We start from the raw sequence: 57,355 nt of genomic DNA, 5'->3' as shown, positions 1-57,355 counted from the left end.
CTGGCGTAGAGACGCCGCACGATAACGCGAGGTTTTGCCGAAGACCCGGCCGATATAGTCTTCCATTTCGGCATTGGAGACGGGAGGGCCCGGCAGGAACGCCCCGAGACCATTCAGGTAAACGTCCGTCATGAAAAGAGCCTTCGTTGAAACGAAAAAAGTGCCGGCGCGGACGCCAAGGCGGAAAATGAATCGCCGTGCTCCTTTTCTATAGATGATTCGGACTCTCGGGGCACTGACCATTGGCCTTCGCCACGGCCGGAACGGCGCTTCGCATATAGGTTGGCGGAGGCGCATTCCTTTTGGATGAAAGGAGATTCTCGGATTGGGCAATTTTAACCAACCGCCCTTCCTTTCGCCCGCAACGCCTGCTATTTGCGGCGCATGAGCGCGCACAAGATCGACAATATCCGCAATTTCTCCATCGTCGCCCATATCGACCATGGCAAGTCCACCCTCGCCGACCGGCTGATCCAGCAAACCGGGACCGTGGCCGCGCGCGACATGAGCGAGCAAATGCTCGATTCGATGGATATCGAGCGCGAGCGCGGCATCACGATCAAGGCCCAGACCGTCCGCCTCGAATACAAGGCCGAGGACGGCCAGACCTATATTCTCAACCTGATGGACACGCCCGGGCACGTCGATTTCGCCTATGAGGTGTCGCGCTCGCTCGCCGCCTGCGAAGGCTCGCTGCTGGTGGTGGACGCATCGCAGGGCGTCGAGGCGCAGACGCTGGCCAATGTCTATCACGCGCTCGACGCCGGCCACGAGATCGTGCCGGTGCTCAACAAAATCGACCTGCCCGCCGCCGAGCCGGACCGCATCAAGGCCCAGATCGAGGAAGTGATCGGCCTCGACGCCTCCGATGCCGTGCCGATTTCCGCCAAGACGGGCATTGGCATCGATCTCGTGCTCGAAGCCATTGTGAAAAAGCTGCCGCCGCCGCAGGGCGACGAAAAAGCCCCGCTCAAGGCGCTGCTGGTCGACAGCTGGTATGACGCCTATCTCGGCGTCGTGGTGCTGGTGCGCATTTTCGACGGCGAGCTGCGCAAGGGCCAGAAAATCCAGATGATGGCCGCCGACGCCCATTACGAAGTGGACCGCATCGGCGTGTTCCGCCCGAAGATGCAGGACGTCGCCAAGCTCGGCCCCGGCGAGGTCGGCTTCATCACGGCCCAGATCAAGCAGGTGGCTGACACCCGCGTCGGCGACACCATCACCGATGAGAAAAAGCCCTGCGCGGAGGCCTTCGCGGGCTTCAAGCCAGCCCAGCCTGTGGTGTTCTGCGGGTTGTTTCCCGTCGACGCCGCCGATTTCGAAGATTTACGCGCTGCGATGGGGCGTTTGCGCCTCAACGACGCCAGCTTCTCCTTCGAGATGGAATCCTCCGCCGCGCTGGGCTTCGGCTTCCGTTGCGGATTTTTGGGCCTGCTGCATCTCGAAATCATCCAGGAGCGGCTGGAGCGCGAGTTCAATCTCGACCTGATCGCGACGGCGCCATCGGTGATCTACAAGATCATCATGAACAATGGCGAAACCATCGAGCTGCATAATCCCGCCGACATGCCCGATGTGGTCAAGATCTCCGAAATCCAGGAACCCTGGATCAAGGCGACCATTCTGACGCCAGACGAATATCTCGGCTCGGTGCTGAAGCTTTGCCAGGATCGGCGCGGCGTGCAGGTCGATCTCAATTACGTCGGCAAGCGCGCCATGGTGGTCTATGAACTGCCGCTCAATGAAGTGGTGTTCGACTTCTACGACCGGCTCAAGTCGATCTCGAAGGGCTACGCCTCGTTCGATTATCAGATCATCGATTATCGCCCCGGCGATCTCGTGAAGATGTCGCTGCTGGTCAATGCCGAGCCGGTCGACGCGCTCTCCATGCTGGTCCATCGCACCCGCGCCGAAATGCGCGGCCGCGCCATGTGCGAGAAGCTGCGCGAGCTGATTCCGCAGCATATGTTCCAGATTCCGATCCAGGCCGCCATCGGCGCGAAAATCATCGCGCGCGAGACGATCCGGGCGCTGCGCAAGGACGTGACCGCCAAATGCTATGGCGGCGACGTGACCCGCAAAAGAAAACTGCTGGAGAAGCAGAAGGAAGGCAAGAAGCGCATGCGGCAGTTCGGCAAGGTCGAAATCCCGCAGGAAGCATTTATTGCCGCGCTGAAGATGGATAGCTGACGGCTGCGCCTCCGGCGCACTCTGTCGCGTATTCCGAGAAAACGCCCAATCTGTCGCGCACTCCGCGAAAACGCCGACGAGCCGCCCCGGCGTGGCCGGGTGGCCAGAATGCTAAGTATTTGATCTGAAAATGGTCGGAGTGAGAGGATTCGAACCTCCGACCCCCTCGTCCCGAACGAGGTGCGCTACCAGGCTGCGCTACACTCCGACATTTTCGGCGGGTCGCCCCGCCGCATCCAAGAACTTCGCCTTGGAGGCCCGCCTTATAGCGGCGCAGATTGATCGCGGCAAGGGGGGTTAGGCGCCTTTGTACATTTTCATCGACGCCGCCCCCGGCAAAACTTTTACGCGCCGCGCCGACGCCATTATATTCCCTGACAATCGATTCGAATCATGCAGGGCGATCGCGCCCGGATCGCCGAAAGGCCGGCTGAATGAAGCGTATGGCAATTTGTGGGCTCGCTTTGGTCGCCGGGGTGGCGAACGCTGGGGTCCCTTTCCGCGCCGAGGCGCGGGCCGAGACCATGCACGCCAATTACCGCGTCTCGCTGATCGGTCTGCCGATCGGCGTCGCTGTGGCGGATGGCGCGGTGGGCGACAGTCGTTACAAGGTCGATCTCCATGTCCGCCTGACCGGCCTCGCCGCCATGGTGTCGAGCCTGCGCATGGCGCTGGCCTCGTCCGGCGCCTATCAGGGCGGCGCCATTTCGCCGGCGGGCTACGCCACCGTCGCCTCCAATTCCAAGGAGACGCGCACGTTGCGCATGGCGATGAGCGACGGAGCCGTACGGCAGGTCGAGAGTTCCCCGGCCTGGGACGACAGCAAGAATCCGGAACGCGTGCCGATAACGGAAGCGCACAAGCGGGACATCATCGACCCGCTCTCGGCCTTCGTGATGCCGGTGCCGGAGGGCGCGAGCGCCGTCGGACCGAGCGCCTGCAACCGCCGCGTCCCGGTGTTTGACGGCTATACCCGCTTCGACGTCACCCTTACCTATGTCGGCGTCAAAGAGGTCAAGACCAATGGCTATTCCGGCCCGGTGACGATCTGCTCCGCGCGCTATGTGCCCATCGCCGGTCACAAGCCAAGCAACAAGGCGACCCAGTTCATGGCCGAGAACAAGGACATGAACGTCTGGCTCGCGCCTGTACCCAACCTGCATATTGTCGTGCCTTATCGGGTGTCGCTGATGACGATGGCCGGCACGGCGGTGATCGAAGCTTCGGAACTGCGCTTCGCCCCCTGAGTCTTGTTGACAAAACCCGCCTGCGGAGTCCGCCGCTCCGCGCGGCCGGACCGGCGCGATTTGACGCAAGAATCAAACTCTGGGGCGATTCGCGCGTCCGTCCCCATATATGGGGCGAACAAAAACAGACTCCGATGCGGGCGCCGATTCGACCCCGATTCGTTCGCGCAAGGTTCGATTCCTTAATTTGGCCCGCGCGGCGGCGCAAAACCCAAAGCTGGACCAGAGCCGGCGATTTAATTTTCTTTTTTAAAACAATAGGATGAAAAATACAGGTTGCAATTCGGCCGTCCAGAAATGAAACAAGTCCCTAACGACCCGTCAGGAGCCCGGCGGCCATGACGTCGATGAACGAGTTTCTTTTTCCCGCGCGACAGGGCGATTCCGGCCAGGCTTCCGGGAAAGCGGCGGGGCGCGCGGCCGACAATTTGTCGGCGATCCTCGGCCCGACCAATACCGGCAAGACGCATTTCGCCATCGAGCGCATGCTGAGCCATTCGGCGGGAATGATCGGCCTGCCGCTGCGGCTGCTCGCGCGCGAGGTCTATAACCGCGTCGTCGCCAAGGTTGGGACAGAGGCGGTCGCCCTCGTCACGGGCGAGGAAAAGATCAAGCCGAAAAACCCGCGATATTGGGTCTCGACCGTCGAGGCCATGCCGCGCGACCTGGCGCTGCCCTTTGTCGCGATCGACGAGATCCAGCTCGCCGCGAGTTTTGATCGCGGCCATGTTTTTACCGATCGTATCCTCAACAGGCGCGGAACAGAGGAAACCCTGCTCATCGGCGCGGCGACCATGCAGGACGTGCTGGAGCGGCTATTGCCGGGCATTCGCGTCAATTCCCGCCCGCGCCTTTCGCAGCTTACCTTCGCCGGAGAGCGCAAGATCGCGCGGCTGCCCCGACGCAGCGCCATCGTCACCTTCAGCGCCGAGGACGTCTACGCCATCGCCGAATGGATCCGCCGCCAGCGCGGCGGCGCGGCCGTGGTGCTCGGCGCGCTGAGCCCGCGCACCCGCAACGCCCAGATCGACCTCTACCAGAACGGCGACGTCGATTACATCGTCGCCACCGACGCGATCGGCATGGGGCTCAATCTTGACGTCGATCACGTCGCCTTCGCCGCCGACCGCAAATTCGACGGCTATCAGCACCGCCGGCTCAACCCCGCCGAATTCGGCCAGATCGCCGGCCGCGCCGGCCGCCACACCCGCGACGGCTCGTTCGGGACCAGCGGACGTTGCCCGCCCTTTGACGAAGAACTGGCCGCGATGATCGAATCGCACGCCTTCGACCCCGTTCCGCTGTTGCAATGGCGCAACGCCGCGCTGGATTTTTCCAGCATCGAATCTCTGATCGCCTCGCTGGACATGGTCCCCTCCCGGCCCGGCCTCTCCCGCGCGCCGGTCGCGGAAGACCAGGTCGCGCTCGAAGCGGCGGCGCGCGACGAGAGCGTGCACCGCAACGCCAAGACGCGCGCCGACATCGCAAGATTATGGGACGTTTGCCAGATTCCCGACTATCGCAAGACGTCTCCGGCCGCCCACGCCGATCTTGTCATGAATGTTTTTCGCTATATCGTACGGGCCGGACGCATTCCCGACGACTGGTTCGCGCGCCAGATCGCCAGCGTTGACAGGGTCGACGGCGATATTGACGCCCTGTCCGGGCGCATCAATCAGGTCCGAACCTGCACCTTCATCGCCAACCGCAATGACTGGTTGAACGATCCAGAGCATTGGCAGGGCGTCGCGGGTCAGGTAGAGGACAATCTATCCGACGCCTTGCACGCGCGTCTGACCCAAAGATTTGTCGACCGGCGCGCCAGCGTGCTGATGCGCCGCCTGAGAGAGAACACGATGTTGGAAGCCGAAGTCACCGCGACGGGCCAGGTTATGGTCGAGGGTCATCACGTCGGCTCCCTGCAGGGGTTCTGCTTTACGCCCGACCCACAGGCGGCGGGCGAGGAGGCGAAGACCTTGAACGCGGCGGCGCAGAAAGCGCTGGCGACGGAGATCGAGGCGCGGGCGCGCCGCGTGCATGAGGCGGTCGACGAGGCTTTCGTCCTCGCCAATGACGGCATCATCCGCTGGTTGGGCGAGCCGGTCGGACGAATTGCGGCGGGCGACCATATTCTCAAGCCGCGCGTGCGGCTGATCGCCGATGAGCATCTGAGCGGCGCGCAGCTCGAAATGGCGCAGAACCGTCTCGATCTCTGGCTGGCGCAGCATATCAAGAAGACGCTCGGCGCTCTGGAGGAGCTTGAAATCGGCGACGGCCTCGAAGGCGTCGCGCGCGGCCTCGCCTTCCAGATCGGCGAGGCGCTCGGCGTGCTGGAGCGCTCGCGCGTCGCCGACGAGATGAAGACCCTGCCGCAGGAGGCCCGCGCCGCCCTGCGCAAGTTCGGCGTGCGCTTCGGCGCCTATCATCTTTACCTCCCGGCCTTGTTGAAGCCGGCCCCGCGCGCTCTCGCCGCCCAGCTCTGGACGCTGAAACACGGCGGACTCGAAGTCGTGAAGGGCATCGACGAGGTCGCCCATCTCGCTGCCTCCGGCCGCACCTCTTTCCCGGCCGACCAGCAGATCAATCGCGGCCTGTATCGCGCCGCCGGCTTCCGCGTTTGCGGCGACCGAGCTGTGCGCGTCGATATTCTGGAGCGCCTCGCCGACCTGATCCGCCCCGCCATCGCCTATCGCCCCGGCGTCACGCCAGGCGAGCCGCCGGCTGGCGCCGCCGATGGCGAGGGCTTCGTCGTCACGGTCACCATGACCTCGCTCGCCGGCTGTTCGGGCGAAAGCTTCTCCAGCATTCTCAAATCGCTGGGCTATGCGAGCGAATCGCGCCCGGGTCCGGCCATCACCGTGCCGCTGCTCGCCAAGGCGCCGACCGAGCCGGTCAAGCCCGTGACGGCGGAAGCCGCGCCGGAGGCCCCCGAGACGCAAGAAGCCGCTGCAACGGAAGGCGGCGAAGCCGCGCCGGAAACCGCTGAAGCCGCGACCGAAACGACCGAACTCGCAGCGGAAGCCGTCGCGGTCGAGGCCGCCGTCGAAGAGGTTGCAGCCCCTGCGGAAGCCGAAGCTGTGGCGGAGCCGACCCCGGCCGAACAACCGCCGGAGCCCGCCGCCGAACCGGTCGCAGAAGCAGCGCCCGAGGCGGAAGCCGAAACCGTCGCCACTGTCGAGGGCGAGGCCGCTGGCGTTCCGGAGACCGCGGAAGAGGCGACCGGCGAAGAGCAGGCTCCGGCCGAAGACGCCGCTCCCGCGGAACCGGTCCTGATCGAAATCTGGCGCCCGCAGCGTCATCCCCACGGCCGCCGCCGCGAGCATGGGCAGGAACAAAACCGCCGTCACGGCGGCCCGCGCCGCCATCAGGGCGGTTCAGCGAGGCCGTCCGGCGAGACCGCGCCCGTCGAAGGACAAGCCGTTGAAGCTCAGCCGACCGAGGGCGCGCAGGCAAGGCAGGATCGGCCGCGCCGCGACGACCGCAGGCCGGACGGCGGCAAGCCGCGCTTCGAAGGCAAGCGTGAAGGCGGACGCCGGTTCGAAGGCAAGTTCGACGGCAAGCGGCGCGACGACCAGCGCGGCGAACGTCCGCCGCAGCATGAAAAGCGCCCACCGCGCGAAAAGCAGGCCGATCCGGATTCGCCTTTCGCCAAGCTCGCCGCGCTCAAGGCCGAGCTTGAGGCCAAGGGCAAGAAGGGTTGATCGGGCGCGATTTCGTCGCCCTATTTACCAATTGGTAACCCTGTTTGCGTTTTTGCGTCGCGGCGCCTGTAATATTACTGGTTGTTCCACCTATTTCGGCATGGTTAATGCTTCGTTCAGCACCCAAGGCCCATCTTGGGATTCAGAATGCGCGTCTTGACCAGGTTTGAGCATGTTCGAAAGGTTGCGGCAGTTCATTGACGAAATAACCGGGTCCGAAGCCGCACAACGCGATTTTGGCGGGAATGAATTGCGTGTCGCCGCCGCCGCTCTGCTTGTCCATGTCGCCGAGATCGACGGCTTTTTCAGCGAAACCGAAAAACGCGCCTTGCTGTTGCTGTTGCAGCAGCGCTTCGACCTCGGCCGCGACGAAGCCGAGCAGCTTTTGGCAGAGGCGCGCGACCGCGATCGCGAGGCCGTCGACCTTTACGGCTTTACTTCGGTTCTCAAGGATTCGATGGCGGGACCGGATCGCCGGCGCCTGATCGAAATGATGTGGACCGTCGCCTATGCCGACGGAACCGTGCAGGAATTCGAGGAAAACATCATCTGGCGGGTGTCGGAACTGCTCGGCGTGCCCGCGCGCGACCGCCTGGCCATGCGCCGCAAGGTCCGGGAAGAACACGGCTGCGAACCCGACGCGCCCGGCCCCTGGGATCTCGGCGCCCCCGCCCCTGCGGGGTCGGAATCATGACGGCGCCGCGCAAACTCATGCTCATCACGGGCGCATCGGGCGGCATCGGCGCCGATCTCGCCCGCTACGCGGCCGCGCAGGGCCATGATCTCGCGCTCGTCGCGCGCAACCGCGCGGCGCTCGACGCCCTCGCCGATGAACTCGCCGTCCTGCCGGGACAGAGAAATCCCCGCCCGCTGGCGTTTGACTTCGACCTGACCCAGCCCGGCGCCCCAGCCGCGCTGGCCGCCGCGCTGGAAGCGGCGGGCGCCTCGGTCGAAATTCTGGTCAACAATGCCGGCTATGGCCTGCTCGGTCCGGCGACGGAGGGCGATCACGCCGAACAATTGGGCATGATTGACCTGAATATGCGCGCCTTGACAGAACTGAGCCTGATTTTTGCGCCGCAACTGATTCAAGCCCGGGGGCGGCTGCTGAATGTCGCCTCGATCGTCGCCTTCATGCCGGGTCCGGGCATGGCGGTCTATTACGCCAGCAAGGCCTATGTGCTGTCCTTCTCCGAGGCGCTGTCAGTCGAGCTGGCGCCACGCGGGGTGAGTGTAACCGCGCTTTGCCCCGGGCCGGTGCCCACCGGCTTCCAGGCGCGTGCGCGTTTCTCCGCCAAGATGGACAAGATGATCCGCAGCGGCGCGCTCTCCGCGCCGGAGGTCGCGAAAATCGCCTATCAGGGCATGATGGCCGGCAAGCGCGTCGTCCTGCCCGGCCTCATGACGAAATTCATCGCCTGGACTAGCCCCCTCGCCCCCAAGTCCCTCACCATGGCCATGGTCGGCTCGATGCAATTGCGCCGCAGGGAAAAGGAGATCGCTTGAAAATGCTCTTTTCCGTCGATCCGTTTTCGCCGCCACAACACAAGCCGGTGCTGATCGTCCTGCACGGCGAACACAGCTGTCCCGGACGGATCGGCCGGCTGCTGCGCGACCTTGGCGCCCCGCTGGATATCCGCCGCCCCCGCTTCGGCGACCCCCTGCCCGAGACGATGCGGGACCATTCCGGAGCGGTTTTTTTCGGCGGCCCGATGAGCGCCAATGACGAAGAAGACTGGCTGAAGCGGGAGATCGACTGGATCGGCGCGCCGCTGAAGGAAAACAAGCCCTTTCTTGGCATCTGCCTTGGCTCGCAATTGCTCGCGCGCCATCTCGGCCACAAGGTCGGCGCCCATCCGGAAGGCCGCGTGGAAGTCGGCTATTATCCCATCCGCCCGACGCAAGAAGGGCATTCGCTCTGCGACTGCGCCTTCCCCACCCGCGTCTATCAATGGCATCGCGAAGGTTTCGACTGCCCCAATGGCGCGGTCCTGCTCGCGAGGGGCGAGGATTTCGAGGCCCAGGCGATCCAGGTCGGCGAAAAGGCCTTCGGCCTGCAATTCCACCCCGACGTCACTTACGCCATGATGTGCAAATGGACGGTGACCGCGCTGGAGCGCATGAACCACCCCAGCGCCCAGGAGCGCCATCGCCATCTGGAGGGCTGGTTCCAGCATGACCGCGCCGTGGCGCGCTGGACCTCGGCCTTCCTGCGCCGCTGGCTCGGTCCCTCGGACTTCGACGGCGAACTCGCGCCGGCGGAATAACGCTCCCGCCGCAGTTCAGTTCGCCATGACCAGCGCCCAGAACACCTTGTAGCGCGTCTTGGGATTATAGGCGGCGGCGACGCCCATGCGCTTCATGCCCGGCGCGAGCAGATTGGCGTTATGCGAGGGCGACTGGCGCCAGCCGGAAAAGACTTCGGCCATGGTGTCATAGCCCGCCGAGACATTCTCCACCGCAGCCGATTTCTGGAAGCCCGCGCCATTGAGCCGGGACGCCAGCGAGCCGCTCAGCTCATGGCTGAGCTTGTCCCGCGTCGCCATGGTCTCGGCCTGCGCCCGCGCCTGCTCCATCAGGGCCGGATCGAGCGTCAGGCCGGCCAGTCCGTTGTTGCGGCGATAGAGCGAGATCATATCGCGCGCGGCGGCGGAGTCGAGGCTGGCGCCGGGCGCGGCCATGGAGCGATAAAGGCTGGATTCGCTGGCGGCGGGAGGCGGCGGCGGCGCGGCGGTGTCGGCGCAGCCGGCCAGCAGCAGGCAGAGCGGGGCGGAACCCGCGATGAGGCGCAGGAAGGAACGGCTGTCATGCATCGGATTTTGGCTTTCCGAACTTTGGCGGCAAGGCGCGGACAGAGCGGGCGAGACCTGCGGGAATGCGCCAAAAACCTTAAGGTTTGATGTCTTTTGCGCCGGGGAGAAGGCGCTGCAACATGGGCTCGAACTTGGAAACGTCGAGGTCGAGCGAGGTGCTGGTCGAAGGCATTTTCAATCCGGCCTCGGCGAAGGCCTTGAAAATGGCGTAGAGCACATCGCTCCGCACCCGCCCCGCCCGCTCGACCTCCTCGACGAAACAGATCAGCTCGAAATCGAGCGAATTGGCGCCGAAATTGGTGAACAGCACCGTCGGGGCCGGAATGCCCACGACCTGGTCCTGCGATCTCGCGGCGTCAGTCAGGATCTCGCGCACCTTTTCGGGGTCCGAACCGGCGACGACCTGAACCGGAATCTTGATGCGGCCCATGCGGTCGCCGCGCACGAAATTCTTCACCACCCCGGTCATCATATTGCCGTTGGGGACGATCATGGTCGCGCGGTCGGCGGTCTCGATCTCGGTGGCGCGCACATTGATGCGCCGGACAAAGCCCTGTTCTTCACCGATCACGACCAGATCGCCGACCCGGATCGTGCGCTCCCACAGCAGGATCAGGCCCGAGACGAAATTATTGACCACCGATTGCAGGCCGAGGCCGATACCGACGGAGAGCGCGCCGGCGACGAGCGCGAGCCTTTCGAGATTGATGCCGAGAGAGGCGCCCGCGAACAGCAGCGCGATCAGGAAGCCGATATAGCCGACGCTGGTGCGGATCGAGGCCTGAAGCCCCTGATCGAGTTGCGTCAACGGAAGATAGCGCTTTTCGAGCCAGTTCTGGATCGCATGGGTGATGGCGTAGCCGAGGGCGAACAGCACGAGCGCGATCAGCAGGCTCCAGGGCGAGATGGTGACGTCGCCAAGCTTGAAACCGAAGAAGGCCGACTGGAGCGTGCCCAGCATGTCATGCGACTGCAGACCCCAGGGCGCCATGACCAGCAAGGCGGCGACCGCATAAAGCGTCAGCGAAATGACGCCTTCGAGCAGCGCGCCGATCTGCGCCAGGCTCTCCCGGCGCAGGCCCACGCTGTTGACCAGCCCGCGGCTGAGCCGGGAATTAGGCCGGAACGCCTGCTCAAAGCCCTCGGAGGCGATCTTCAGCAGCAGAAACAGCAGGCCCGCGACAAAGGCGGTCCAGGCGAGCTGCGTGACGAGAAAGGACGACAGCGCGATATAGCCGAGCAGATCGGCGCCGATCACCGCGACCGTCGCCGCCCAGGCGGCGAAGCGGATTGGCGGCCACCAGGGACTTTCATCGTCGAGACTGGCGGGCCGCGCGGTCTCCTCTTCTGGCGTATCGTCAGGCGCGACGATCCCATAGAGCCCGCGCATCAGCGTGAGGCCGACGAGCATGGCGAAGGTTCCCCGCGCCGCAACCGAGACCGGCAGCGAGGCGCCGAGCACCTCGTCCAGCGCGTCGAATAATTTGCCGAACGCGATCAGGCCGGTGACGATCAGAACGAGATTCATCAGCCTTTGCGCCACCCGGTCGCTGAGATCGAGCGGACGCCAGAGCGGACGGCTGGGCGCGAGAATCGCGTTGCCCAGCCCTACCGCCCAGGCGCAAAGAACGACGCCGCCAAAGAAGGCGTCGGACAAGGGCTTGAATTCCTGACCGCCGAGGCCGAACCAGTCGGTCAAGGCGTAAAGGGCGATCGCGGCGAGGATGGGGATGGCCGCCACGGCCAGCGCGGTCCACAGCGCGGCCGCCGCCTTCTGCAATTCGCTTGGCGGCCGTCCCGATTTTTCGCGCGGGATCACCCGGCGGGCCAGTAGCGACGCGGCGACCACCGCGCCGATCAGCACGACCAGCAGCAGGCTGAACAAGGCGGCCGCCCCATTGGACAGGACGCGGGCGAACTGGCCCGCGATATCGAGGAGCGCCCCTTTGGCGGCGGAAAGATTGTGGGGGGTGTCGCGCGCGACATCCATCCACAGGCTCGGCGAGACGATGCTCGACGAGCTTTGGAAAACGGCATTGGAGAAGAGGGTGCGCCGCCTGTCGGCGATCTGCGCGGCAAGCTGGTCGGCGCGCAATTGCGCGAGATTCGCCCGTTTGATGAGATCGTCGCTGGCCGAGAAAAGCTTCTGCTGCTCGGCGCGTTCCTGCGCCACCGCCGGGTCTTCCGGCGCCGCCGGCGGATTGGCCTTCGGGTCGGGCGGCGCGCCGAGCTGGTCGAGACGCGCCTTGAGCGCCGTCATCTTGGGAGAAACCTCGGCGATGACGCTCTGGATCTGCGTCGAGATCGGATCGAGCGAGGCGCGAAGCTTGACCAGTTCGCCGTCGGTCATGCTGTCGGTGGCGAGCTTGGCCTCAATCTGGTCGAGGCTCTGCTTGGCCGCGTCAAGCCGCACATTCGGATCGACGGGCGGAGCGGATTCCGCCGGGCCCGTCGCGACGGGCGCGCCCTGCGGCTTCGCGTCCTGCGCAGGCGCAGGCGCCGCCGCGCAGATGAGCAACACGGCCAGGATTTTCGCGAAAAGCACGCGGGAAATGAGGCGCCTCAAGGCAGTCTCCGAATCAATTATTGCGCCAAAAACCTTGCAAATCAGCCTAAAAGAGGGCTGCTCCATCATTGCCTTGACCTTTGACTCGTCAAAGGTCAAGGCGCCCGGCGGCGTCAGCCGCCGCCGCGCCCGTTGGCGCGGGACGCCAAGGGTCTTTTTCAGAAGTCATTTTTCCGGCCCCTTGGCGTCACGCCTCGTCTCGCGCCTTTGGCGGCGGATCGGAATAAGCGTGGCTTTTTCCGCGCCAATCTTCAACCCGCCATTGCGCGCCCTCGCGGCGCCAATAGACCGGCCCGGCTGGGGCTTTGCCATGCCCCCCCGGGATGTCCACGACATAAATGGGCTGACAAAGCCCTGAGACATGACCCAGCAGAGCCCGCACGAGAGCCTGCCCTTCCTCCAGCGGCAGACGCAGATGCGAGGTGCCCGGCGCGAGATCGCCATGATGCAGGTAATAGGGCTTGATCCGATTCTCGACGAAAGCCCTCATCAGGGCGGAAAGCGTTTCGACATCGTCATTCACCCCGCGCAACAGCACGGTCTGGCTGACCATGGCGATCCCGGAATCGATCAGCCGCGCGATGGATGCGCAGGCGGCGGGCGTCAACTCGCGCGGATGATTGGCGTGCAGCGCGACATAGATCGTCTTGCCGCTGGCGCGCAGGGCGCCGACCAACTCGTCCGTCACCCGCTCCGGCGTCAAGGCCGGGACGCGCGAATGGAAGCGCAGGATCTTGACATGATCCAGCGCCCGCAGCCGGGTCGAGAGTTCGGCCAGCCGGCGCGGCGAAACGGCGAGCGGATCGCCACCGGTGACGATCAGCTCCCAGATTTTTTTGTGCGCGGCGAGATAGGAAAACGCCGCGTCGAGCTCCGCCGCGTCTAACAAACCGTCCGTCCCTGCCCCGACCCGCTCGCGGCGGAAGCAGAATCGGCAATAGACGGGGCAGACGCTGGTCAGTTTAAGCAAAGCGCGGTCGGGATAGCGGTGGATCAGGCCCTTGCAGACCTCGTGAGCGTCATCGCCGATCGGGTCCGCGCGCTCCTGCGGCAGCAAGGTCAGCTCCGCGGCGTCGGGCAGAAATTGCCGGCCGATCGGATCGTCGCGCGTCTCGATAAGCGCGGCGACGCCCGGCGGCACGGCGACGCTGTAGCGCGCCGCGACCTCGCCCAGAACGCCCGCCTCCTCCGCCGCGGCGAAGCCCGCCGCGATCAGCTCATCGGGCCGGGTCAGGATTTTGCTCATGCTGTTTCTCTTGGCGCCGCCGTCGGCGCCCAGAGGACGTCCTCGATATGATCTGCGCCAGTGGCGAGCATCACCAAACGATCGAGGCCGAGCGCGGCGCCGCTCGCCGGGGGCATCAGGGCCAGCGCGGAGAGAAAATCGTCGTCGATCGGAAAGGCGGAGCCGTAAATCCTCGTCCGTTCCGCCATGTCAGCCTCGAACCGGCGGCGCTGCTCGACCGGATCGGTCAATTCGCCGAAGGCGTTGGCCAATTCCACCCCACAGCCATAAAGCTCGAAGCGCTCGGCGAAGCGCGGGTCTTCCGGCTTGCGCCGCGCCAGAGCGGCCTCGCTCGCGGGATAGTCGATCAGCACGGTCGCACGGCCATGGCCCAGATTTGGCTCGATCTTCTCCGAGACGATTTTGCTGAACAGGTCGGACCAGTGATCGTCCGCGCTCACCCGCAGCCCGAGCCGCGCCGCCTCGCGCGCAAGGGCGTCGCGGTCATCCAGCATGGTGGAAAGGTCGATTCCCGCATGGTGAGAAAAGGCCTCCGTGACGGGCAGTATTTCCGGCGCGGCGAAGGGATCGAGCCGCGACCCGCCAAAGCGAAACCCCGTCACGCCGGCAGCCTGGGCGGCGGCGCGCAAGACGGCGGCGCAATCGTCGATCAGGGCGCGATAAGGCGCCCCGGCGCGGTACCATTCCAGCATCGCGAATTCCGGATGGTGAAGGCGCGTGCGCTCGCCATTGCGGAAGACATGGGCGAGCGAGAAAATCCGCGTCTCGCCAGCGGCGAGCAGCTTCTTGCAATCGAATTCCGGCGAGCTGTGCAGGTAATAAGGCGTCACCACGCCGCCTATTGGCTCGTAACGCGTGGCGAAGCCCGAAATATGGGTCTCGTTGCCGGGCGAAACTTGCAAGGCCGAAGGCTCGATCTCGATAAAGCCCTCGCGCTCGAAAAAGCCGCGCAAAGCCTTGACGATCCGCGCCCGCGCCAGCAGGCGGGGCCGCCTCGCGGCATGATGTTCCGGCGCCCAGAAGGCGGCGTTTCGCGCCATCCCGCCCCTACCCCATGTTGATGTGACAAAAAACTGGCGTTGCGGCGACGATTGGGTATTAGTGTCGCCGCAAGTTTCAAAAAGGTCCATAGACCCGACCGCCCGTCGCTTCAACCGGCGCGGCGAACGTCGCCTTAGGGAATTCGACTGTGAGAATCATCGCCAGCAACGTCCGGAAGGGCAATATCATCGAACATGAGGACGGCAATCTCTATGTCGTGCTGAGCGCCGAAAGCTTCTTTCCCGGCAAGGGCACGCCGACCACGCAGATCGACATGCGCCGCCTGTCCGACGGCAACAAGACCTCCGTGCGCTACAAGACCACCGAGCAGGTCGAGCGCGCCCATGTCGAGGACATGAACTTCAGCTATCTCTACGAGGATGGCGACGGCCACACCTTCATGAATGATGACAATTTCGAACAGGTCATCGTTCCCAAGGACGTGATCGGCGAGCAGGCGGCCTATCTGCAGGAAGGCATGAAGTGCATCCTGTCGATCTTCAACGGCATCGCCGTGGCGATCCAGCTTCCGGCCCGCGTGACGCTCGAAGTGATCGAAACCGAGCCGGTCGTGAAGGGCCAGACCGCCTCCTCGTCGTACAAGCCCGCCAAGATGGACAATGGCCTGCGCGTGATGGTGCCGCCCCATATCGGCGTCGGAACCCGCATCGTCGTCCTCACCGAGGACAACACCTATGTCGAGCGCGCCAAGGATTGAGGCGCGCCTGCTTTCCCAAATGCAAAACGGCCGGGCGATCGCCCGGCCGTTTTCATTAGGACTGCGCGGCTTTTCCGCTCACCACGGCGCACGCGGATTGGCGGCCGGCAGGTTGAACGGGCCCGGCAACATCCAGTCGCCGAAAAGGTCGTTGCGGTAGGTGCCGCCCGGCGCGGGGGATTGATAGAATGTGCTGTCGTCCATGTAGCGATTCTGGGTGCCGACCGCCACGACATTGCCGGGATCGAGGAAGCTGCGCTTCTTGACGGTCAGTTCGGCGGCGTCCGCCGCTTCCACGACACGCGGAGAGGGCTGACGATGTTTATGCTTGCTCTCGGCCTGGGCGCCGGCGCAGACCAGCGCGCCCGATAACAGCGCGAGAACGAAAAGGGACTTACGGCGCATAATTGGCTCCTGATGCGGCTTTCAACAATCTAGCGTTTTGCAGGGAGTTGCGATAGCGAATTGGCCGCCAAAGTTAAAAAACTCCGCTGGCGCGGTTTTCTTGCAACCCTTTGGTTCATTGGTTCGTTTTTTCAGCGCGCTTTTTCACGGGCGCCGACGCCGGTTCGGCGCAGCCGCGCGCGCCGCGCGCCTGGGCGGAGGCGAAGAAGTCGCGCAGGGCGCCATCCTCGCCCGATGAAATCAAATCGAGCCGGTTGACGAGACAGGCGAGCGCGCCGGCGGACGCCGCCTCGTCATCCGCGCCGCAGAAAAAGCCCGCGATGGTCAGACCGAGTTGCGCCGCGCTGAAGCGGAATCCCCGGCAGGCGTCGCGCGTGACCCCGCCTTCCGTCATGGTCATGGCCGCCGTCTCGAAATCGCCAAAGCGCGTAGCTTGCGTCTGGGCGACATTTGCGCGGCCAAGGCTGAGGCCGAGCTGGGCGCCGCGCCGCGCCATATCCACGAAAAAGGCCGCGTCGGCGGTTTTCTCCGCGCCATGGCGATAGATGGCAAGCCGGAAGAAGGGGCCAGCCCCGGCGAATTCGCCAAAAGTCAGGGCGTCCTCGCGCCCGCCGCCCGTCGTGTGGCGGCGCGCCGCATAGAGGCGCTTCTCATGCGCCAGCGACGGCGCGGAGAGATCGAAAAGGCGCAGCGGTTTGGGAACTTCCAGCCAGACCGCGCGCTGGGCGCCCGGCTGGGCGGGCTGCGAGGCCGGCGCGAACGTCTCTTCGCTCCTGTCGCTCCCCGGCCATTGCGCCAGCAAGCCGCCAGCGCCCACCACGACAAGCCCGACCGCCGCGACCTTCAAGATCGCGGCGCTATAGGCGGCCAGAAAGCGGAACACGGGCTCAAGGATGAGGCTGGCCCGCCACGCGGCCTTGCCGGCGAGAAAAAGCGCCGCCGCCGCGCCATCGGCCGCCGTTCGGTCTTCCCCGGGCGCAACCGGCGCCGCGCGCGCGGCCTCAATCGGGTGAAACTCCCGCCTGTATTCGCGCGCGAGATCGGCTCGCCATTTTTCCTCGTGGTCGCGAGGCGCGGCGCGGGCGTCGAGCCGCGCCTGAACTGCCTCGATCTCGCGCCGGCTGAGTTCAAGATCTATTTTTCGCGCAGTCGAGCGATTCCGCGAAGGCTCCTCGACGGGCTCCCGCCCGCCGTTCTCCTGTGTCCTGCGCGCCTGTGCGCGGCGCGCGCGAACCGGCTCGGCGGCCTCAACCTGCGCCTCAATCTGCGCCTCTTGCCGCGCCTCTTGCCGCTCCGCCGTCTCAGCCTTCGGATGCAGCAAGGCGCTCGCGGAAGCCATCAGCGCGGAAACGCGGGACTGCGCGCTGGCGGCGCGCTGGCGCAGCGATTCGCCCAGCGCCGCGCCCGGACGCCCTTCAAGCAGCCCGCCCATTTTTGCGACGATCCGGGCCCGCAACGCCGGCCCCCAGCCGCGCTCCGCCCCGCCGGGCTTGCCCTGCGCGGAGAGAGAATCCTGGACATAGGCGCGAAAATCGCTTCCGCGGCGAAAAGTCGGGGTCAAAACGCAGCCTTTCCCGCGCCCCCAGGGGAGCGCATCGCAATAGCTCCATTTAGCGGGAGTTTTTACGAGTCTTGCGTTAGCGGACCGAAAGCATCTCAATTCACGATGAATCGATTGTTACGTCGAGCGCGCCGCCCGAAAAGCCGATCACGTCGGCCACGACGATCCGGCCCGGCGGCTGGCCGGGCGTGCGGACCGGGGTGAAATCATCGGCGCGGCCCATGCCGCCGCGTTCGGTCAGGACGCGCAGCCGCCGCCCGGCCTGCGCCTGCAAATGGCGTGTCAGCGCCCTTTCCCCCGCCTCGCGCAAAAGAGCCGCGCGCGCCTTGACCAATGCGGGCGCCACGCGCGGCATGCGCGCCGCGGGCGTTCCCGGACGCGCCGAAAAGGGAAAGACATGGAGGAAGCTCAAGCCGCAGTCCTCGATCAAGGCCAGCGAGCGCGCCGCCATGTCATCATCCTCGGTCGGAAAGCCCGCGATCAGATCGGCGCCGAAAGCGATGTCTGGGCGCAGGCGACGCAATTCGGCGCAGAACGCGACGCTTTCGGCGCGGCTGTGGCGGCGCTTCATGCGCTTCAGGATCAAATCATCGCCCGATTGAAGCGATAAATGCAGGTAGGGCGCGAGCCTTTCTTCCTCGGCGAAGGCCGCGAGCAACCCGGCGTCAGCCTCAATGCAATCGACTGACGACAGGCGCAGGCGCGGCAAATCCGGCAATTCGCGCAGCAGCAGGCGCACCAGCGCGCCAAGCTTGGGCGCGCCCGGCAGATCCGCGCCCCAGGAGGTCAGATCGACGCCTGTGAGAACGATTTCCTTATGGCCGGTCTCGACGAATTTGCGCGCCTGCGCCAGCGCCGCCTCCGGCGCGACGGAGCGCGACGGCCCCCGCCCGGACGGGATGACGCAAAAGGTGCAGCTATGGTCGCAACCATTCTGGATGGCGAGAAAGGCGCGGGTATGGCCCTCGATCGCGGCGAGCACGGGCGCGGGCGCATTCTCGCGCCGCGCAGCCTCCGCCACCGGGCCGACATTGACCCTTTGCGCGAAGCCCGCCCAGGACAAGGCGCGGGTCTTTTCGGCATTGCCCATGACATGGGCGACTTCCGCCATGTCCGAGAAGATTTGCGGCTCGATCTGCGCCGCGCAGCCGGTCACGACGATGCGCGCCTGCGGGTTTTCACGCTTCAGCCGGCGGATCGCCTGCCGCGCCTGCCGGGTCGATTCGGCGGTGACGGCGCAAGTATTGACGACGACGAGATTTCTTTCGCCGCCTTGCGCGGCCAGTTCGCGAATGGTCTGCGATTCGGCGAGATTAAGCCGGCAGCCGAATGTCAAGACTTCGACCGCGCCCGAGTCTTGCGCCTTGACCGCGCTGAATTCGGGCGGCGTCATCGCGCCGCAGCCGCGGGCGCAAAAATATCGGGCGTCAGGATTTGCGAAAATTCCAGCTCCACCGGCCCCGTCATGATGACGTGGCCGTCGGCTGCGCGCCATTCGATGATGAGGTCGCCGCCCGGCAAGGCGATGGTCGCGCGCCGCTCGGTGAGGCCCGCGCGCACGCCCGCGACCAGAGTGGCGCAAGCCGCCGTGCCGCAGGCGAGCGTCAGGCCAGTTCCACGCTCCCAGACCTTCAGCCGCACCGCATCGCGCGCCAAAACCTGGGCCAGCGAAATATTGGCCCGCTGCGGAAACAGCGGATCATGCTCCAGTTCCGGCCCGATCGCGGCGAGGTCATGGGCCTCGATGGAGGACACGAAGAAGATCGCGTGGGGATTGCCCATGCTGACGCAGGAGGCGGGCGGCAGGCCAAATTTCTTGAGATCGACAGAACCGGTGTCCGCGACCTCGCCCGCGAGCGGAATATCGCGCCAGCCGAGGCGCGGCGGACCCATATCGACGGAATAGGAGAGCGGCCCTTCGCGGCGCACGGCCAGAGGACCGGCCGATGTCGCGAGCGCGAGCGCCCCGGCGCCCGAGCGCTCCGCGAGATAATGGGCGACGCAGCGTGTGCCATTGCCGCAGGAGGCCGAGAGCGAGCCATCTTGGTTGTAAATGGTCATGAAGGCGTCGTCCGTCGCCGCGTGCGGATCGGACAGCACCATCAGCTGGTCATAGGCGAGGCCCGGCGCGCGCGCCAGCGCCCGGGCGTCCTCGGCGCTTGGCAAGACGTCCGCGCCGCGCAGATCGAGGACCAGAATGGCGTTGCCCGCGCCGTTCATCTTGAAAATCTCGCGCCCCGCCAGCGGATGACGCGGCGCCTGGGCGAGGCTTGCTGTTTCGGCGGCGGAAAAATCGGTCAAGGGTTTGGTCCGGAAATGCGCGCGTTCATGTTGGGTTTAGGCGCAATATAGGAGAAAAGAGCGCCCGCGGCCATATTCAGCCAAACAGCGGGCGTTAGAATGAATTGATTCGCGCGCGCCGCGCCAGATCGGGAGCTGTCGGATGCAGAACGGCAAGGTTATTTCAGGCCGGGAATGGGCGCGGCGTCTGGCGCTGGCTGTCGCGCTGATCGCCGCGCCGATTCCGCTCGCCGCGCAACAGCCGGCGGGGGACGCTGGCAAGGCGACCGCGCCCAAGGTTGACGCGCCCAAGACGGAGGCTCCGGCTCCGGCGCAGAGCCCCGCCAAGGACGCCGCCGGCCCCGCGACGCCCGAACCGGGCAAACCTGACGCCGCCAAGCCGGACGCGCCCAAGGCCGAGGCGCCGAAAGAGGCCCCCGCCGAGGAAGGCGCGATCAAGGTCGAGGAAATCGCCGCCCGCGTCACCATCCAGACCCATGGCGCCGCGAAATGGGAAGAGGGCTACGCCAAAATCATTGACGCCATCGCCAAATTGCGCGCTGCCGCGCAGAAGGCCGGGCTCAAGGAAACCGGGCGCCCGGTCGCGGTCTTTACCGACACCGATGACGCGGGCTTCAAATTCGACGCCATGCTGCCGGTGGATGCGCCCGCCGATGCGAAGCCCGATCTGGGCGCCGATATCTCGATCGCTCAGGCGCCGAGCGGCAAGGCCGTGCGATTTGAACATCGCGGCGCCTATGACGATATCGATTCGACCTATGAGGCGATCACCGCCTATCTCGACGAGAAGGGGCTGGAAGCGCGCAATCTCTTTGTCGAGGAATATGTCGTCGAGGCCAAGGATTCCAGCGACATTGCGCTTCAGGTCGATATTTACGTCTTCCTGAAATAAGGCGGGCTTCAAGGAAACATAGAAATGCGCCGGCCGCTCGAAACGGCCGGCGCGTTTTTTTCAGACCGACTTTTTCAGCGCCGTCACGATGGCGTCGCCCATGGCCGAGGTCGAGATTGAGGTCGTCGCTTCGCCCTTGATGTCTGCGGTGCGCAGGCCTGCGGCCAGCACGTCGGCAATGGCCTTCTCGATCAGATCCGCCGCCTGTCCCAGGCCGAAGGAATAGCGCAGCGCCATGCCGAACGAGCCGATCATGGCGATCGGATTAGCGATTCCCTTGCCGGCGATATCAGGCGCCGAACCATGGACGGGCTCATACATCGCCTTGCGCTTGCCATTGGCGTCAGCGGCGCCGAGCGAGGCGGAGGGCAACATGCCCAATGAGCCGGTCAGCATGGAAGCGACGTCCGACAGCATGTCGCCGAACAGATTGTCGGTCACTATCACGTCGAACTGCTTGGGCCAGCGCACGAGTTGCATGCCGAGCGCGTCAGCCAGCATATGGTCGAGCTGGACGTCCGGATAGGACTTCCTGTGGAGCTCGGTGACGACGTCCTTCCACAATACGCCGGACTTCATGACATTGTGCTTTTCCGACGAGGTCACCTTATTGCCGCGCTTGCGCGCCAGTTCGAAGGCGACCGCCGCGATGCGTTCAATCTCATAGGTGTCATAGACCTGCGTATCGATGGCGCGCTTCTGGCCATTGCCCAGATCAATGATCTCCTTGGGCTCGCCGAAATAGACGCCGCCGGTCAGCTCGCGCACGATCATGATGTCGAGGCCTTCGACGATCTCGCGCTTCAGCGCGGACGCGTCGGCCAACGCGGGATAGCAGACGGCCGGGCGCAGATTGGCGAACAGGCCAAGGTCCTTGCGCAGACGCAACAGGCCGGCTTCCGGACGCACGTCATAAGGCACATCGGCCCATTTCGGTCCGCCGACGGCGGCGAGCATCACGGCGTCAGCCGCCTGGGCGCGCGCCATGTCCGCTTCGCTGATCGCCTTGCCATGCGCGTCATAGGCGGAGCCGCCGACCAGGCCTTTTTCAAATTCGAAACTGGCGAGACCTGCGTCGGAAATCACCTTGGCGACCTTTTCGACCTCAGCCGTCACCTCGGGACCGATGCCGTCGCCCGGCAGCAGGAAGATATTGTAGCTCGCCATGATTTGCCTCGTGGTCGCAGGATTTGAAATACTGCGGCCTTGCTAAACTTGGCGCCTGCGCTTGGCAAGACGTTTAGGGGCGCGTGAAAAACAGAAATCCCGTGAGCCGGGGAGGCTCACGGGAGTGTTTGACCTTTTGATCGGAAGTTTTGAGAGGTCGATCAGAAGGTGAAGCGGACGCCGGCCGACGGAGAGAAGTTGTTGACGTTGTAATAGCCGGAGGCGAGGCCGCCGCCGACGACCGAGTACATGAGGCCCGCATAGACGTCGAGCCGCTTGTTGAAATGGTAGTCGACGTAGCCCGAAACAGCGTCCAGCGTGCCGGAGCAGGCGCTGGAGCGCGGCGCCGACTGAGCCGCATAGACGGTTTTCACGCCACCATAGGTCACGATCGTTCCACCGTTCGCGAGGTAGCCGGGAAGGCTGCAGGTCGCCAGGCTGGTGCTCGCGGTATTGGTTACGCCGGTGGTATTCGCCGCAAAGCCATAGCTGTTCTGGTTGACATGATAATAGGCGACAGTGAATTCGGTCTTCGGATTATACGAATATTTCACGCCGACCCACACGGTGTCCAACAGTTTGGCGTGCGGAAGAGAGCCGTTGTTGATCGAGCTGATGACGTAACCGCCCTGATCGTTCTGTGCGCCGATGCCAACATTATTCTTCGGATTATGAAGGATCGCATGCGCCCAACCAGCGTAGAACTTGAACTGGTTCCAGGTATATTTCGCCCCGATTGCGCCGCCCGTATTGTCTGTTGCGGTGGAGCTCAGCGTCCCGGAGTTGGCGTTGCCATAGGTGGTGGTTCCCTGGGCGACATTGCCGAGGAATGTATTGCTCGTGAAGGTGGAGATGCCGCCGAGCTGAGCCGCGCTGAGCGGGGTATTGGCGATCGCCTGGTTGAAGTAGCCGAGCACGCCGTCAACATCCAGTCCAGCATAGCTGGCGCCGAGACCAACCTGTCCGGCGTCATTCTTGGTCCCATAATATTGTGCCGCGGTAATCGTCGGCTTCGCGCAGCCCGAAACAGGGAGGTTCGTTCCCGTGCAAAGCGTGCCGCCCGTGCCGACATTGCTGCCGCCATTGCCATCGGCAAATTTGTACATGGCGCCGAAGCGGATTCCGCCAATCCCCTGCACGGGAATCTCGACCTTATATTTGAAGGAGTCGTCCCAACGGGCGTTGGCGGTGGTGCCGAGACCGCTGACATAGGTGCCGGAATAGCCGATGGCCGAGAAAGCCGCGGCGCCTCCGGTCGGGTCATACGCCGAGACCAGATCATTGGCGAGCGAGCGATGGCGACCGAATGTCAGCTGACCTAAGGTTTTCGAGGCCACGCCGACATAGAGCTGGTCGTTGAAGGCCTGCCCGCCACGCGAACCGTCGCCCCAGTTCGAATAGGCATTGCGGTTGAGGCCCTGATTGTCGACCATCGAACCGGGGCCGTTCTGCAATTGGCCCGACTGCGGATTGAGGTAGGTCGAGGCCATGAAGACGCCCGACCAGCCGGGCAGAATTTCCACCGAACCCTTGAGGCCGACGCCCGTCGACGAAGTGCCGTTGGGAAGGAAGCCGAAAACGGCGGAACGGGCGTATCGATTGACCAGTTCCGGGCCGTTATAATACTTGCCATTGCTCGGCAGGCCGCTGCTCGCGTAATTGAGGCCAGCGTCGAAGTTTCCGAACAGCGTGATGCCACAGAAGGTCAGCGGGCCGTCCAGCGAGAGCGGGGCGCACTGCGCGGGAAGATCCTTGAGGACGGGAAGGTCGGCCGCCATGAAGCTGGTCGCGGCCGGACGCGCTGCGGGCTGCTGCTCCAGATTGGTCAAACGCTTTTCGAGCGCCTCATTCTGCTTCTTCAACGCGGCTGCTTGCTCTTTCAGAGCCGTCACATCGGCGTTTTCAGCGCGCGCGGCGCCGGCGGCGACGAGGATCGCGCCTACGGCGGCGGCCATCAACAAACGATTTTTCATCATCAGCTCCAGAGAGGCTTCAAAGATCGGATCTGCCGAAGCGACTGCGCCGCGAATCTACATTCGGTAACTGGAATATATATTCTTGCGAAGGTGTTGCTTGGCTCTATGTCATTAATAGCAAGAGCTTAGCGCCTTGAAAAGACCGTAAAAATGCCAACAGAGATAAATTTTCTATTTTTTAGGCATTTTATGCTGTTTTTGTCCAGAAACTGCATATAGTTTAGCTAAGTTTTGAAAAGTGTAAAATTTTCGACGCGGCCTGTTGCATTCGAGCAACTGCCCTTGCCCACCCAGGCGTGGCGCCTCGGTCGCGGGCAATGCGTCCGGGCGCCGTCTCGCCGCGGCAAATCCAGACTCGAAGCCGGACCACGACAACGAAAGTCCAGCGCTGGAAAACAAAAATCCCGCGAGCCGAGGCTCGCGGGACAATGTCGAAGGATCGTTGTTCGGAAAAGCTCCGAAGCGCCGATCAGAAGGTGAAGCGAGCGCCGACGGTCGGGGCCCAGTTCGAGGCGCTGAAGTAGCCCGAAGCGAAGCCGCCGGTCACGCTGCTGTACATCAGACCGCCATAGACATCGAACCGCTTGGTGAAGTGGTAATCGACGAAGGTGGAGGCGGCATACAGGTTGCCCGAGCAGGTCGCGCTACGCGGCGAGGTCTGATTCAGAGCAGGCCTATAGGGGCTGAAGGCGATATAGCCCGGCAGCGAGCAGGTCGCGAGATTGGCGGTCGTGCCGTAACCGTTCTGATGCTGCATGTAGAAGCCGCCAACGATGTCGGTCTTCTCATTATAGGCGTAGCGCGTGCCAACCCAGAAGGTGTCGAGCAGCTTGGCGTTCGGGAACGCCGCATTGTTGACCGAGCTCAACTGGTAGCCGCCCTGGTCGTTCTGGGCGCCGATGCCGACATTATGTTCCGGGTTGTGATAGATCACATGCGCCCAGCCGGCGTAGAACTTCCACTGGTTGAAGGTGTACTTGCCGGCAAGCGCCCAACCGGTGTTATCCGAGGCGGTAGCGCCCAGGGTCCCGGAGTTCAGGCCGGTCGAAGTGACGACGGCGCCGGTGTTCGACGTGAAGGTGCTCGCGCCAAGCAGCTGAGCCGAGCTCAGGGTGCTTGTCGAGATCGCCTGGTGGAAATAGCCCAGCACGCCATCAACATCGAAGCCGGCATAGCTGAAGCCGAGATCAACCTGACCGGCGTCGTTCTGGGTCGAATAGCAGTTCTGGATCGTGCCCCTCGCCGCCGTGACCAGCGTGCCCTGGTAGTTGCAGCCGCTATTGCCATCGGCGAACTTGTACATGGCGCCGAAGCGAACCGGGCCGTAAGAGACCTTATATTTGAACGAATCGTCCCAACGGCTGTTGGCGGTGTCGCCGAGGCCAGCGACCGGGGTGCCGGAATAGCCGATCATCGAGAACGCCTGCGAACCGCCAGCCGGGTCATAGGCGCCGACCAGATCATTGGTCAGGCTCTTGTGACGACCGAAGGTCAGCTGGCCGTAGACCGGGTTCGCGAGACCGATATAGAGCTGATCGTTGAACGCTTGGCCACCACGCGAACCGTCGCCATTCTGGGAGTAGTTGTTGCGGTTCAGGCCCTGGTTATCGACCTGCGAACCGGGACCGTTAAAGAGCTGGCCCGACTGCGGGTTGATATTGGTCGAGGCCCAGAACACGCCGGAAATGCCCGGCAGAATTTCGGTCGAGCCCTTGATGCCGAGCGTGGTCGCGGCAAGGTTGCTCGGCGAAATGCCGAAATAGGAATGGGTGGCGTTCTTGTTGATCAGGTTGTTGCCCAGATAGTACTTGCCGTTGGTGGGCAGGCCGTAGGAAGCCCAGCCGAGGCCGGCGTCAACCGTGCCGAACACCGTAATGCCACAGAAGGTCAGCGGGCCGTCCAGGGCCAGCGGGGGGCACATCGGCGCGATGTCCTTGAGGACGGGGAGGTCGGCCGCCATGAAGCTGGTCGCCGCCGGACGGGCCGCGGGCTGCTGCTCCAGCTTGGTCAGGCGCTGCTCGAGCTGCTCGTTCTGAGCCTTCAACGCAGCGGCCTGAGCCTTCAGTGCCGCCACGTCGGTGGTCTCGGCGCGGGCCGCGCCGGTCGCCGTCATGACCGCCAGAGCGGCGACAGCAGCCAAAAGTTTGGTTTTCATAAGGAGTCTCCCAAATTGCGGGCTCTCGCGCCGCCGTAACTTTTTGCGTCCGCCCGGAATTCGCCCTCTCCGCGTTTTCCGCCGGTCCGCCGCCCCCCGATGAACGAAAATTCATCAATCGCGACTGATATCGATTAAAACGCAGACCAAGCTTTTGACAATTGAAAACAGTCCCTCGAACGGCTCCGTTCGCATCAAAACCGACTCGTGTTGCTTTTCTGCCATAGCGCCGCAGGAGTTACGGGGCCGCACGTCCCAAGAGTAGGATCGCGTTAAGTCTAAACAGTCATAAAATTGACATCCGTCCCCACGATTTACGACGAATGTCGAACGACTATTGTCGGTTACAACTTGAACCGACGGGAACTCGCCTGACTGACGCCACAAAGCCGTCTCACGCTAAGCTGGACCTAAGCCGATGTCCTGGCCGGCGACGGAACGATTTGCGCGTCGGGCGCCAGAGCCTTGATCGCCTCGTCGACGCTGTGAAAAAAGCGGCCCCGGCCATGGACATGGGGCCCGTCGAGGGCGTCGAACAGGCCGTAGGACTCGAAGGCCGCCTGCGCCCGCACCGATTCAAGCCGCGCCACCGCGAAATCGACCCGCTTGCGCCGACAGGCCTCCATGACCGAGGCCAGCCCCTGCGCGGCGGTGTAGTCGAGCGAATCGACGGCGCCGGCTTCCAGCACCAGCAATTTCAGGCCCGGCTCGTCCGCCGCCGCGCTCAACTGGCGCTGGAAGCGGTCGGCGTTGAGGAAGGACAAGGGCGCCTGGAAGCCGACGACCGCGACGCCCGCCAGTTTCTCGCCATCGAAATCGGCCGTTTCCGGCCACCAGACGGTCTTGCCGGGAAGGCGACGGAATGTGTGAAGGTCGGTCTGGGTCGTCGTCCACAACCCGTGGATCAGCGACAGGATGATCGCCAAGGCGACGCCGGTCTGGACCGGCACCAGAACCACCAGAAATAAAGTCGCGAGCAGGAGAATAAATTCCGGACGGGAGCGCGCGGCGATATCGCGCATGGCCCCCACCCGAAAAATCCGCCCTGCGATATAAAAGAGAATGGCCGCCAGCGCCGCCTCCGGCGTATGGCTAAGGAAGCTTTCGCCAAAAGCCGCGACCAGCGCGACGGCGACCGCCGCTGTGAGTCCCGCGATCTGAGTTTCCGCGCCGGCCTCGGCGACGATGGCGGTTCGCGGCGGACTCGCGTTGACCGGAAAGGCCCCGAACAGGCCAGACAGCATGGAGCCGAGGCCAAGGCCCAAAAAGTCGCGATCAATATCCGCTGCTTCGCCCGGGAGGCCGGGAAAGGAGCGGGAGGTCGCCGCGCTCTGCGCCATGACCACGGCGGCGATAATGGCCGAAAGGCCCAGAACCTTGCCGAAATCGTCGACATCGGCAATCGGCGCGGCGAGACGCGGCGGCAGGACGTGAAAGGCGCCGACGGTTGGCAGCCCCTGGCTTTCAAGACCGAGCATCATGGTGGCGACGGTCGCTCCAACCAGGGCCAATAGTGGCCCCGGAAAGCGGGAACCTGCCCATTCGACGACGACGATGAAGGCAAGACAGGCCGATCCGGTCAGGATGGCCAGCGGCTTGACGCCATCGAATTGGCGGATGATTTGCGCGAGCCGGTCGAAGCTGCTTCCAGATCCGGCGACAAGTCCGAGAAAGGCCGGCGCCTCGGACAGGGCGATGTGAACCGCGATGCCGCCGAGAAAGCCGGTGAGCACCGGGATCGAGAACAGATTGGCGACCCAGCCCGCCCGGAAAAACCCCGCGCCGGCCAGGAAAACGCCCACGATCACGGATAGCAGGGCGGCAAGATTCAGATATTCCGCCCCTCCGACCGGCGCCATCGCGGCCAGGGACGCGGCGAAGATGGGCGTGATGGTCGAATCCGCGCCGGACGACAGATAGCGATTGGCGCCGAACAGAGCGAACGCCAGAGACCCGGCGATGAAGACGTAAAAGCCGATATGGGGCGCGAAGCCGCCAAGCCGCGCGGTCGCCATCTGTTCAGGCGCGGCGATGGCCGCCAGCGTCAGTCCAGCGACCAGATCTGCCGGCCAGCTCGCGGCGCCGCCCTGGAGGGATCGGAACACCAGCCAGTTTCTTGTTGTTTCTTGCGCCATGGAGGTGCCCCCCGGCCGCGATGTTCGCGCATCGCCAGCAAAAAGGGAACGGCGCTGCTATGTTCCGCGGAGCGCGATCAAATTCTGTGGTGACTGGCCATGTCTATCGGTCGTCATCCGCACAGCCAGACCATTGCTCCGGCCTCGGCCTACGTTTCCGGTTCCGAAACTCAGCTCTCGCCAATGCGCCCCGTATTGCGATCCACCGGATCGCGGCTCAATATCCGCCGGTGTCGCTCCCGCCGGGAAGGGGGGGCGCGAAATATGGCGCCGCAGGCGCGCGCCGTGCGGCGGCTGGCGCATGATGTTCGATCGCCTGCGCGGGACGAACGCCCGTGTGATGGCGATGATGATGCTTGGCCTTTACTTCAGTTTTTGCATAGGCCGAGGACGCAATGAAGACGGCGGCAAGCACGAGCGCGGGTCCGATTGATCGTTTCATGACGGCCTCCATCTTCCGCATTGGCGGCGCGACTTTTAGCGGCGCATCGCGCGCGCCAGCGCCATCGCAATTGGGCGTCAAGTTACTTAGTTTCACAGGCGTCGATTTTCATCATCGAGAGGGGTTTTAAACGCGTCATTTGACAAATTCGCCTGTCCTCGCCCGATTGGGCGGGGTCGAAGTGCGGCGGCGCGACAACCCGGGGGCGGAAATGCAAGAAGAAGAAATCGGCGTCGCCGACATTGGCGGCACGCATGCGCGTTTCGCCCTGGCGCGGATCGCGGGAGGCCGCGTACGCGCCCTCGGCCCCGCGACGGTGCTTCGGGTCGCCGAATTTCCTGGGCTGGCCGAAGCCTGGCGCGCCTTTCTCACGCGCTCCGGCGCGGCGCCCCGCGCAGCGGCCCTGGCTGTGGCCGGCCCCGTACGCGGCGAAGTGCTGAAATTCACCAATAATTCCTGGCGCCTGCGTCCCGCCGCTCTGGCAGGGGAACTCGGCGTCGAGCGCGTGACCTTGATCAATGATTTCGGCGCCATCGGCCACGCCGTCGCGCAACTCGCGCCCGAGGATTTCACTCATATCGCCGGCCCCCGGCGGCCCCTGCCCCGTCCGGGCGCCATCAGCGTCGTCGGCCCGGGCACCGGCATTGGCGTCGCTTTGACGTTGCTGGAGGCCGAGTCCCATCGCGTCGTCGAGGCTGAGGGCGGCCACGTCGGCTTCGCCCCGCGCGATTCCTTCGAGGACGCGCTGCTGGCGCAGCTGCGGACGAAATTCGGCCGGGTTTCGGCGGAGCGCGTCCTCTCCGGGCCGGGCCTGGCAGAAATCCGCGCCATGCTTCCCGGCGCAGGGGATGCGCCCGCCCCCGCTGACGACAAGGCCCTGTGGGAGGCGGCCATTTCCGGCGCCGATCCGCTCGCGCGCGCGGCGCTCGAACGCTTCTGCTCCTGTCTCGGCTCTTTCGCCGGCGACGTCGCTTTGACGCATGGCGCGCATGGAATCGCGCTCGCCGGCGGTCTCCTGCCGCGCATCGCGGACCTGCTGCCGCAGACGCGGTTCGCCTCAAGTCTCTGCGCCAAGGGCCGCTACGCAGCCCTGATGGCGGAGCTGCCGGTCTGGCTCATCGCTCATCCGCAGCCGGGCCTGTTCGGCGCGGCGGCCGCTTTCGCGGCGGGGCAAGATTAAAGAAGCAAAGTCCCTTCTCCTTATTTCTCGCTCAGAAGCGGGCTTGTTTCCCTCGAAAACCGGGATTTTTTCCCGGCGTGGCCGGGAAACGTCGATGCCTGCGGGCTTTGCCCCCTGGCGCCCCTGTCTTTCCGCAAAAAGCGGTATAAGTTCACAAAAATGCGGACGGGCGACGAGACCCATCACAACCGCAACGGAAACGCTTGGAAGTCCCCATGGAAGATATTTCGCTTTCCCCGATCGGTTTGTTCATGCAGGCGGGGCTCGTCGGCAAGGCGGTCATGGTCCTGCTGGTCGTGGCCTCGATCTGGTGCTGGCTGCTGATCGTCGAGAGCCTGTTCGGCCTGCGGCGCCTGTCGCGCGCCTTGCGCGACGCCAGGGCCGGACATTCCGATCATCTGCTCGCCCCGATCGAGGCGCAGGGCGCGCAGGAGGCCCGCATCCGCATTGTCGGCGAGACGGTTTCCGAGCGCCGCCAGCGCGTGACCGACAAGATGACCCGCGCCAGCCTGGAGCTTCTGACCGCCGCCGAGGGCGGACTCGCCAATCTGGCGGTGATTTCCTCTGTCTCGCCCTTCGTGGGGTTGTTCGGCACGGTCTGGGGCATCATGGGCAGTTTCGTCGGCATCGCCGCCTCCAAGGACACCAGCCTCGCCGTGGTCGCGCCGGGCATCGCCGAGGCGCTAGCCGCCACAGCCTATGGTCTCGCCGCCGCGATTCCCGCCGCCATCGGCTATAATCGTCTCGGCGCCGCCTTTTCCCGACTGGGCCAGGGTCTGATGAACCGCGCGGCCGACCGCGCCGTCGAACTGACGCGCGATCCGGTTGTCGCAAGTCAGGCGGAGGCGGCCTGATGGGCTTTTCGCCGTCCGACGCCAATCGTCCGGGCTTTTACCGCCCGCAGGCCGAGATCAACGTGACGCCGCTCGTCGACGTCATGCTGGTGCTGCTCATCATTTTCATGATCACCGCGCCGCTGCTCACGGCCGGCATGAAGGTGCAACTGCCGCAGGCCCAGGCGGCGCGCCCGCTCAATCCGAAGGAGCCAGTCGTCGTGGTCGTCGCCCGCGACGGCGGCCTCGCCGTCGGCGCGGAACCGGTCGCAGGAGCTGATCTGGTCCAGCTGGTCAAGCTGAAGCTTGGCGACGACCCGGGCCGGGTCGTGCATCTGCGCGGCGACAAGGACGTCCCCTACGGCCAGATGGTGGCGATTCTCGATCAGCTCGCCACCAATGGGATCACCCATATCGCGATCGTCACCGAAACCGGCAAGGATTCCGGCAAAAAACCCGACGCCCCTGTTGTCGCGCCCGCGTCGGCGACGGAGCCCGGAAAATGAGCGTCACCGGCGCCCTTTCCGCCGGTCGTCCGATGCTGGCGTCCGCGCCGGGCGACTTGGTCCGGCCGCCGTGGCTGCGTCCGCTGGCGCTGCTGCTCATTCTCGCCTTGCACAGCCTGTTGTTCGTCGCCGTCAAGGGTCGGCCGGCCGCCCTGTCGCCGCTGGACACCGTCGAGGTCTCGCTTGTTCCGCTCGGCGACGCCGCCGAGGACCAGAAGAAGCAAGAAGAGGTCAAGCCCGCCGAAATGGCCGCGCAGGAGCCGCCGCAAGAACCGCCGCCTCCCGTGCAGCAGGCCGAACGCGTCGAGCCGGTCGAGCCGCCCCCGCCGCCGCAGGTCGCCGTTCCCGAAGCCGTCCCCTTGCCGGTCGAGCCGCCCAAGCCCGTCACGCCGCCGCCGGCCGTCGTCGAGAAAAAGCCGCCGCCCAAACCCGTCGCGACCCGTGACGACCAACGCCAGAAGGCGCAGGAAGAGCGCGAACTCGCCGAACGCCGCCGCAAGGCGCAGGAGGCGCGGCAGGAGCTGAAGCGCGGGGCGGCCAATGGCGCGGCCCAGGCGTCGTCAATGTCGCCTGCCGCCTATGCCGGCCTGTTGGCCGCCGAAATCCGACGCCGCACCTTCTATCCGGCCGCCGCGCGGGCCGCGGGCGCGACCGGCGCCGTCGGCGTGGCCTTTACGGTCGGGCCGTCCGGGCGGGTCATCAGCCAATCGGTCACCCATTCCTCCGGTAATCCAGTTCTCGACGCCGCCGCGCGCACGACTTTGAGCGGAATTCGCACGCCGCCGCCCCCCGGCGGGCGTTTTTCGACCAGCACAAATATCCGATTCCACTTCAATTGACGTATGGCCGGCGCATTGGGCGGATTAAAAATAGTTTTCTTGCAAGGCGCGGGCCCTTGGACTTAACATCAGCCTATGTCTCAGGCGCTGATCACCATTAGGCGAGCAATGCCGGGCGACGCCGAGCAAATCGCCGCCGTCCACGACGCGGCGTGGCGCGAAGCCTATCGCGGGCTGATCCCCGGCCGCGAACTGGAGCGCCTGATCGCGCGCCGCGGCCCCGACTGGTGGCGCGCGGCGGTGCTCCAGGGCAGCCGGCTTCTTGTTCTGTCCCTTCACGGCTCCATCGGCGGCTATGTCTCTTATGGGCGCAACCGCGCAGCCTCGCTCCCCTTCAGCGGCGAGATTTTCGAGCTTTACCTCTCCCCCGACTGCCAGGGCCTGGGCTTTGGCTCGCGGCTGTTCCGGGCCGGGCGCCGCGACCTCGCCGAAAACGGCCTCGAAACCATGCTGGTCTGGACGCTCAGCGACAACAAGCGCGCGGTGGATTTCTATCGCCGTCACGGCGGCGAGCAAGTCCGCCGCGCCAGCGAATATTTCGGCGCCGAAAAGCTCGGCCGCCTCGCCTTCGGCTTTGGCCCTCCCGCGCCTTGACGGCTGCGGCGCCGGCCTTTTCCATCAGTGGAAACCACGTTCGGAACCCACCCGACATGGGCGGAAAGTTCGGGTTGCCTTTTGCCGCCGCCCCTGACAAATGGGCTGCGGAAAACGCAACCACCGGAGAGCGCAATGCGTCTTGACGCCATCAAAATCGGCAACAATCCCCCCGACGATGTCAATGTCCTGATCGAGGTTCCGATTGGCGGCGAGCCGATCAAGTATGAAATGGACAAGGACGCCGGCACGCTCTTCGTCGACCGCTTCCTCTATACGCCGATGCGCTATCCCGGCAATTACGGCTTCATTCCGCACACGCTGTCGGAAGACGGCGACCCGTGCGACGTGCTGGTCTGCAATACGCGTCCGCTCGTCGCCGGCTCCTACATCAACGTGCGTCCGATCGGCGTGCTGAAGATGACCGACGAAGGCGGCGGCGACGAAAAGATCATCGCGGTTCCGAGCTCCAAGCTCACCAAGCGCTACGACAATGTGAAGTGCTACACCGACCTGCCCGAGATCACCTGGAAGCAGATCGAGCATTTCTTCTGCCATTACAAGGATCTGGAACCCGGCAAATGGGTGAAGTTCGCCGGCTGGGGCGACGCGGATGAGGCCAAGAGCCTGATCCTGCAGGCGATCGAGCGAGCCAAGATCGAGAAGAAATAAGCCGGCCGTCACGCCAGCAATCGAGCATAAAAAAACCCGCCGTGATTCCAAAGGAATCGCGGCGGGTTCTTTTTTGACCCGTCTGGATCAGCCGAGATGCTTTTTGGCCGCGTCGATGACGCGCTGCTGGGCCTCGGGCTTCAGATAGGGATGCATCGGCAGCGACAGGACTTCCTCCGCGAGCCGGTCGGTCACGGCGAGCTTGCCGCCGGCGACCGGATAGTTGCGATAGGCCGTCTGGCGATGCAGCGGGACCGGATAATAGCAGGCGGTGGGAACGCCGGCCTCTTTCAGCGCGGCGACGAGGCCGTCGCGCTGCCCCGGCTTCAGGCGAATGGTATATTGCGCCCAGACCGATTGGCAGCCCGGAGCGACCGCAGGCGGAATGGCGACCTCGCGCAGGCCTGCGGCGTAACGCGCCGCGATTTCATCGCGCGCGACGATCTCATCGGCGAAGATCGCCAGCTTTTCGATCAGGATCGCGGCCTGGATGGTGTCGAGCCGGCCAGTGACGCCGATCCGCACATTGTCATATTTATCCGTCCCCTGGCCGTGAACGCGCACCGAGCGCAGCACGGCCGCGAGTTCGTCGTCATCGGTGAAGATCGCGCCGCCGTCGCCATAGCCGCCGAGCGGCTTGGCGGGGAAGAAGCTGGTGGTGGTCGCCAGCCCGAACGTCCCGAGCTTGCGGCCGCGATAGCTCGCGCCAAAGGCCTGTGCGGCGTCGCCGAGCAGCCACAGCTTTTCGCGCGAACAGATTTTTTCGATGGACTCATAATCGGCCGGCTGGCCGAACAGGTCGACGGCGATGACGCCCACCGGATTGAGCCCCGCCGCGCGCGCTTCGGCGACGCCCGCCTCCAGCGAGGCCGGGTCCATGTTGAAACTATCTTCGAGAACATCGACGAAATAAGGCATTCCGCCGAGCAGTGCCACGGCTTCGGCGGTTGCGGCAAAGGTGAAGCTGGGGCAAAGAACGGCGACGCCCGGCCCGACGCCCTTGGCGAGCAGGACCATGGTCAGCGCATCGGTGCCGCTGGCGCAGGAGACGCAATGTTTCGCGCCGCAAAAGGCGGCGAGCTGCTTCTCCAGCTCGAAAACCTCCGGACCCATGACATAGGCGCCAGACGCGACGACCTTAAGGACTGCGGCGTCAATCCTGTCCGCGATGCGCGCGCGTTGCGCCGCGAGGTCGATGAAGGGCATCATGGGCGCAGACATTCGGCAAAATCCTCCGTGCTCGCGGCCTCCGGCGCGCCGCTGCGCGGCCTATACGCCGCGAATCGCGCCGCGTCACTAGACAAAAGGCAGGGCGCCGCGCGCGAGGACTGGCGCCGCAACCCGCAGCCATGCTAAGGCCTGCCGCGCCGCATCCCGCCACAGGCGACGGCCCCGCCGCGCGGCTCATCGATCGAATTTTGCTTCGGCCAGAACTTTCCGGCGCCGGCTGACCAGCCCCGGCATTTCTCCCGACGCGCGAAAAAGGGCGAATATGACCATCAATATTTCCGTCATCGGCCTTGGCCCCTGGGGGCAGACCCTCGCCAACAAGGTCAGCGCCCTGCCCGATTTCACGCTGAAAAGCACGTTCGACCATCATGACGGTCGCAAAATGGCGCAGGTCGAGGCCGCGCCCTCGCTGGAATCCGTTCTGGACGACGCCTCCGTTCAAGCCTGCGTCATCACCACGCCCAATGACACGCACGCCGATTTCGCCATGGCCGCGCTCGACGCCGGCAAAAGCGTTCTCGTCGCCAAGCCGCTCGCGGTCACGTCCGCCGCCTGCGACGGCGTAACGGCGCTGGCCCGCGCCAAGGGGCTGGTGGCCATGACCGGCCACACCACTTTGTTTAATCCGGGCATTTTGCTGGTGAAAAAGCTGGTCGAGGAATCGGAGCGTCCGATCCTGCATTTCGACGCTCGCCGGCGCGGAATTGGCCGCATCCAGAAGAACAGCGTGCTGCTCGATCTCGCCGTGCATGACATCGCCAATGCGCTTTTCATCTCCGGCCAGAACCCGGTTTCCGCGCGCCACGCCCAGCGCGCCTATGGCGGCTGCCCGGCGGCGCAGGCGCAAATGTTCCTGCGCTTTGACGGCGGCATGACCGGCCATGTCGAAAGCAGCTGGATCGCCTCCGAGCGCCGGCGCACCGCAACCGTCACCCTCGACGGCCGGGTCATTGAACTGGATGAGCTGTCCGCCACCGTCAGCGTCTATGAGACCAGCGCTCTGGCGCGCGTGGCGAAGGATAATTTCACCGCCGCCAAGACCGCCGAATACAAGATCGACTCGCATGACGCGCTGGCCGACGAGCTGTCGACTTTCGCGCGCTTCATCCGTGACGGCGGCTTCCCCGACGAGAACGGGCGCATCGCGCGCTCGGTGGTTCACGCCATCGAAATCAGCCAGGACATGAACGCCTATTCCTGATTCATAATACCGTCTTTCCTTGACCGCGACTCATCGCGGTCAAGGAATCCCTCGCACAAGCCATAGGGCGTCAAAAGACGCCCGTCTTACGACGCGCTATTGGGCGCCGTCGCGCCTAACCAAGACCCACAGGTCCTCACCTGTGAGTCTTGGTATGAGGGCTTTGCACAGGCGACGCCGCCGCAAAGCTTGCCAAAGCGCGGATTTATGGAAATCCTTGCGATTGCGGTCGCGTCAAGTGATTCGCATGCAAGTGCTGTTGCGTTCCTGCGTCGGCGGCCTGTCGCCGCCTGAATTTGGCGTTGATCCCATCCAGCGCGGAAGGCGGACTTCCGACCCGACGCGCGCTTGCAAAAGGCGGCCCCCATGATCATTGGCGTGCTCAATCAGAAGGGCGGCGTCGGCAAGACGACGGTCGCGGTCAATCTCGCGTCTTGCTTCAGCCGCGCCGGACGGCGGGTGTTGCTGGTGGACGCCGATCCGCAGGGCAGCGCGCTGGCCTGGTCCGCCGCGCGACAGGTCGATCCCGATTTCGTCGTGGTCGGCATGGCCAAGCCGACCCTGCACCGCGAAATCCCGGCTCTGGCCAAGAATTACGACATTGTGGTGATCGACGGCGCGCCGCGCGTCAACGAACTCGGCCGCGCCGCGATCATGGCCAGCGATCTGGCGCTCATTCCGGTGCAGCCCTCGCCCTATGACGTCTGGGCCGCCGCCGAGACGGTCCAGCTGATCCGCGAGGCGCAACAATTCAAGGAGGGGCTGCGCTCCGCCTTCCTCATCAACCGCAAGATCGCCAATACCGCGATCGGGCGCGATTTCCACGCCGCGCTGGCGCAATTCCCGGAGACGCCGGTGCTCGACGTCGGCCTCGTGCAGCGCGTGATCTATGCGGAAAGCGCCGCGCGCGGCCTGTCGGTGCTGGAGGCGGCGCCGCGCAGCGAGGCGGCGCGCGAGCTGCAAAGCCTCGCCGAACTCATCATGGCAAATAAGGAAAGGCTGGCGGCATGAGCCGGAAAACCATTCAGATCAGCATTCCCGCCGCAGGCGCGGCGACCACGGCTCCGGCGCCAACCCCCACGCGCAAGACGGCGGGCGTGGACTCCTGGGTGACGCAGGCCCCCGAAGCGGCCAAGCCGCTCGAAGGGGAAATTCTGTCGTCTAAGGCGTCGCGCGACGAAGGCCTAACCTTCACAATCCGTCTTTCCGCCCAGCCCGACCTGTTCGAAGCCGCCAAGATCTTCTTTTTCCTGCCGCAGGCGGCGCTGTGGTGCTGGGGCTTTGGTCTGGCGCAGCGCACTCTTCGCGGCCCGCTCGGACCGCGCTGAACCAACTCCTTCGATCTGTTCGCGGGCCAGCCGCGTCCTTGTGCGACAGAAAGATGATGGTTGACATCTATTTTAGATGTTGATTATCATCTTTTTAGTCAGCTCAGGAATGCCCCGCCATGACCCTCGCCTCGCCGGAACAGATGGACCAGGGCGCACCGCCGCCGCCCGCCCCGCTTTCTTCCTCTGAACTTCTCCAGATCGCGCGCGACTGCGGGGCCGACGATTGCGGACTGGTCCCGATCGACCATCCTGCGCTCGCGCCCGAGCGCGCCAGCGTGCTCGCCGCTTTCCCCGCCACGCGCAGCCTGCTGGCGCTGGTCGGACGGATGAACCGCGAGTCGGTGCGCTCTCCCGCCCGCTCGATCTCCAATCTGGAATTCCACCGCACCGGCCATGCGATGGACGATATCGCCCGCGCCATCGTGCGGCGGCTGGAAGATCGCGGAATCCGGGCGCTCAACCCCGCCATGGCCTTCCCGATGGAGATGGACAATTTTCCGCGCGAAAGAGGCTGGGTCGTCTCGCACAAGCGCGTGGCCGAGGCGGCGGGCCTCGGGCGAATGGGGCTGCACCGCAATCTCATCCATCCCAAATTCGGCAGTTTTGTCCTGCTCGACACGGTTCTGATCGCCGCCGAATGCGATTCCGTCGCCAGCCCGCTGGACTTCAATCCCTGTTTCGAATGCAAGCTCTGCGTCGCGGCCTGCCCCGTCGGCGCCTTGAAGCCGGACGGCTATTTCGATTTCTCGGCCTGCCTCACCCATAATTACCAGCAATTCATGGGCGGCTTCGTCAATTTCGTCGAGGATGTCGCGAGCAGCCGGTCGGTCGCGGATTTCCGCAGCAAGGTCAGCTATGCCGAGACGGTCCAGCGCTGGCAAAGCCTGTCCTATGGACCCAATTACAACGCCGCCTATTGCCTCGCGGTTTGCCCCGCCGGCGAGGATGTCATCGGCGCCTATCGCGCCGACAAGGGCCAATATCTGCGCGACGTGGTCGATCCGCTCACCGCGCGAACCGAGCCGGTCTATGTGGTCAAGGAGACCGACGCCGCCGCCCATGTCGCGCGCCGGTTCCCGCACAAGAGAATCCGCTGGGTGCGTCCTGCGGCCCGCGCCACCTCGATCGAGGGTTTTTTGTTCGGCATGGGCCTGTCTTTTCAGCCCGGCAAGGCGGCGGGACTGAAGGCGGTCTATCATTTCACCTTCACCGGCCCGCAGGCCGCCAAGGCGACCGTGGTCATCGACAATCGCAAATTGCAGGTGCTGCCCGGCCATGAACTGGAGCCAAACCTGCGCGTGACCGCACGCGGCGAAAGCTGGCTGCGTTTTCTCAACAAGGAAATCTCGCTGTTCCGGCTGCTGGCGACCGGGACGCTGCGACTCAAGGGACCACCGCGCCTGCTCGCGGCCTTCGGCAGATGCTTTCCCTCATGAGAAGCTCCTCTTGCGCCCGAGCGCGACGAGCGTCAGATATCCCTGCCAAGGACGAAAACACATCATGCGCAAGAGCCGGGAAGCAGCCGCAGAAAGCCGCAGAAATATTGTCGAGACCGCCGCGAAACTGTTGCGTGAGCGGGGGCTGGGCGTTGGCCTGGCCGACATCATGGCGGCGGCAGGCCTGACGCATGGCGGCTTCTACCGCCATTTCGCGTCGAAGGAAGCGCTGGTCGCGGAGGTCCTGCAGCAGGCTCTCGATGAAAAAGCCGAGAGCCTCGTCGCCCGCGACGGCCTTTCGGCGCAGGAGGCGCTGAAGGCCTATGTCGCACTCTATCTCTCAAGCGCCCATGTCGACAATCCCGGCAAGGGCTGCCCGATCGCGGCCTTGGGCGCCGTGGCCGCCCGTTCCGAGGAGACCGCCAGGGCGCTCGCCGCCGGCGCGGAAAAGCTCGCCGCCAATTTCGCCGCCGACCTGAGCGGCGGTTCGGCGGGCGATCCCGTCGAGGCGCGCCGCCGCGCCGTCGCGATGCTGGCCTCAATGGTCGGCGCGGTGGTCGTCGCCCGGGCGGTCGGCGATTCGCCGCTGCGCGCCGAGGTCCTTGACGCCCTGCGCGCCGAGCCCGCCTTCCGGAACATTCTCGAAAACTGAGCAATGGAATGGCGAAGTTATTAGTTGACTATTTTACTCAACAAAATATTTTTCCTCGTCGGCTTGCCCAACCGGATATTGGCGGAGCAATCTTGCGCCGCAGCCCGCGCCGGGCGAAGCCAACGATAATTTTCGAGGAAAAAACATGGCCGTCGAGTCCAAAAAGCCCGAAACCCTTGTCCTTCATGCGGGCTGGCGCGCCGACCCCGCCACCGGCTCCGTGGCCCCGCCGATCTATCAAACCACCAGCTACCAGTTCCGCGACACGGAACATGCAGCCAATCTCTTCGGCCTCAAAGAACTCGGCAATATTTATACAAGGCTCGGCAACCCAACCACCGACATCCTCGAACAGCGCCTCGCCGCGCTGGAAGGCGGCGTCGCGGCGCTGGGCGTCGCCTCGGGCCAGGCGGCCTCGGCCTATGCGGTGCAGAACCTCGCCCGGGTCGGCGACAATATCGTTTCCTCGACCGATCTTTACGGCGGCACCTGGAATCTCTTCGCCAATACGCTGAAGGACCAGGGCATCGAAGTCCGCTTCGTCGATCCTGCCGACCCGGAGAATTTCCGCCGCGCGACCGACGACCGCACCCGCGCCTATTACGCCGAGACGCTGCCCAATCCCAAGCTCGCGGTTTTCCCCATCGCCGAAGTCGCCGCCATCGGCCGTGAATTCGGCATTCCGCTGATCGTGGACAATACCGCCGCGCCGATCCTGGCGCGGCCGCTCGATCATGGCGCGGCCATCGTGGTCTATTCGACCACCAAATATATTGGCGGTCACGGCACCTCGATTGGCGGCGTCATCGTCGACGGCGGCAATTTCGACTGGGAGAAATTCCCCGAGCGCCAACCCGCGCTCAACACGCCCGACCCGTCCTATCATGGCGCCGTCTGGACCCAGGCCGTCAAGCCGATCGGCCCGGTGGCCTATATCATCAAGGCGCGCACGACCCTGCTGCGCGATCTCGGCGCGGCGCTCTCGCCCTTCAACGCCTTCCTCACCCTGCAGGGGCTGGAGACGCTGCCGCTGCGCATCGAGCGCCACAGCCAGAACGCGACCGCCGTCGCCGCCTGGCTGGCCAAGCGCCCCGAAGTGACGCATGTGATCCACCCGTCGCTCCAGACCGGCGAGACCCGCGCCCGCGCCGATCATTATCTCAAGGGCGGCTATGGCGGGTTGCTCGGATTCGAGCTGGCTGCGGGCGCGGATGCGGGCCGCAAATTCATCGACGCGCTGAAACTGTTCTATCACGTCGCCAATATCGGCGACGCGCGCAGCCTCGCCATTCATCCGGCCTCAACCACCCATTCCCAATTGGCGGAAGAGGCCCAGCGCGCCACGGGCGTGTCGCCCGGCTATGTCCGGCTGTCCATCGGACTTGAGCATATCGACGACATTCTCGCCGATCTCGACCAGGCCCTGAAGGCGGCCTGACCCACAGCAATGCGCCGTCCTTCGGGGCGGCGCGGCGCTACAGCCCACAAGCCCGGGCGGCGGGCCGTCAGGCGCTTATCGCCTTGACGGCTCCGCGCGCCGGCCGGAACTGCACGACATTATCGGCCGCATAGACCTTAGGGAGCGCGTCTTCGATTTCCATGCAGGCATGGACGAGAACGGCGTCGAGAACGCTGAAGGCGTCATCGACCCTCGACAGCCGTTGCGCGACTGTAAACCACGCGCCCTCGTCATTATTGGGCCTGGCTTTTTCCATCAGGTCGAAGACACGGACGGCCATCTCGGCCAATTCGCTCTGCATGTCTTCCAATTCGGCAAGGTCTTTCGGCGACAGCATAGGGATAACCCGCGTTTTCCAATTCGCGCCGGCCTTTCGCTCAAATTGACGTCAGCGCTCAGCCTCTCAAAAGCTGACCCTCGAATCTTAACAAAACGCAAATTTTGCCAAATCGATCCCTTCTCGCTGGGGCGCTCACAAGGTGTAGTCCACAAGCGGTAGATCGCAGACATTTTTGTCGTCTCGCCGCGGCATAGGATTTGCTTCGACTCTGGGAGGAGCGAGGAAATGTCCATCGAGAACTCTGACAGGAAATCCGATAATTTCGCGGCCATGACCATGGCCGGAGATGTCTTCGCGACATCAGAGCTTGGCAGGCGCGTTCATCGCCTTTCGATCGACGTTCTGCACGATCTCGGATTGTCAGAAAGGGCGATCAATAGCTATTTCAACCGTTTTTGCAGTACCCAACATGGGTTCCAGCCGGCCCGTGATTGAGACCGGCGCGCCCGTCGAGGGACTGCGTCAAGGACGTTTCGCGCCCGGAGCCTGTTACAACCGTAGATCAAAGACTTCGCCGGCTGACCACAGCCCATGCCAAAAGCGCTGTAACGACCACATGTAATGCGACGGCTGGCCACAGGACGACGCCAGTAAAGCCGCCTTCGAGGCCGATTAAAGCGAGATAGACGGCGACGGCCGCGCTGTAGAACAGCATGCCGGCAATTGGCGGGCCCGGCCAGCACGCGACGCCCAGGGCGATCAGGGCGATTCCGGCGACGCGCCCGGCCACAACGCCGAGCCCGGCAAGTTCCTGGCCGAACAGCAGCCAACCGACCAGGGACGGGGCAAGCAGCAAAGCCAATCCCGTGACCAATTCGGCAACGGCCGCGAAGGCGAGCGCCTTTTTCATCTTCTCACGCGCCCCCGCCTTGCCTTGTCACAAAACGCCGCGCCGGAGCCGGCGTTATTTCGTCGCCGACCGTTCCGGCTCGAGTTCGAAGGTCAGCTTGGCGAGCTTTCCGCTGAACTTGAACGGCGAGTCATAGTGATATTCGATCGCCGCCACCGGGGTGCGGGTGTCGAGCCCGACGTCGAAGGTCTCATCTTCGGGGAAGGTGATCGGGGTGGTGTGGTCAACGGAATTCCTGGCCACTTCCTTGCCGTCCACGGACAACACGCCCGTGCCGCCCTTGCCGAGGCCAGGACCGTGCGACTTGAAGTCGAACACGATGGTGTGTTTGCCCGGCTGCAAGGTGGGGCCCTCCCACGCGGTCCTCTTGAGGTCGAGCAGATTGTACAGGAACACCACCTTGCCCTGGCCAAAGCCCAATTCGCCCTTGCTCAGAAACAGGCCATAGCCGCCGAAGCGCCCGCCCTGAGTGACGATCATGCCCTCCGCGCCGCCATCGGGAATTTCGACTTCGGCGGTGATGGTGTAGGACTTGTTGAGAATGCTGGGCGCGCCGCTCGCAGGCACGCCGACCAGTTCGCCGGAATAGGTGAAGACCTTGCGGCCTGCCGTCAGGCTGGGGCGCGGCGTATTCCAGCGGGCGAGCGACGAATTGTCGAGCGGCAGAACGTCATTCTTCTTCGCCTCGGAATAGAACAGGTCCTGCAGCTCCTTGAGCTTCTCCGGCATTTTTGCGGCGAGATCGTCACTCTCGGTCGGGTCTTCCTTGACGTTGTAAAGCTCCCAACTATAGCCGGTGATCACATCCGGCGGCGTCTTGGTGCTGAGCTCCCAGGGCAAGGTCGCCGGCGTCGTGGCCGCGATCCAGCCGTCGTGATAGATGGCGCGATTGCCGAGCATCTCGAAATATTGCGTATTGTGCCGGGTTGGGGCGTTGGCGTTCGCCTTGTCCCAGGTATAGGCCATGCTCACGCCATCCATCGGCCGCTGCTTGACGCCATTGATCGTCTCAGGCTGCGGAATGCCGGCGGCTTCAAGGATTGTCGGCGCAATGTCGATGATATGCGAGAACTGACGGCGGATGCCGCCCACGTCGTTGATGTGGCCGGGCCAGGACATGGCTACGCCCTGCGCCGTGCCGCCGAAATGCGACGCCACCTGCTTCACCCATTTGAACGGCGTGTCAAAGGCCCAGGCCCAGGGCGCCGCGAAATGCGGATAGGTCCGGTCGGTACCCCAGAATTCATACCAGAGAAACTGGTCTTTGACCGGCACGGACACCCCGTTGAATGTGGTGAACTCGTTCGGCGTGCCGTTGAGCATGCCTTCCGCGCTCGCGCCATTGTCGCCGCTGATATAGATGATCAGTGTGTTGTCGAGCTGGCCGAGATCCTGCACGGCCTGGATGACGCGGCCGATCTCGTGATCGGTATAGGCCAGATAGGCGCCATAGACATTGGCCTGCCTGATGAAGAGCTTCTGCTCCTCCCAGCTCAGCGAATCCCACAGCGGCAGCTCTTTCGGCCAGGCCGTCAGCTTGGCGTTTTCGGGCATGATTCCCAAACGCTTCTGGTTGGCGAAGATCGTCTCGCGCATCTTGTTCCAGCCGCCGTCGAACAGATGCATGTCACTGATCTTGTCGATCCATTCCGGCGTCGGATTATGCGGCGCGTGGGTTCCGCCCGGCACGTAATAAACGAAGAACGGCTTTTCCGGCGCGATCTCCTTCAGCTGCTTCATATATTGGATGGCCTCGTCGGCCATGGCCGTCGTCAGGTTCCAGCTGGGGTTGCCCTGGAAGGGAAAGATTGGCGTCGTATTGCGCATCATGTTCGGACGCTAACTTCGTGGCTTCTCTGGCGGCTACAATTGGGTCTCTTGTCTTGAGACTCTTGCGGATGAGCGACTTGCCTCGGTGGTGCTTCCTCATGTCCTCAGGCACGCGGCGCTGGTAGTAGAAGACACCACCCTTCCACGGAATCACATATGCCACGGTAAGCCTCAAAGCGCCGTTCTGGCTGACGAGAATCGCCACGGTATCACCCCTTGTATCACTTTAGGGTGGCCGCACAGTCGCCTAACTATCAGATTTCAAACGGAAATACCGTGAAATTCTGGTGCCCCAATCCGGATAAAATTGCGAACACATATCTGATTGAAATCGCTATATAATTTCTAGTGACTAAAACACACCTATGGCTAGGCGCGTCCTCTTCATTCGGCTGAATTCGATTCCCTGTTCCGGAATCACAACCCCACTTTTTCACAAAACATCCCAATTTTCCGGCCTTCTGATCCGCAACTCAAAGTCAGCCTGTGGCGGGAATGCAGTCGTTTGTGGTGTGGGCGGCAACGGCAAGGATGCGTAGAGTAGGAGTGTGGCGCGGTGGCTTTAGGCCGAGCATGTCTGTTTGCCGCCCCTTTCGTCTGGCGGTGCCTTAGTGGCTCAGCCGTAGCTCCGTTTCCACACCCCCCTCATCGAACCGGACATGCAGATTTCCCGCATCCGGCTCTCGGACAAGACGTCACGCCTTCGTCCACGGCACGTCGCGCCCAAGCCGGGACAGACGTACGAGTTCGAATTGCTCGTAGAGTTGCGAGAGTGGATAGCTCCCGCCCTTTCTTCGCCTGACATTGTGCTTGAAGCGCAACCGCCGGCGCAACCGCACCGCCGCGTAGTTGTCGAGCGCCCGATACGCCTTGCTGAAGGCGCCTACGCTGAAGTAGTTCGCCCATCCGCGCAGCGTGCGGTTCAACTTGCCCACCAGCTTTGTGGTCTCTTGCCATGTGCATGATCGGGTGGTCAGCGCGTGGACTTTCTCGACCGCGCGCTTGATGCTTTTCTTTGATGGCCGGTAGCCGATACGAGCTTGGCCGGTTCTCGTCGAATACATCCGCCCGAACGTGTATCCCAGGAAGTCGAACTCCCCTTCCGGCACTTTGCAAATGCGTGTCTTTTCCTCATTCACCGTCAGCTTCAGCTTGCTCATGACCTCGCGCATCCGTTGCAAGGCTTCTTCGGCCTTGCCCCTTCTGCACAGGATCACGAGGTCGTCGGCGTAGGTCACGAGACGAGAGCCGAGGCTTCGCTCCAGCCCGAACATCTTCCAACCCAGCACGAACCGCCGCATGTAGATATTCGCCAGCAGCGGCGAGATGGGTGAACCCTGCGGAATGCCGCGCCGTTTGTCCCGCGCCTCGGTCGTGCGCGTCTTCCGTCCTCGATCGTCGGTTTCTTCGACAGGACAATCCAGCCACATCCTGATCAGATGCAGCACGCGCCGATCAACGATCCGGCGCGATACCGACTTCAAAAGCTCGGCATGGGGAATGCTCCCGAAGTAGTCCGCGAGGTCGGCGTCCACCACTTCCGGATGGCCGCGAAACAACAGCTCCTCCACCTCGACCACCGCCTGTTGGGCGTTTCGCCCAGGACGGTAGGCGTACAATTCCGGTGGAAGGTCGGCTTCAAAAATCGGTTCCAGCACCAGCATCGCTGCTGTCATGCAGACTCGATCTCGCAGGGTTGAGATGCCCAGCGGCCGGAGTTTGCCGTTGGCCTTCGGTATGTACACGCGTCTGATAGGGGCGGCTTGGTAAGTCTCCTGCCTGAGCGCAAGCGCCAGTTCGCCCAGCCATCGCTGCACCCCATACGCCTCAACATCCGCGAAGTCCTGACCATCCACGCCCGGTGCGCCCTTGTTGGAGCGGCACCGGGCATAAGCATGCGCCAGAATGTCTTCGCGACTGATCTTGTCGTAGAGGGCGTAGAACCGATAGCCGGGTTCTGCCTTCGCTTTCGCGTGCAACGCCGTCTGTAGTTTCTGAACGCTATCCGGAGTTGATAGGTTTCCCAATCTCCAGGTCCCTCACCACGTCTTGCGTCTGTCTTGAACTGAGGCCCCTTCCCTCCCCCGGCGTTACCCGGCTTCAGCGGTACTACGGACCTCTCCGTCACCCCACAGCGCCCGGCCTGTCCCTCGCGGGCGTCCGGTTGGTCATCCCTGACCACGCCGTAGGGCTTCCCGTGTTGCGTACGCTTTCCTTGTGTGCGTGCTGCCGCCAGTACCCCGGTGCAGCGACTCGGCGTCGACTTCGCTCATCTCACCCAGTCGTATCAGCCTTCCCCGAAATGGCAGTCGGGTCGGCCTGCACATCGTCCTTTTCGAGGCTTGCTCGGCGTTCACTCACGTTGCGGCCCGCACACTCGCGCCGTCACCTATAAGTGACCGGCTATCCGGGGGCTTCAGACATTTCGTTGCCTCCATGCCTGCTCCGGTTGCTTCCGGCTGGAGCGGGTCGCCGGGTGGGGCTTGCACCCACTGGAAAGCGCCGCCTTTTCACGGCGCACGCCACATCCGGAAATTCGCGGCTAGATGGCCAAGATTCCGCTCTCGACACCCTCGGAGTCGTACCGCAGCAAGGCGCGATTGGCCGCAATAGCGCCCGAAACGGCCGAAACTCCGACGGAGCTATCCAGCCGATCATGAACGTTGCGGACGTCGCGCGCCGCTCGCCTCCTCGATTGGCGCCACAGCGGAGAGCCTCTTCCGTCTTGCGCGCAGCGCTGGAATGTGAAACCTCCCGATGTAAGCTGGGTGAAGAATGCGTGTTCTGCTCATTGAGGACGATCCGATGATCGGCCAAGGCTTGGTCACGGCGCTTTCGGCCGCCGGAATGTCGGTCGACTGGGTCCGCGACGGCGTGCAGGCCGAGGCGGCCCTGCGCGACGAAGGCTATGCGATTGTGCTGCTCGATCTGGGATTACCGCGCGCCGATGGGTTCGAGGTTCTGAAGGCGGGCCGGCGCGAAGGCATAGACACGCCCGTGCTCATCATCACGGCGCGCGATCATATCGACGACCGCGTCGCCGGGCTCGATCTCGGCGCCGACGATTATCTCGTCAAGCCGTTCGAGACGCGCGAACTGCTGGCGCGTATGCGCGCGCTAATCCGGCGCCGGGCGGGGCAGGCCACGCCATCGCTCGCCGCCGGGGCGCTAGAGCTCAACACCGATACCCATGAAATGTCGTGCGGAAAGGTCATGGGGGTGCTGCCGACGCGGGAATACGCCCTGATGTACGCGCTTCTCGAAAGGCCGGGACGAATCCTTTCCAGGGCGCAGATCGAAGAGCGCATTTACGGATGGGGCGAGGAAGTCGAGAGCAACGCCGTCGACGTCCTCATTCATTCGATCCGGCGTAAGTTCGGAAAGGGCGTCATTCTCAATGTCCGGGGCGCGGGATGGATGGTCCCGAAGTCATGACCAACTCTTTGCGCCGCGCCGCTCTGATCTGGATGACCGGACTGCTCACGATCGTCGGCATCGGCGCGATCCTCGTCGCCTATGTTTACGCGCGCGACGAGGCGGCGGAATTTCTTGACGGCCAGCTCCGGCAGATCGCACTGACCGCCGGGACGGGCCTGTCGCCGGCGGCGGGTTCGGCGGTGGCGGACCAGGATCCCGAGGATCGCTTCGCGATCACGATCTGGGACGGGGCTGGCCGCGTGGTCAATCAATCCCCGCCGGATGTCCGGATTCCGCGCCAGGCCAAGCCCGGATTCGGCTATGTCTCGGCCGGAGGCGAATCGTGGCGGGTCTATACGGTCGGCGACCAGGCCCGGACCGTCCAGGTCGCCCAGCGGGAGACGGTTCGCGCCGAAATCGCGGACAGCGCGGCGCTCGGCGCGGCTGCGCCGATCCTCATCGTCATTCCGCTTTCGTGGCTCGTGGTCGGATGGGCGATGAACCGCATGATCGGGCGGCTGAACGACCTCGCCGAAGACGTCGCGGCGCGCAGCGCGAAGGCGACCGAGCCGATCCCGATTGCCGGCGTTCCCTCCGAAGTAAAGCCGCTTGTGGAAAGCATGAACGGGCTCATCGCGCGCCTTCAGGCGGCGGCCGAAGCGCAGAGGCGATTTCTCGCCGACGCCGCGCATGAATTGCGCACACCGCTCGCCGCCATGCAGATCCAGGTCGAGAATCTCGCCGGCGGCGGCGTCGCGGGCCAGGACGAGCGCGTCGCCGCGCTCGCCGCGGGGGTGAAGCGCGCGGGCGCGCTCGTCAACCAGCTTCTCAGCCTGGAGCGGCTCGAAGGATCGGCCGCCGGGGTCGGCGGCACATTCGACGTAGGCGCGCTTCTGCTCGATTGCGTCGCCGATTGCGCGCCGTTGGCGCTGGTCAACGACGTGGACATTGGAATCGATTTCACCGCCGACGCCAAGATCCAGGGCGTCGAGCGGGACGTTCGCGCGCTGTTCGCGAGCCTGATCGACAACGCGACTCGCTACACGCCCCCCGGCGGCAAGATCGATGTCGCGCTTTCGCGTCGCGAAGGTCGTCCGGTCGTCGAGATTGTAGACACCGGGCCCGGCCTGCCCAAGGGCGCTGAAACGCGCATCTTCGATCGCTTCTATCGCGGCGCGCCCCACGACACGGAAGGGACAGGTCTTGGCCTAGCGATCGCGCGCCGGATCGCTGAGCGTCACGGATTCGAACTGACCGTTGAAAACCGGGCGGACGGCTCGAACGGCGTCATCGCGCGGGTCGTCATGCCGAGCGATGCTGACCGCCCTGGTGTGGGCGCCGCCTAATTCGCCGCTAATTCTTCCGCCGCACAATCGGTCGCGTGCGCGACATTCGCGCAGGTGCGGCCAAGCGCCGCAAATGGCCGGGGCGACTGGAGGAAGTGATGAACTTGACATCAAAAAGGCTGGGCCTGATTGGCGCGGCCGCCGTTTTGTTGGCGCTTACGCCGCCGGCGTTTGCCTTTACCGGACAGAATTTGGCTGGCGAGGCCAAGGTTAGCATCGAGGAGGCGCGCGCCATCGCGCTGAAAGCGCATCCCGGCAAGATCACGGATGAAGAGCTTGAACGTGAGCGCGGAGGCAGCGGGCTGCGCTATTCCTTCGACATCAGGCGCGGCGCCGTGACCCAGGAAGTCGGCGTGGACGCGAGGACCGGCAAGGTCCTCGAAAACGCTCCCGAAGGTCCTCATCCGGACTGAGTTCGAGCCGACATGCCCCCCTGCCTCCGTTTCCCGCGGAGGCCGGTCTTCGAAACTGTGAGGAACATTATGAACGACGCACGGCACGCAGTTCTAAGCAAAGTTCCCGAGGTCACGCTCGGCTTCTGGATCGTCAAGGTGCTTGCGACGACGCTCGGTGAGACGGGCGGCGACGCGGTCACGATGTCGATGAACCTAGGCTATGCCATAGGAACGGTGATCTTTTTCGGCATTTTCGTTGTGGCCGTGGCCGCGCAGGTTCGGGAAAACCGTTTCAATCCCTATCTTTATTGGCTCACCATTGTCGCCACCACCACAGTCGGCACGACCATGGCGGATTTCGCCGATCGGTCGCTCGGAATCGGCTATGCAGGCGGTTCGTCGCTGCTGCTCGCGCTGCTCATCGTTTCGCTCGCAATCTGGCGCTGGTCGGAAGGCAGCGTCTCGGTTGAAACGGTGACGACACCGCGGGTCGAGGCCTTCTACTGGACGACCATCCTATTTTCCCAAACGCTCGGCACGGCGCTCGGCGACTGGATGGCCGATACGAACGGCCTCGGCTTCGGCGGCGGCGCGGTGGTTTTCGGCGGCGCGATTCTCGTGACAGCCGCGCTCTATTATTTCACCAGCATCTCGCGGGTCGCCCTCTTCTGGGTCGCCTTCATCCTGACCCGGCCTCTCGGCGCTACGGTCGGCGATCTTCTCGACAAGCCGCACGCGTTGGGGGGGCTGGCCTTGAACCGCTATTATGCTTCCGCCGTGCTCGTCGTCGCCATTCTCTCCTTGATCGTCATCATTCCCCAGCGTGCAGGCACGCATCCGTCGGCGCAGACGACATCGTGACGGCCGTCCACCTCACAAATTTGCGGGTGCTGGTTCGGGCGCCGCCAGCGATCTCCGTGGATGCCTCGAACCGCTATAACGGCCGATTCCAAGCGCCATGTTTCTTGTTGGCGGCTTCCCACTTTGGCGCAATCCTGCCGTTGCCGGTATGACCGCTCGCGATCCTTGACCAGACATCCGACCTACGACCGGATTCCGCCCGCAGGCGACAACAGTCTCTCTGAACTGGAATTTCCGCCTTGGGTCAACTTGCGACGGTCCTGCGATTTTCGTTACGGCTGCTCGGGCACATGATGCGGAAGTTCGAACCTGACGCGGGGTCTTGCAATTCATCCAACCTGACCTTAATTCAAAGATGTCGGCCGAGATGCCGACACGGTGCCGACCGGACAATTTTTTTGCCCTCGCCCTTACGGGACGGGTTACGTCGCGGCCAAACCAGGGTTCCTTAGTGAGCGCCTGCATCCAGCGGATGCGGGCGCTTTGTTTTTTGTGCGCGTTCCTCTCGCTGACACGCAGGCACCGACTGCAACGAGAAAAGGAAAAAGCATATGAGTTTTCATTCGTTCAAAAACTCGCGGCCGGCCCGCGAAGTATTTACGGGCCTGCAGCTCGCAAATTATTTGGAACAGGCGGAAAGTTGGGAGTTGCTCCGGATCATGATCGTTGCATTCAACGGTTGCGACGAGGGCAATTTTGTCAAACGCGCGCGAAATTACGATAGAGTTTGCAGTTCTGGCGAGGGGATCCTCCTGCGTGCGATCCTGTACGTGACGGATTTCGCATGGCTCGCGGACGAACTGGACGAAGGCAGAACCTGGCAACGCCTGGGTGACCTGAGCGGCAGCTACCGGCAGGCGGTCGCGGCTTGCATCTCCACGGAATTAGTTTGGTAGAGGTTCGCATCCGCTGCCAGCGGCGCTTCATCGTCGCGATTTTGAGCAGCTTTTGGCGATATCCGGCCGCCGGAGGACAACACCTTCTCTGTTGCTTGGAAAATCAATTGTTGCGGTGTTTCTCGATCAAATCGTCGACGACGGCTGGGTCGGCGAGGGCGGAAGTGTCACCCAACGAGCCGAAATCGTTCTCGGCGATCTTGCGCAGGATGCGGCGCATGATCTTGCCCGAACGGGTCTTCGGCAGGCCGGGGGCGAACTGGATCACGTCGGGCGACGCTATCGGGCCGATTTCCTTGCGAACCCAGGCGACCAGGTCCTTGCGCAAGGCTTCGGTCGGCTCGATGCCTTCCATCACAGCGACATAGGCGTAGATGCCCTGGCCCTTGAGGTCGTGCGAATAGCCGACGACAGCGGCCTCAGACACGGCCGGATGGGCGACGAGCGCGCTTTCGACTTCCGCCGTGCCCATGCGATGGCCGGAGACGTTGATGACGTCGTCGACGCGGCCGGTGATCCAGTAATAGCCGTCCTCGTCGCGGCGGCAGCCGTCGCCGGTGAAATACTTGCCCGGATAGGTCGAGAAATAGGTCTGCTGGAAGCGCTCGTGATCGCCATAGACCGTGCGCATCTGCCCGGGCCAGGAATCGGCGATGACGAGATTGCCCTCGCAGGGACCCTCGATGACATTGCCGGCGGCGTCCACGACCAGCGGCTGCACGCCGAAGAAGGGACGACCAGGTAACTGCTTATCGCTCACCACATTGGGGAGGGACGATATGAGAATGCCGCCGGTTTCCGTCTGCCACCAAGTGTCGACGATCGGACAACGCTCGTCGCCGACGACGCGGTGATACCATTCCCAGGCTTCGGGATTGATCGGTTCGCCGACCGAGCCGAGCAGGCGAAGGGTTTTCCGCGACGTCTTCTTCACGGGCTCCTCGCCCGCGCCCATCAGCGAACGGATGGCGGTCGGGGCGGTGTAGAAGATGTTGACGCCGTGCTTGTCCACCACGTCCCAGAAGCGGGAAATGGTCGGATAGTTCGGAATGCCTTCGAACATCAGGGTCGTCGCGCCATTGGCGAGCGGGCCATAGACGATGTAGCTGTGGCCGGTCACCCAACCCACGTCGGCGGTGCACCAGTAGATGTCACCGTCGTGATAGTCGAAGATGTACTGGTGCGTCATCGCCGCATAGACGAGATAGCCGCCGGTGCAATGCACGACGCCCTTGGGCGCGCCGGTCGAGCCGGACGTGTAAAGGATGAACAGCGGGTCTTCGGCGTTCACTTCGGTGGGCGGGCAGTCGGGCGAGGCCTTCGCGGTCTCCTCGTGCCACCAGCAGTCGCGACCCTCTTTCCAGTCGATCTTGCCGCCGGTGCGCTTCACGACGATCTGGGTCTCGACGATGTCGCCGGTCTTGTCGATGGCGACGTCGGAATTGGCCTTGAGCGGAACCTTGCGGCCGCCGCGAAGGCCTTCATCGGCCGTGATGACGACCTTGGACTTGCAGCCCTCGATGCGGCCGGCCAGCGAATCCGGCGAGAAGCCGCCGAAAATGATCGAGTGGACGGCGCCGACGCGGGCGCAGGCCAGCATCGCATAAGCCGCCTCGGGGATCATCGGCAGATAGATCGAAACCGTGTCGCCCTTCTTGACGCCCTTGGCCTTCAGCACATTGGCGAAGCGGCTGACTTCCTCGTGCATCTGCTTGTAGGTGATCTTCTTGGATTCTTCGGGATTGTCGCCTTCCCAGATGATCGCGACCTGGTCGCCGCGCGTGGCCAGATGGCGGTCGACGCAGTTCATCGAGACATTGGTCGTGCCGTCTTCGAACCATTTGATCTGCACGTTGTGCGGATCGTAGGACGTATGCTTCACCTTGGTGAAAGGTTTGATCCAATCGATGCGCTTGCCGTGCTCGGCCCAAAACCCCTCAGGGTCGGAAACTGAGCGAGCGTACACAGTATCATAATCTACTTCAGCAATATCATGAGAGCTTAATGCAGAGCACTTATCCCTCACTGCTTGCAGTTTTTTTGCCGCTTCCAGACGAACGCTCCGTGAAGCTGCAATATTGACGCGCGGATCGCGCCTGATACGTTCGGAAATAACTGTCGCTGCGTCAATTTGAGCTTTCAACTCTTGTAGTCGCTTTATCGAAAGTTCGGACAAATTAATTCTTGCCCGCTCAACTAAACCACGAGTCGGCGGCACATTGTCTAGTATCTCAGTAATCAATTTCTCTTTATTCATCTATGTTATCGATCCCAGCAGAATCAAAAAGTCCCTTAATGGCCTTCATGAGCGTTTCCGCTTCTCCGATAGCCCTATTCAAAAGGGGTTCATCCTCATAAGCCTTCGTCGTATATTGCAATTGGCTCTTAACTTGGTCGATTTCAAGCCTTGCCGAATTTTGTCGGTCCATTGGAAGAGCTTCGCATAAAGCGTCCAGATCGTCGAGTCTCTGCCGCAGAACGGCGCAGACAACGCTGGGATTCAGCAAGAAATTAAATGTTTCTTCCAAAGCATTAGCAAATTCGCTCTCTTCTTCAGCCCCCACTAGCAACAAAAACGAAATTGAGCGCTTTAGACTTTTTATTGCATAGCGCAAATTCATATCAATTGACGCTTTATGATAGTATTTAGCCGACTCTTTATAAAGAAATAGTAAATATAAACCTATTTCACTTCGTTTAAATAACGGTCTAGGAATTCCTGTGTTTGATATCATCGCTTCCTGATGTACAAATGTATTTTTTGCCGCGTCGCCACCGTAGCGTCTATCTGTTGGAATTATTACTGATGTCGCTGCGAGCGAGCCAAGCGCTTGATCGGTAAACCAGCAATCAAGTTTAATCCATTTTGATTTAAGTGTATCATCATCAATAGCTGGAATATTAAGATCGTTATCTCGAAATATATAACTTAATGAATCGATTTTAAGCAACACAGCTATGATGTCTTCAACTGAAGATCGCTTACGATATATACAACTAGAAAATTCAGACTCGTCAGTCATAAAATATTCACAAAAATCGAGATCAGAAATTGGAACATTCTTCCCCAAAAACGTGGTGCTTCCGCTTATGCAAATTGGGTTATTTTCAGATAATTTTATTCCATTTGCAGCTCGCAAAATAGAGCTTAGTTTTTCGCGCCCAGGGAACACGGAAGCAAGATTAAATGGAACATAAATTTCATATCCATCTATATAGCGTCTTAAGTACCCATGGTTTTCTTCGTCATTTACTAATGAAGCGTCTTCGTCCGCGCGCTGGGCTGCGAGCGCCCGAGCCGAAAAAATAGACATAAGCATCTGGTCAAAGTCGGCATTCGAATGTTCATCCGACATTCCAAGTGCAGCGAAGATAATATCTACGGGATCAAAGGGCATGGCACAGTTCGGTTCGTTGCGTTGGCAACGCATTGGCATTCATAGCCAAGTTGTCAACTAGCAGAGTCCAAAAGTTTAACAAACCCAATAAAACGAGATCAATGCCTCCGAGGTTCATTGGTGGCGTTGGTAGGCAGGTCACTCAATCCGTGCAGCAAACATATTAGCTCTGTCAATGGTTGGCACATAAATTCCTTTCAACCAAGCGAACGCTAAGGTTTATCCCGTTTTCCGCTCACGGCAGATTGGAGTGATTCCAATCCCGAAATCCGCATCGGGATAAAACTGCCCGTTCAAGCATTGACTGCTTTCCGCCGGATGCTCCCGATTGGCCCGACCTGAGACAATGATGACGGCATCCGGCTCATTCGAGACGGTCGATAGTTGCCGCCATCGGCTCGTCACGGAGCGGAAGCGGTCATTCCTGTGGTGCGACCGGTGACCCAGACCCGGAGCCGCCTTTGGAAGTGCTCGTCCGGCGCATCAGCGGACGGCTTAAAACTTCCGTTCGCTAGGTCGCCGCATAATCGATGTTAACAGAATCGCATCTCGTCTAAGTCGGAGAAAGGCGGGAAGCGGAAGGCCCAGAGCGTCGGAGGCAACGACAAGGATGCGCTTAACCCACCGTCCCAAGTGGGATAAGTTAGAAAGACGTTCGTGGCGGCAATCCGTTCGCTGCCACAAGAGCATCCGTCAAGACCATGCTACGCGAGCAGGCCGCTAAATCGTAAAACTCATCGAAGAATTGACGCAAAACATCAAGAATCTGGTGCGGATGCACGTCCTCCAAAACATAGCGTTTTTCGAAAGATGGCGATCTGAATGGCCCGACAAATTCTCCGCTCGGAAATTCGACACTCGGTACGCCCGCGAGGACTCCCATCAGCCCCATTGCGCCTGCTTCAACGACGAAAGGAGTGCGGAGTTGATACTCTTCAACGGCAACCCTGATGTAGTTTTCCAAGGTTCGAACAAATAGTTTTTCAAGGCTGATCATGCCGAGATAATCGAAATTTTGTGGTTCAACTTTAGAAAAAGTGTGTGCCGCCGTACGAAATGGTTGCGAGTTCAGCCCCCACAATTCACCTGTAGGGAACCCCTGAGTCATTCCTACAATCGACGAGTTTCCCTGAGGATCAAGGATGATCGAACCATAGCCGTTTTCGGCGGCTAGCCCGCCGACGGTCAGGGACATCGCGCAAGGCTTTCGAGCGGTGAATATTGCCTTTACTTTCGCTCGCCCGATCGCGGGCTGCTCCGCGTAAGCAGGAAACAGCCGAAGGAAAATGGCCTTGTTTGAATCGAACCGATAATGCTGCCGCTCGCTTTCATTGATGCCAAACTCTGCAAGAACCTCGTTTGGTTTAAAGAAAAAAGCCGGAGGGGCGACGGCCTTGGCTTGCGCGAATGGCTTGTCATCCTTTGGCTTTGCTGGCGTCGCGGCTATCATGAGCCGCAGCACGTTTTCGAATTTATCAGCTAGGTCTTTCCATATGGCCCGACGCTCGGTCTTCTTTGCCGTAGGCTCCAAACGATATTGCATAGGATGGCGGAGATGACCCATGTCAAAGGGTAGTTTCTCCGGCGGGCCGTGTGCGGTGTTCATCACGGGCATCATGACGGGATACCCCCTAGCGCGTAGCGCATAGCCATATTCGAGCATCACGTTAGGATTCGGAACGAGTTTGCCACCTTCGGTCGTCGCCACGAAGGTAAAGTCCGGCGCGAAAACATCACAGGTTTCGATCTTCCTGAGGATTGTATCGGTGATGGGTGGCTGACCGAGAACACCTTCTGTGTCGGAATCTATCCGAACCTTCGTGCGAATCGTCACATCGCGAGAAATCCGCCTGGCGGCCTCCTCCAATGCGATACGAATCAGAAAGCGATTGTGTCGCTGCGCCGTATCGCTCTGCCATGCATAGAAGACGATGAACTCCCTCACGTGCCAGCCTCCCAACTGTTGCCGCGCTAAAATGGTCGCCCGTGAAGAACGCGGTTCACGCCGTGGCGATCTGATCGGGTTCGTGGATTTCCGGCGCGATAGCGGTCCAGATTGCAGCCAACAATAGAGCCAGCCAGGCGAGCAGCCGGCGGAAGTTGTAGCCGGCGGCGGCGAGGACAGCGTTGATCGCGTCGCCTTGGGCGTGGGCAAGGTGATTCCGGCCCATTCGGTGCTCGGCTTTCAGGTGGCCGATGACTGGTTCGACCGCCGACCTCCGCCTCAGCTCGCGCTTGATCTGCTCGGTGACGCGTCGCTTCTGGCCGGATATGAAGACCCTGAACTTGTGCTCCTGCGGCGCGTTGTGGCCGCGATAGCCGCGGTCGGCGACGATGCGCTTGAGGCTCGCACCGATCTGGCGCTCCATGTCGGGAATGACCTTTTCCAGCGTGTGGCCGTCATAGGGATTGCCCGGCAGCGCCGCGACATGGGCGACGAATTGCCCGCCTTTCGAGCGATCGAGCGTGGTGGCGACGGAGACTTTGACGCCAAATTCGTAGGGACGATGCGCCTTGCCCTTGCCGATGCATTCGACCTCGGGCGCGTGCAGGGAATAGACTTTTCTGCCACGCTGGTTCTGGCGCTGGTCGCGCACCCGTTCGGCCAGCCACAAAGGCTTGAGGAAAATGTCGCGCAAGGCCGCCTTGCCCCTGATCTTGCGGGCGACGTCGCGCATGACGCGGCCCAGCATCGTGCGGAGCCGGCGCAGCTCCCGTCGCGCGCGCTTGAACTGCTTCGCGTGGGCATAGCGCTGATAGGCGATCAGGGCGTATTTGCCGACGCGCTGATAGGACTGGCGCAGCGCGACGCCCTGCTTTTTGGCGAGCGCCACCAGCTTTTCGCGCGCGCGGTGCATCAGTTTGGCGTCGGTGGGATGGGCGACCGCTTTCGGCTGCACGGTGGTGTCGACGATCACCTTCGAGAAGTCCGCCGGCTTCGCCGCCCCGGTTTTCGTCGCCACCGACAGGCTTTCCTGGATCAAGGCCACGAGCCGTTCCTCGCCCATCCTCTGGCGCCAGCGCGTCATCGACGAGCGGTCGAACACGAGCTTGTGCTGGAAGAACTCTTCGCCGCAGAACAGCTGGAAATATGGGTTTTCCAGCCAGCGCGCGCAGAGCGCCTCGTCGGAGAGGTCGTGCATGTGTTTGAGGATGGCGACGCCCGCCATCAGCCTCGTGGGCAGCGGCGGATGGCCTGGCGCATCCGAATAAACCGCGCCCAGCCGTTGTTCGAGAAAGCCCCAATCGATCGTAGCAGCGAGTTTGCAGAGCGGATGCGCCATATCGACGATCTGGTCGAGCCGCGCCCGAAAAAGGTCTTTTTGCCCGCTGTCCCTGCGCTCTTTCGGCCGCATGGCGAATCCCTAAACCGTGTCGTTCGAGGCAGTGAATCAGTATCCCTTCGGTGGCGGCCGCCTTCCGTTGAGATCGGATTTGGCGGAGAGATCGCTCTTACGAGCGCTCATACGAGCGCGCTTAAGAGTTGCTCATGGCTCATTCCATTTTGCTGACAGGTCCAGATCGTCGCCGCT

Annotated in this window: 48 protein-coding genes, 1 tRNA gene and 1 pseudogene (1 of these 50 cut by a window edge); 26 read left to right on the top strand and 24 right to left on the bottom strand. The window is 63.1% G+C overall.

Annotated features, from left to right (window positions below; all coding sequences use genetic code 11):
* Positions 1 to 132, bottom strand: partial view of a 3-oxoacyl-[acyl-carrier-protein] synthase III C-terminal domain-containing protein gene (locus QZ409_RS19275; RefSeq protein WP_296714564.1) — the beginning only. The gene continues 993 nt to the left of window position 1, outside the view; 132 of the gene's 1,125 nt are visible here — the first part of the coding sequence; its start codon is at positions 130 to 132; the stop codon falls past the left edge of the window.
* Between the two features lie 252 nt (positions 133 to 384).
* Between QZ409_RS19275 and lepA the strand changes: the two genes are divergently transcribed.
* Complete coding sequence (gene lepA, locus QZ409_RS19270) at positions 385 to 2,190, top strand: translation elongation factor 4 (RefSeq protein WP_296714561.1); 1,806 nt, start codon at positions 385 to 387, stop codon at positions 2,188 to 2,190.
* 131 nt (positions 2,191 to 2,321) lie between these two features.
* On the opposite strand, the gene QZ409_RS19265 is transcribed toward lepA, so the two are convergent.
* Positions 2,322 to 2,398: transfer RNA gene (locus QZ409_RS19265), tRNA-Pro, on the bottom strand.
* 226 nt (positions 2,399 to 2,624) lie between these two features.
* Here QZ409_RS19265 and QZ409_RS19260 point away from each other — a divergent pair.
* From QZ409_RS19260 to QZ409_RS19240, 5 genes are all read left to right on the top strand, one after another.
* Complete coding sequence (locus QZ409_RS19260; protein ID WP_296714558.1) at positions 2,625 to 3,437, top strand: DUF3108 domain-containing protein; 813 nt, start codon at positions 2,625 to 2,627, stop codon at positions 3,435 to 3,437.
* A gap of 338 nt (positions 3,438 to 3,775) precedes the next feature.
* On the top strand, positions 3,776 to 7,138 hold the full coding sequence (locus QZ409_RS19255) for a helicase-related protein (RefSeq protein ID WP_296714555.1): 3,363 nt from the start codon (positions 3,776 to 3,778) through the stop codon (positions 7,136 to 7,138).
* Between the two features lie 250 nt (positions 7,139 to 7,388).
* The gene (locus tag QZ409_RS19250) at positions 7,389 to 7,832 is read left to right on the top strand and encodes a TerB family tellurite resistance protein (protein ID WP_296714554.1); all 444 of its coding nucleotides are present in this window, start codon (positions 7,389 to 7,391) and stop codon (positions 7,830 to 7,832) included.
* Positions 7,829 to 8,644: an SDR family oxidoreductase gene (locus QZ409_RS19245; RefSeq protein WP_296714552.1), complete on the top strand. Its 816-nt coding sequence runs from the start codon at positions 7,829 to 7,831 to the stop codon at positions 8,642 to 8,644. The genes QZ409_RS19250 and QZ409_RS19245 overlap by 4 nt, the downstream gene beginning before the upstream one ends.
* A gap of 2 nt (positions 8,645 to 8,646) precedes the next feature.
* Positions 8,647 to 9,405 (top strand): glutamine amidotransferase, encoded by a 759-nt coding sequence (locus QZ409_RS19240; RefSeq protein WP_296714824.1) that lies wholly within the window; start codon positions 8,647 to 8,649, stop codon positions 9,403 to 9,405.
* Positions 9,406 to 9,420: 15 nt separating this feature from the next.
* On the opposite strand, the gene QZ409_RS19235 is transcribed toward QZ409_RS19240, so the two are convergent.
* From QZ409_RS19235 to epmA, 4 genes are all read right to left on the bottom strand, one after another.
* Positions 9,421 to 9,951, bottom strand: a complete 531-nt coding sequence (locus tag QZ409_RS19235) for a CAP domain-containing protein (RefSeq protein WP_296714551.1) — start codon at positions 9,949 to 9,951, stop codon at positions 9,421 to 9,423.
* 76 nt (positions 9,952 to 10,027) lie between these two features.
* The gene (locus QZ409_RS19230) at positions 10,028 to 12,517 is read right to left on the bottom strand and encodes a DUF3772 domain-containing protein (protein WP_296714549.1); all 2,490 of its coding nucleotides are present in this window, start codon (positions 12,515 to 12,517) and stop codon (positions 10,028 to 10,030) included.
* A gap of 187 nt (positions 12,518 to 12,704) precedes the next feature.
* Positions 12,705 to 13,763 (bottom strand): lysine-2,3-aminomutase-like protein, encoded by a 1,059-nt coding sequence (locus QZ409_RS19225; protein WP_296714547.1) that lies wholly within the window; start codon positions 13,761 to 13,763, stop codon positions 12,705 to 12,707.
* Entirely contained in the window at positions 13,760 to 14,803 is a 1,044-nt protein-coding gene (epmA, locus tag QZ409_RS19220; protein ID WP_296714544.1) for an EF-P lysine aminoacylase EpmA, read from the bottom strand. The genes QZ409_RS19225 and epmA overlap by 4 nt, the downstream gene beginning before the upstream one ends.
* A 149-nt stretch (positions 14,804 to 14,952) precedes the next feature.
* On the opposite strand from epmA, the gene efp reads away from it, so the two are divergent.
* Positions 14,953 to 15,522 (top strand): elongation factor P, encoded by a 570-nt coding sequence (gene efp, locus QZ409_RS19215; RefSeq protein WP_296714542.1) that lies wholly within the window; start codon positions 14,953 to 14,955, stop codon positions 15,520 to 15,522.
* A gap of 78 nt (positions 15,523 to 15,600) precedes the next feature.
* Here the strand turns inward: efp and QZ409_RS19210 are convergent, their stop codons facing one another.
* The 4 genes from QZ409_RS19210 to dapF all read right to left on the bottom strand — a co-directional run bounded on the left by QZ409_RS19210 (position 15,601) and on the right by dapF (position 19,708).
* On the bottom strand, positions 15,601 to 15,927 hold the full coding sequence (locus tag QZ409_RS19210) for a hypothetical protein (protein ID WP_296714541.1): 327 nt from the start codon (positions 15,925 to 15,927) through the stop codon (positions 15,601 to 15,603).
* 115 nt (positions 15,928 to 16,042) lie between these two features.
* Positions 16,043 to 17,488: a hypothetical protein gene (locus QZ409_RS19205; RefSeq protein WP_296714540.1), complete on the bottom strand. Its 1,446-nt coding sequence runs from the start codon at positions 17,486 to 17,488 to the stop codon at positions 16,043 to 16,045.
* Between the two features lie 100 nt (positions 17,489 to 17,588).
* On the bottom strand, positions 17,589 to 18,881 hold the full coding sequence (gene mtaB, locus QZ409_RS19200) for a tRNA (N(6)-L-threonylcarbamoyladenosine(37)-C(2))-methylthiotransferase MtaB (protein WP_296714538.1): 1,293 nt from the start codon (positions 18,879 to 18,881) through the stop codon (positions 17,589 to 17,591).
* On the bottom strand, positions 18,878 to 19,708 hold the full coding sequence (gene dapF, locus QZ409_RS19195; RefSeq protein ID WP_296714822.1) for a diaminopimelate epimerase: 831 nt from the start codon (positions 19,706 to 19,708) through the stop codon (positions 18,878 to 18,880). The genes mtaB and dapF overlap by 4 nt, the downstream gene beginning before the upstream one ends.
* Before the next feature lie 223 nt (positions 19,709 to 19,931).
* On the opposite strand from dapF, the gene QZ409_RS19190 reads away from it, so the two are divergent.
* The gene (locus QZ409_RS19190) at positions 19,932 to 20,681 is read left to right on the top strand and encodes a GyrI-like domain-containing protein (RefSeq protein ID WP_296714536.1); all 750 of its coding nucleotides are present in this window, start codon (positions 19,932 to 19,934) and stop codon (positions 20,679 to 20,681) included.
* A 60-nt stretch (positions 20,682 to 20,741) separates the two neighbouring features.
* Here the strand turns inward: QZ409_RS19190 and leuB are convergent, their stop codons facing one another.
* The 5 genes from leuB to QZ409_RS19165 form a co-directional block, all read right to left on the bottom strand.
* A complete protein-coding gene (leuB, locus tag QZ409_RS19185; RefSeq protein ID WP_296714534.1) occupies positions 20,742 to 21,848 on the bottom strand; it encodes a 3-isopropylmalate dehydrogenase in 1,107 nt (368 codons plus the stop codon).
* Between the two features lie 161 nt (positions 21,849 to 22,009).
* Positions 22,010 to 23,821, bottom strand: coding sequence for a porin (locus QZ409_RS19180; RefSeq protein WP_296714531.1), 1,812 nt, complete (start codon positions 23,819 to 23,821; stop codon positions 22,010 to 22,012).
* Positions 23,822 to 24,293: 472 nt separating this feature from the next.
* Entirely contained in the window at positions 24,294 to 25,979 is a 1,686-nt protein-coding gene (locus QZ409_RS19175) for a porin (RefSeq protein WP_296714528.1), read from the bottom strand.
* Positions 25,980 to 26,389: 410 nt separating this feature from the next.
* A complete protein-coding gene (locus QZ409_RS19170) occupies positions 26,390 to 28,114 on the bottom strand; it encodes a SulP family inorganic anion transporter (RefSeq protein ID WP_296714525.1) in 1,725 nt (574 codons plus the stop codon).
* Positions 28,115 to 28,331: 217 nt separating this feature from the next.
* Positions 28,332 to 28,556, bottom strand: a complete 225-nt coding sequence (locus QZ409_RS19165) for a hypothetical protein (protein ID WP_296714523.1) — start codon at positions 28,554 to 28,556, stop codon at positions 28,332 to 28,334.
* Positions 28,557 to 28,767: 211 nt separating this feature from the next.
* Here QZ409_RS19165 and glk point away from each other — a divergent pair, with 211 nt between their 5' ends.
* The 6 genes from glk (at position 28,768) to ppa (ending at position 33,180) form a co-directional block, all read left to right on the top strand.
* Positions 28,768 to 29,736 carry a glucokinase gene (gene glk, locus QZ409_RS19160; RefSeq protein WP_296714520.1) on the top strand — a complete coding sequence of 323 codons (969 nt, stop codon included), beginning with the start codon at positions 28,768 to 28,770 and terminating at the stop codon, positions 29,734 to 29,736.
* 215 nt (positions 29,737 to 29,951) lie between these two features.
* Positions 29,952 to 30,590: a MotA/TolQ/ExbB proton channel family protein gene (locus QZ409_RS19155; RefSeq protein WP_296714517.1), complete on the top strand. Its 639-nt coding sequence runs from the start codon at positions 29,952 to 29,954 to the stop codon at positions 30,588 to 30,590.
* Positions 30,590 to 31,075 (top strand): biopolymer transporter ExbD, encoded by a 486-nt coding sequence (locus QZ409_RS19150; protein WP_296714516.1) that lies wholly within the window; start codon positions 30,590 to 30,592, stop codon positions 31,073 to 31,075. The genes QZ409_RS19155 and QZ409_RS19150 overlap by 1 nt, the downstream gene beginning before the upstream one ends.
* Positions 31,072 to 31,914 (top strand): energy transducer TonB, encoded by an 843-nt coding sequence (locus tag QZ409_RS19145; RefSeq protein WP_296714513.1) that lies wholly within the window; start codon positions 31,072 to 31,074, stop codon positions 31,912 to 31,914. The genes QZ409_RS19150 and QZ409_RS19145 overlap by 4 nt, the downstream gene beginning before the upstream one ends.
* 75 nt (positions 31,915 to 31,989) lie before the next feature.
* Positions 31,990 to 32,508: an N-acetyltransferase gene (locus QZ409_RS19140; RefSeq protein WP_296714510.1), complete on the top strand. Its 519-nt coding sequence runs from the start codon at positions 31,990 to 31,992 to the stop codon at positions 32,506 to 32,508.
* Positions 32,509 to 32,643: 135 nt separating this feature from the next.
* Positions 32,644 to 33,180 (top strand): inorganic diphosphatase, encoded by a 537-nt coding sequence (gene ppa, locus QZ409_RS19135; protein ID WP_296714507.1) that lies wholly within the window; start codon positions 32,644 to 32,646, stop codon positions 33,178 to 33,180.
* A gap of 87 nt (positions 33,181 to 33,267) precedes the next feature.
* Here the strand turns inward: ppa and QZ409_RS19130 are convergent, their stop codons facing one another.
* On the bottom strand, positions 33,268 to 34,401 hold the full coding sequence (locus QZ409_RS19130; protein ID WP_296714504.1) for a DegT/DnrJ/EryC1/StrS aminotransferase family protein: 1,134 nt from the start codon (positions 34,399 to 34,401) through the stop codon (positions 33,268 to 33,270).
* A 271-nt stretch (positions 34,402 to 34,672) separates the two neighbouring features.
* Here QZ409_RS19130 and QZ409_RS19125 point away from each other — a divergent pair, with 271 nt between their 5' ends.
* The 6 genes from QZ409_RS19125 (at position 34,673) to QZ409_RS19100 (ending at position 40,468) form a co-directional block, all read left to right on the top strand.
* The gene (locus QZ409_RS19125) at positions 34,673 to 35,611 is read left to right on the top strand and encodes a Gfo/Idh/MocA family oxidoreductase (RefSeq protein ID WP_296714502.1); all 939 of its coding nucleotides are present in this window, start codon (positions 34,673 to 34,675) and stop codon (positions 35,609 to 35,611) included.
* Positions 35,612 to 35,977: 366 nt separating this feature from the next.
* Complete coding sequence (parA, locus tag QZ409_RS19120) at positions 35,978 to 36,622, top strand: ParA family partition ATPase (RefSeq protein ID WP_283366748.1); 645 nt, start codon at positions 35,978 to 35,980, stop codon at positions 36,620 to 36,622.
* On the top strand, positions 36,619 to 36,939 hold the full coding sequence (locus QZ409_RS19115; protein ID WP_296714499.1) for a hypothetical protein: 321 nt from the start codon (positions 36,619 to 36,621) through the stop codon (positions 36,937 to 36,939). The genes parA and QZ409_RS19115 overlap by 4 nt, the downstream gene beginning before the upstream one ends.
* 119 nt (positions 36,940 to 37,058) lie before the next feature.
* The gene (locus QZ409_RS19110) at positions 37,059 to 38,378 is read left to right on the top strand and encodes an SCP2 sterol-binding domain-containing protein (RefSeq protein WP_296714498.1); all 1,320 of its coding nucleotides are present in this window, start codon (positions 37,059 to 37,061) and stop codon (positions 38,376 to 38,378) included.
* 64 nt (positions 38,379 to 38,442) lie between these two features.
* Complete coding sequence (locus QZ409_RS19105; RefSeq protein WP_296714497.1) at positions 38,443 to 39,030, top strand: TetR/AcrR family transcriptional regulator; 588 nt, start codon at positions 38,443 to 38,445, stop codon at positions 39,028 to 39,030.
* A gap of 145 nt (positions 39,031 to 39,175) precedes the next feature.
* Positions 39,176 to 40,468, top strand: coding sequence for a PLP-dependent transferase (locus QZ409_RS19100; RefSeq protein WP_296714495.1), 1,293 nt, complete (start codon positions 39,176 to 39,178; stop codon positions 40,466 to 40,468).
* A 67-nt stretch (positions 40,469 to 40,535) separates the two neighbouring features.
* Here the strand turns inward: QZ409_RS19100 and QZ409_RS19095 are convergent, their stop codons facing one another.
* Positions 40,536 to 40,826: a hypothetical protein gene (locus QZ409_RS19095; RefSeq protein WP_296714494.1), complete on the bottom strand. Its 291-nt coding sequence runs from the start codon at positions 40,824 to 40,826 to the stop codon at positions 40,536 to 40,538.
* Between the two features lie 228 nt (positions 40,827 to 41,054).
* On the opposite strand from QZ409_RS19095, the gene QZ409_RS19090 reads away from it, so the two are divergent.
* A complete protein-coding gene (locus QZ409_RS19090; RefSeq protein ID WP_296714490.1) occupies positions 41,055 to 41,264 on the top strand; it encodes a hypothetical protein in 210 nt (69 codons plus the stop codon).
* Positions 41,265 to 41,331: 67 nt separating this feature from the next.
* Here QZ409_RS19090 and QZ409_RS19085 read toward each other — a convergent pair whose 3' ends face one another.
* From QZ409_RS19085 to ltrA, 3 genes and pseudogenes are all read right to left on the bottom strand, one after another.
* Positions 41,332 to 41,679, bottom strand: a complete 348-nt coding sequence (locus QZ409_RS19085) for a hypothetical protein (RefSeq protein WP_296714486.1) — start codon at positions 41,677 to 41,679, stop codon at positions 41,332 to 41,334.
* Between the two features lie 54 nt (positions 41,680 to 41,733).
* Positions 41,734 to 43,518: pseudogene (locus QZ409_RS19080) on the bottom strand (sulfatase-like hydrolase/transferase); the annotation flags it as partial.
* A gap of 686 nt (positions 43,519 to 44,204) precedes the next feature.
* On the bottom strand, positions 44,205 to 45,536 hold the full coding sequence (gene ltrA / locus QZ409_RS19075) for a group II intron reverse transcriptase/maturase (RefSeq protein ID WP_296714485.1): 1,332 nt from the start codon (positions 45,534 to 45,536) through the stop codon (positions 44,205 to 44,207).
* Positions 45,537 to 46,284: 748 nt separating this feature from the next.
* On the opposite strand from ltrA, the gene QZ409_RS19070 reads away from it, so the two are divergent.
* The 5 genes from QZ409_RS19070 to QZ409_RS19050 all read left to right on the top strand — a co-directional run bounded on the left by QZ409_RS19070 (position 46,285) and on the right by QZ409_RS19050 (position 50,424).
* A complete protein-coding gene (locus QZ409_RS19070) occupies positions 46,285 to 46,944 on the top strand; it encodes a response regulator transcription factor (RefSeq protein ID WP_296714482.1) in 660 nt (219 codons plus the stop codon).
* The gene (locus tag QZ409_RS19065; RefSeq protein WP_296714480.1) at positions 46,941 to 48,272 is read left to right on the top strand and encodes an ATP-binding protein; all 1,332 of its coding nucleotides are present in this window, start codon (positions 46,941 to 46,943) and stop codon (positions 48,270 to 48,272) included. The genes QZ409_RS19070 and QZ409_RS19065 overlap by 4 nt, the downstream gene beginning before the upstream one ends.
* A 98-nt stretch (positions 48,273 to 48,370) precedes the next feature.
* Positions 48,371 to 48,685, top strand: coding sequence for a PepSY domain-containing protein (locus tag QZ409_RS19060; RefSeq protein WP_296714478.1), 315 nt, complete (start codon positions 48,371 to 48,373; stop codon positions 48,683 to 48,685).
* A gap of 69 nt (positions 48,686 to 48,754) precedes the next feature.
* Positions 48,755 to 49,528, top strand: coding sequence for a hypothetical protein (locus QZ409_RS19055; RefSeq protein ID WP_296714476.1), 774 nt, complete (start codon positions 48,755 to 48,757; stop codon positions 49,526 to 49,528).
* Between the two features lie 551 nt (positions 49,529 to 50,079).
* Positions 50,080 to 50,424 (top strand): hypothetical protein, encoded by a 345-nt coding sequence (locus tag QZ409_RS19050; protein ID WP_296714475.1) that lies wholly within the window; start codon positions 50,080 to 50,082, stop codon positions 50,422 to 50,424.
* Between the two features lie 103 nt (positions 50,425 to 50,527).
* Here QZ409_RS19050 and acs read toward each other — a convergent pair whose 3' ends face one another.
* The 4 genes from acs to QZ409_RS19030 form a co-directional block, all read right to left on the bottom strand.
* Positions 50,528 to 52,450, bottom strand: coding sequence for an acetate--CoA ligase (acs, locus tag QZ409_RS19045; protein ID WP_296714473.1), 1,923 nt, complete (start codon positions 52,448 to 52,450; stop codon positions 50,528 to 50,530).
* A 223-nt stretch (positions 52,451 to 52,673) separates the two neighbouring features.
* Positions 52,674 to 53,822, bottom strand: coding sequence for a hypothetical protein (locus QZ409_RS19040; RefSeq protein ID WP_296714471.1), 1,149 nt, complete (start codon positions 53,820 to 53,822; stop codon positions 52,674 to 52,676).
* A 643-nt stretch (positions 53,823 to 54,465) separates the two neighbouring features.
* Complete coding sequence (locus tag QZ409_RS19035; protein WP_296714470.1) at positions 54,466 to 55,767, bottom strand: hypothetical protein; 1,302 nt, start codon at positions 55,765 to 55,767, stop codon at positions 54,466 to 54,468.
* Positions 55,768 to 55,822: 55 nt separating this feature from the next.
* Positions 55,823 to 57,178, bottom strand: coding sequence for an IS5 family transposase (locus tag QZ409_RS19030; RefSeq protein ID WP_296714469.1), 1,356 nt, complete (start codon positions 57,176 to 57,178; stop codon positions 55,823 to 55,825).
* Positions 57,179 to 57,355 lie beyond the last annotated feature (177 nt).

The sequence above is a fragment of the Rhodoblastus sp. genome (assembly GCF_019449565.1).
Classification (GTDB): domain Bacteria; phylum Pseudomonadota; class Alphaproteobacteria; order Rhizobiales; family Beijerinckiaceae; genus Rhodoblastus.
The sequence above is the reverse complement of the archived record's forward strand: the minus strand, read 5'-3'. Positions and strand labels throughout refer to the sequence as shown.

Excerpts from the sequence above, each read along its gene's own strand:
- lepA (WP_296714561.1), top strand. The coding sequence starts at position 385 with ATGAGCGCGCACAAGATCGACAATATCCGCAATTTCTCCATCGTCGCC.
- QZ409_RS19260 (WP_296714558.1), top strand. The coding sequence starts at position 2,625 with ATGAAGCGTATGGCAATTTGTGGGCTCGCTTTGGTCGCCGGGGTGGCG.
- QZ409_RS19255 (WP_296714555.1), top strand. The coding sequence starts at position 3,776 with ATGACGTCGATGAACGAGTTTCTTTTTCCCGCGCGACAGGGCGATTCC.
- QZ409_RS19245 (WP_296714552.1), top strand. The coding sequence starts at position 7,829 with ATGACGGCGCCGCGCAAACTCATGCTCATCACGGGCGCATCGGGCGGC.
- QZ409_RS19240 (WP_296714824.1), top strand. The coding sequence starts at position 8,647 with ATGCTCTTTTCCGTCGATCCGTTTTCGCCGCCACAACACAAGCCGGTG.
- QZ409_RS19235 (WP_296714551.1), bottom strand. The coding sequence starts at position 9,951 with ATGCATGACAGCCGTTCCTTCCTGCGCCTCATCGCGGGTTCCGCCCCG.
- QZ409_RS19225 (WP_296714547.1), bottom strand. The coding sequence starts at position 13,763 with ATGAGCAAAATCCTGACCCGGCCCGATGAGCTGATCGCGGCGGGCTTC.
- epmA (WP_296714544.1), bottom strand. The coding sequence starts at position 14,803 with ATGGCGCGAAACGCCGCCTTCTGGGCGCCGGAACATCATGCCGCGAGG.
- QZ409_RS19210 (WP_296714541.1), bottom strand. The coding sequence starts at position 15,927 with ATGCGCCGTAAGTCCCTTTTCGTTCTCGCGCTGTTATCGGGCGCGCTG.
- mtaB (WP_296714538.1), bottom strand. The coding sequence starts at position 18,881 with ATGACGCCGCCCGAATTCAGCGCGGTCAAGGCGCAAGACTCGGGCGCG.
- dapF (WP_296714822.1), bottom strand. The coding sequence starts at position 19,708 with ATGAACGGCGCGGGCAACGCCATTCTGGTCCTCGATCTGCGCGGCGCG.
- QZ409_RS19190 (WP_296714536.1), top strand. The coding sequence starts at position 19,932 with ATGCAGAACGGCAAGGTTATTTCAGGCCGGGAATGGGCGCGGCGTCTG.
- leuB (WP_296714534.1), bottom strand. The coding sequence starts at position 21,848 with ATGGCGAGCTACAATATCTTCCTGCTGCCGGGCGACGGCATCGGTCCC.
- QZ409_RS19180 (WP_296714531.1), bottom strand. The coding sequence starts at position 23,821 with ATGAAAAATCGTTTGTTGATGGCCGCCGCCGTAGGCGCGATCCTCGTC.
- QZ409_RS19175 (WP_296714528.1), bottom strand. The coding sequence starts at position 25,979 with ATGAAAACCAAACTTTTGGCTGCTGTCGCCGCTCTGGCGGTCATGACG.
- QZ409_RS19170 (WP_296714525.1), bottom strand. The coding sequence starts at position 28,114 with ATGGCGCAAGAAACAACAAGAAACTGGCTGGTGTTCCGATCCCTCCAG.
- QZ409_RS19165 (WP_296714523.1), bottom strand. The coding sequence starts at position 28,556 with ATGAAACGATCAATCGGACCCGCGCTCGTGCTTGCCGCCGTCTTCATT.
- glk (WP_296714520.1), top strand. The coding sequence starts at position 28,768 with ATGCAAGAAGAAGAAATCGGCGTCGCCGACATTGGCGGCACGCATGCG.
- QZ409_RS19155 (WP_296714517.1), top strand. The coding sequence starts at position 29,952 with ATGGAAGATATTTCGCTTTCCCCGATCGGTTTGTTCATGCAGGCGGGG.
- QZ409_RS19150 (WP_296714516.1), top strand. The coding sequence starts at position 30,590 with ATGGGCTTTTCGCCGTCCGACGCCAATCGTCCGGGCTTTTACCGCCCG.
- QZ409_RS19145 (WP_296714513.1), top strand. The coding sequence starts at position 31,072 with ATGAGCGTCACCGGCGCCCTTTCCGCCGGTCGTCCGATGCTGGCGTCC.
- QZ409_RS19140 (WP_296714510.1), top strand. The coding sequence starts at position 31,990 with ATGTCTCAGGCGCTGATCACCATTAGGCGAGCAATGCCGGGCGACGCC.
- ppa (WP_296714507.1), top strand. The coding sequence starts at position 32,644 with ATGCGTCTTGACGCCATCAAAATCGGCAACAATCCCCCCGACGATGTC.
- QZ409_RS19130 (WP_296714504.1), bottom strand. The coding sequence starts at position 34,401 with ATGTCTGCGCCCATGATGCCCTTCATCGACCTCGCGGCGCAACGCGCG.
- QZ409_RS19125 (WP_296714502.1), top strand. The coding sequence starts at position 34,673 with ATGACCATCAATATTTCCGTCATCGGCCTTGGCCCCTGGGGGCAGACC.
- parA (WP_283366748.1), top strand. The coding sequence starts at position 35,978 with ATGATCATTGGCGTGCTCAATCAGAAGGGCGGCGTCGGCAAGACGACG.
- QZ409_RS19115 (WP_296714499.1), top strand. The coding sequence starts at position 36,619 with ATGAGCCGGAAAACCATTCAGATCAGCATTCCCGCCGCAGGCGCGGCG.
- QZ409_RS19110 (WP_296714498.1), top strand. The coding sequence starts at position 37,059 with ATGACCCTCGCCTCGCCGGAACAGATGGACCAGGGCGCACCGCCGCCG.
- QZ409_RS19105 (WP_296714497.1), top strand. The coding sequence starts at position 38,443 with ATGCGCAAGAGCCGGGAAGCAGCCGCAGAAAGCCGCAGAAATATTGTC.
- QZ409_RS19100 (WP_296714495.1), top strand. The coding sequence starts at position 39,176 with ATGGCCGTCGAGTCCAAAAAGCCCGAAACCCTTGTCCTTCATGCGGGC.
- QZ409_RS19095 (WP_296714494.1), bottom strand. The coding sequence starts at position 40,826 with ATGCTGTCGCCGAAAGACCTTGCCGAATTGGAAGACATGCAGAGCGAA.
- QZ409_RS19090 (WP_296714490.1), top strand. The coding sequence starts at position 41,055 with ATGTCCATCGAGAACTCTGACAGGAAATCCGATAATTTCGCGGCCATG.
- QZ409_RS19085 (WP_296714486.1), bottom strand. The coding sequence starts at position 41,679 with ATGAAAAAGGCGCTCGCCTTCGCGGCCGTTGCCGAATTGGTCACGGGA.
- QZ409_RS19070 (WP_296714482.1), top strand. The coding sequence starts at position 46,285 with ATGCGTGTTCTGCTCATTGAGGACGATCCGATGATCGGCCAAGGCTTG.
- QZ409_RS19065 (WP_296714480.1), top strand. The coding sequence starts at position 46,941 with ATGACCAACTCTTTGCGCCGCGCCGCTCTGATCTGGATGACCGGACTG.
- QZ409_RS19060 (WP_296714478.1), top strand. The coding sequence starts at position 48,371 with ATGAACTTGACATCAAAAAGGCTGGGCCTGATTGGCGCGGCCGCCGTT.
- QZ409_RS19055 (WP_296714476.1), top strand. The coding sequence starts at position 48,755 with ATGAACGACGCACGGCACGCAGTTCTAAGCAAAGTTCCCGAGGTCACG.
- QZ409_RS19050 (WP_296714475.1), top strand. The coding sequence starts at position 50,080 with ATGAGTTTTCATTCGTTCAAAAACTCGCGGCCGGCCCGCGAAGTATTT.
- QZ409_RS19040 (WP_296714471.1), bottom strand. The coding sequence starts at position 53,822 with ATGCCCTTTGATCCCGTAGATATTATCTTCGCTGCACTTGGAATGTCG.
- QZ409_RS19030 (WP_296714469.1), bottom strand. The coding sequence starts at position 57,178 with ATGCGGCCGAAAGAGCGCAGGGACAGCGGGCAAAAAGACCTTTTTCGG.